This is a genomic window from Marinobacter sp. L-80, assembly GCF_056859395.1.
The window spans coordinates 1-56408 of record NZ_JBSXOI010000043.1; the positions used below are offsets into that span (position 1 = coordinate 1).

Sequence of the window (56408 nt, forward strand, 5' to 3'; positions counted from 1 at the left end):
GCTGATAACCGTCTTGACTGACTGAATAGAGAGAATCGAGACTCTATTCGGCTGGATATTGTGGATACGTTCTCGGGCCGAACTGTGATTCGACGCGGCGGGGTCACTTGCTCAAAACACTTCTGCCGCGCAGACTCCTAGAGGAGTCGGTATGTCCGAACGTCCAGCTATTTATGTCTTAGAACAGGATTTTGATCGTTTATCTGCGATGTTGGAGAAACAGCTACATGGCACTGAAACAGCCGAAGCGCTTGCGCTCGAGCTTGATAGAGCAACTCTGGTTGATGCCGAAAAGCTGCCTTCCGGCACCGTCACCATGAATTCTCTGGTCCATTTTAAAAATGAGAGTAACGACGCTGAGTACACGAAGAGACTCGTGTACTCGACCCCGCGAGACGGAAGCGAGGAGTGTGTATCCGTCCTGGCTCCGGCGGGCACAGCCTTGCTGGGTCTTCGGGTAGGCGATCGTATTGATTGGCCTTTGGCTGGAAAGAACCAGCTGCGTCTGAAAATTATCCATGTGACTCACGCAAACTGAACGAGGAAGATGCATGCACCAGAAAGCCCCCCTTGACCAGCTGTATGAGCAGGTCGTCCTGAGAAATCCCGCGGAACCTGAATTTCATCAGGCCGTTCTGGAAGTTCTCGACTCGCTGGCGCCGGTGATTGCCAAGCATCCCGAGTATAAGGAAGCGAAGCTCCTTGAGCGTATTTGCGAACCAGAGCGGCAAATCATTTTCCGGGTCCCCTGGGTGGATGACTCTGGCACCGTGCAGATCAACCGGGGGTTTCGCGTTGAATTCAACTCGGCCCTTGGACCCTACAAGGGGGGCTTGCGTTTCCATCCTTCCGTCAATCTGGGCGTGGTGAAATTTCTGGGTTTCGAGCAGATCTTCAAGAACTCTCTGAGCGGTATGCCGATCGGCGGAGCCAAGGGTGGTTCCGACTTTGACCCTAAGGGCCGATCTGACAATGAGATCATGCGGTTTTGCCAATCCTTCATGACCGAACTGTACCGGCATATTGGCGAGTACACCGACGTGCCAGCAGGCGACATCGGCGTAGGAGCCAGGGAGATTGGTTTTCTGTTCGGGCAATACAAGCGCCTCACCAACCGTTACGAATCTGGCGTGCTGACCGGTAAAGGCCTCGGATGGGGCGGTGCTCGAGTGCGCAAGGAAGCGACAGGTTACGGAACGGTTTATTTTGTCCGGGAGATGCTGGCAGCTCAAGGTTCCGATCTGGAGGGCAAGGACGTGGTAGTTTCCGGCTCCGGGAACGTCGCAATTTATGCGATGGAGAAGGTTCAGCAGTTTGGGGGCAGGGTGATCGCCTGCTCCGATTCCAGTGGCTACGTTTATGACCCGGCCGGAATCGATGTTGCACTGGTTCGCCAGATCAAGGAGACGGAACGCGGCCGAATCAGCGATTATGCCGCCCGGCGGCAGAATGGAAGCGATTACGTGCGCGGGGCGTCCATTTGGGAATTGCCCTGTCAGGTAGCCCTGCCATGCGCCACCCAGAACGAGGTGACCGGGATCGACGCGAAGGCGTTGATTCGCAATGGCGTCCTGGCGGTTGCTGAAGGTGCCAATATGCCGTGCACTCCAGACGCGGTGAAGTTGTTCCGCGACGCCGGCATTTTATTTGGTCCTGCAAAAGCGGCTAATGCCGGTGGCGTGGCTACCAGCGCGCTGGAAATGCAGCAGAATGCCTCCCGGGACTCCTGGAGTTTCGATTACAGCGAACAGCGCCTTAAGGACATCATGATCGAAATTCACCGCTCCTGTTTTGAAACCGCTGAAGAATACGGCCGGCCGGGAGACTACGTGTTTGGTGCCAATACGACAGGGTTTTGTCGGGTGGCTGATGCGATGTTGGCGTTTGGGGTTATTTAAATAGTCTGGAGGCGCCTTCCGTTCGTGTAGCGCAGGCCTGCCCTTTGCCGCGGCGGGACTAAACGGGGTATTCATTAATTCAGAGGTAGCATGACTTCAGTATCGAGATCCGGAGTCTTTTTACTATCCGCAGCGTTCTCCGCAGTTTTTATGGGAACGATCGGTGCCATTTCGGTCTATGCGGGGGTGGGGGCCGAGACGGTTACCTTCTATAGGCTCTTCATTGGGGCCGTTTTGGTGGCGGTTTATCTGCTGGCAACCAGGCAACACAGCAAGATCTTTATGTGGCCCGGTATGAAGGTGTTGGTAACCGGTGCTTTCCTGGCGGGTTTCGTGATGTTTTACATCCTGGCAATGGATTACACCAGTATGGCGAACGCTGTTATGGTGCTTTATCTGGCACCAGTGACGGCCTCTGTGGCGGCTCATTTCTTTCTCGGAGAGCGCCTCACCTCGGCCAGTGTTGGATTGGTCGGATTCGCGCTGCTGGGCTTCGCCATGATGATGGAATTCAACTTCAACCTGAGTGGACGGGCAGAAGAAGCCATCGGTCTGGCCTATGCTTTCTGCGCCATGCTCTGTTACTCGGCGTTTATGTTAACCAATCGTTCCATGGATGACCGTGTTCATGTGTTCAGCCGCAGTGGTTACCAGATGCTCGCTGGTGCTTTGTGCATGTTGCCGCTGGTGCTGCTGGAGAGCGAAGTCATTTCCGGCGCGCAGTGGGGGTGGTTGATTGCTGCCGGTATTCTGCCGGGTTTCCTGGCCATCCTGTTGGCCGTTATCGCTCTGAGGTCTCTGCCCGCGGCCACGTTCGGCACCCTGGCTTATCTGGAGCCCATTACCGTTGTGGCGCTTGCGTGGATACTGTTTGATCAGGGCCTGAATAGCCTCCAGCTGGCCGGCTGCGCCCTGATCATTCTGGCGGGTATTGCGCAGGCGTTGCTGCTGAACCGACGTTCAGAAGCTGAGGAGATACCGGGAGTGCTTGCGGATCTGGATTCCACGGTGTCGGGAGAGAGTTGAAGTTCCGGGAAATGGCTTGTGGGCCAGAAAATGACGCCTGCCTGCACTAGTGTGGGTTAGGGCTATGATGCATTGATGAACTCAGGAGGACGTGAACGATGAGAACCCTGCTACAGTTGGATTTTCCTTACGACGGCCCGTTTGGCGATGAGATGGCGAGTGCGATGGCCGAGCTTGCCGAGTCTATTGCCAGGGAGCCGGGGTTTCTCTGGAAGATTTGGACAGAAAATCCCGACTCCTGCGAGGCGGGCGGTATCTATCTCTTCGAAGATGAGAGCAGTGCAAGGGCCTATCTGAACAAGCATACGGCCCGGCTGAAAGAATTCGGTGTGCCGAAGGTCAACGGCAAAGTGTTCCAGGTGAACGAGGCCCTTTCCGCCATTGATCACGGTCCGGTCTGAATCATGTTGGCCCCTGCTTCACAAACCTGGCTTTCTGGAATGCGCCTTAAATGCCATGTTCCTGGTTCATTTCAGTTTTGCGAATTCCAGAACCATGGAATGGAACTTGGCTGCCGCCGGTGAAAGCGGCCTCCCGCAACGCTGCAAGACACCATAGCGGGTCCGAAGAGTCTCAATCCCGGATACAGAAACGGTTGTCACCTTTCCGCTATCAAGCAAATCGGCCACTATAGGTCTGGGTGCGATACTGATGGCCTTGCTGCCAGTAACAATGGCCGCAAGCATGGCAATATTGTCGCACTCGATTCTTCGTTTCAGCCCCCCTTGTTGCGCGCTCATGGCCTGAATATTCCGTTCCATATCTTCAGGAACACGTGTCATGGCTATTGGATAATCGAGTAAATCTCCCCATACCACCCCCGTCGCCTGAGCCAACGGGTGATCATGACGACAAAACACAACAACTTCGGGCTGCGGCAAGTGGGTTATTTCCAGATCGGGATCGCCAGACAACTCGCCGGTATCGGCCACAAAGAGCTCTATCTCATGGTCCAACAGCGCAAGGCGTAAATCCTGCCAGTTATCTGTCCGAATGTTGAGGCGGATTCCCGGATACTGATCCACAAACCGGGCACAGACCTTATCCATCAGTGCCAGCGCCGGGTAGGGGCCGGTTCCGATATTCAATTCGCCTGTCTCAAGCTCGTCGATGGCCTCGACTTCCTGTCTTAAAGATTCTGCCGCTGCCAGCAGGCCCCGGACGTGGGGTAGAGCGGCTCGCCCGTGCGCGGTCAAAACCACCCCGAAGCGCCCCCGATCGAACAGTCTGGCCCCGAGTTGGCGCTCCAGTTCCTGGATGCTGCGACTTAAAGCCGGTTGAGACAGGTGCACGACTTCCGAGGCGCGGGCAAAACTGCCGCACTCAACTAACGCCATGAAATGCCGGATGTGTCGTGTGTCCATGGCACTATATCTATGCGTTTTGCGCATATTAAGTCAAGAAACATTGCATTGGATGAACGGAACACCTCGCTTCAAACTGCAGTTACGTGGCGCACGATTCGAAACCAACAAAACCCAGGTGCCGCCAAAAAGAGGAGATTCCGCATGCTACCCCTATTCAAGAAGGCCATGCTGACAGCGTTCGGTGCCGGTTTACTGTTCCCGATGATCGCTCAGGCCGAAACCTCCAAGCCGGCAACGGACGTGACGGCACAGTTAAACCAGGCGGTACTGAATGAGCTGCCGTTTTCCGATACCCGTTCGTTTGAGGACGCTCGCCGTGGCTTCTTGGGTGCGTTGCCTGATGGCAGGGTGCTGGATAATGAAGGTCACGTGGCCTGGGACATGGCGCCCTACGCCTTCCTGCAGGCCGATGCCGCTCCGGATTCAGTCAATCCAAGCCTGTGGCGCATGGCGCAACTGAATGCGATCCATGGGCTGTTCGAAGTGGTCGAAGGCATGTACCAGGTCCGCAACATGGATCTGTCCAATATGACCATCATTGAGGGTGACAGCGGCCTGATCATCATCGACCCCCTTCTGACTCCCGCGACGGCGAGCGCCGGTCTGGAACTCTATTACCAGCATCGAAGCAGAAAGCCCGTGGTGGCAGTGCTTTACACACACAACCATGCGGATCATTTCGGGGGTGTGAAGGGTGTCGTTAATGAGGAGGATGTTCGAGCCGGGAAGGTCCGGATCTATGCTCCAGAGGGGTTTATGGAGCATGCAATTGCAGAGAATGTGATTGCCGGCAACGCCATGACCCGTCGCGCCACCTACCAGTTCGGCGCTGGTTTGACTCCGGGCGTGAGAGGTCATGTCGACACCGGGCTTGGCAAGGCACTGGGTAGCGGTGGGCTCAGCCTTATTGCTCCCACCGATACCGTGCCTGACAACGCCAACCTGACCATCGATGGTATCGAGATTGACTTCCAGATGGCGCACGGCACCGAAGCCGAATCTGAGATGATGATGTATTTCCCTCAGTTCCGTGTGCTCAACACCGCCGAGATCACAAGTCAGCACCTGCATAACATCTACACCATCCGCGGAGCCGCCATTCGCGACGCCAGTTCCTGGTCCAGGTTTATCGACAAGGTACTGGTTCGCTTCGCTGATCGCACGGACATTCTGGTGGCCCAGCATCACTGGCCGATCTGGAACCCGGAAGACATCACGCATTTTCTGGAAGTTCAAAGGGACCTGTACAAGTATATCCATGATCAGACGGTTCGTATGATGAACCGTGGCATGTTGCCAGGCGATATTGCTGAAAACCTGCAGTTACCTGAAAGCCTGAACCAGGAATGGTCAGCGCGCGGTTATTACGGAACCGTCAGCCACAATGCCCGCGGTGTATATCAGCGCTACATGGGTTGGTATGACGCCAATCCCGCCAACCTTAACCCTTTGCCACCTCGTGAAGAATCGAGACGCACCATCGACTACATGGGCGGTGAGGCAGAAGTGCTCCGAAAGGCCCGCGAAGATTTTGCGGACGGCGACTATCGCTGGGTTGCATCAGTGATGCGAGATCTCGTGTATGCCAACCCTGAAAACCGTGAAGCGCGCGAACTGGGCGCGGACGCTCTGGAGCAGCTTGGTTACCAGGCCGAGGCGGGCACCTGGCGTAGCGCCTACCTCGTTGGTGCGCACGAATTGCGCCACGGCCTAATCACGCCGAAACATGTGGGGCTGCAGCCAGACCTGATGCAGGCACTGCAAATCAGTATGTTTTTTGATTCGATGGCAGTAAGGATTGACCCGGAAAAAGCCGCCGGAGAGCATCTGGTGATCAACTGGTCTATTACCGACCAGGGTGAGGATTATCGGCTGAACCTTCAGAACGCCACGCTGACCCATCGGTCGGGGGAGCTGGACGAGCGTGCCCACGCCAGTGTGAGTATGCACCGAGCGGTACTGGATAATATCCTTCTTCAAAAAACCAGCTTCCCGGAGGCGGTGGAGTCTGGCGAGATCCAGGTCGAGGGGGCAGTGGATGCCTTCTTTGGCCTGCTGCAAATGCTGGAAAAACCACCAGCAAACTTCTCCATCATTGAACCGGTGGGGGAAAAACCGTGAACGAGAATTTTGATTACATCGTGGTCGGTGCCGGCTCTGCCGGTAGCGTACTGGCGGATCGGCTTTCAGCCGATGGCAGATACTCGGTCTGCATACTGGAGGCGGGGCCGGGTGGGGATTCGTTCACGATCCGGACGCCGGGCGCCTTTGCCGCCCACATGTTTCTCAAGAAGTACAACTGGGCATTCAACGCCAGGCCCGACCAGAAACTGCGAGATGGTGAGCCCTTGTTTACCCCCAGGGGAAAAGGGCTTGGTGGTAGTTCGTCAATAAACGGCATGCTCTACGTGCGCGGTCAGAAAGAGGACTACGACGAGTGGGAGGCACTCGGTAATGAAGGCTGGGGCTATCGGGAGATGTTGCCTTACTTCATAAAATCGGAACACCACGAGACGCTTTCCGGAACCCCTTATCACGGCAAAGGTGGCAACCTTCACATCAGTGCACCGGAAACAGCGGAGTACCCGATGTCCGAAGCTTTCGTAGATGCGGCACGGCAGGCCGGTTTTCCCTGCAACAGCGATTTTAACGGCGCCAACCAGGAAGGCGTGGGCTATTTCCACCTGAACATCAAGAATGGCCGTCGATTCGGTGCCGCCGACGCCTATTTGAAGCCGGCCATGACTCGCCAGAACCTGACTGTATTCACCGACGCACAGGCGAAAAAAGTGGTGTTCGAGGGCAAACGGTCTGTTGCGGTAGAGCTCCGCCACAAGGGCAGAGATCGGGTGTTGCGGGCAAACCGGGAAATCATTCTAAGCGGTGGAGCGATCAACTCGCCCCAGTTGCTTCAGCTTTCCGGCATCGGAGACCGCGACATCCTGGAAAACCTGGGTATTCGGGGCCTGCACGAATTACCGGGAGTGGGTAAGAATCTTCAGGAGCATGTGGACGCCTGCGTCCTGGCCCCCTCTGTCAGCCTAGTTGTCCAGTAGGCGGTTTCGTCTGAATTTAACCAATCAGGGGCGGCATGGGAGCATTCATGCCACGTTATTCCGAAGAACGAAAAGCCGCAGTGTTGAAGAAACTATTACCTCCGCAGAACCGAAGTGTCGTGTCGGTGGCGGCGGAGGAAGGCATATCGGATGTGACTCTGTATAGTTGGTTAAAACAGTGTCGACAACAAGGAATGCCCGTGCCAGGTAATCGCAATACCGGGGAAGACTGGTCCCCCGAAGCCAAGCTGGCCGTTGTAGTGGAAACGGCCTCGATGTCTGAAGCCGAACTTAGCGCCTATTGCCGCGAGAAAGGCTTGTATCCAGAACAGGTACAGCGCTGGAAAGAAGCCTGCCTCCAGGGTGCTGGCATGCAGGAAGACCGGGATAAAGCGGCTCAGAAGCAGAAACGAGAGTCCCGGAAAACCATCAAAAAACTGAAGGCGGAAGTGCGCCGCAAAGACAAGGCTCTGGCTGAGACCACCTCATTGCTGGTGCTGTCAAAAAAGCTCGAAGCCTTGTACGGCGAAGATCCGGACAGCAGCGAGGACGACTGACGCCGCTGGACGAACGTGCAAGGCTCCTGGAGCTGTTTGATGAAGCCGTTGCCGGTGGTGCAGCCCGATATAAGGTCGCAGAGCTGGTGGATATCAGCGAGCGCACATTGAAGCGCTGGCGCAGTCCCGGCGGTCGGGTGGCTGAAGATCGCCGTCCTGATGCGGAGCGGGTTGAACAGCCCCATAAACTCACCCAGGCCGAGGAGTTGGCCATTCTGAGTGCTTGCAATCAACCTCAGTACCGGAGTTCGCCACCGTCACAGATCGTGCCGTCACTGGCTGACAAAGGGGTCTATCTGGCCTCTGAGTCGTCGTTTTATCGGGTACTGAAAAAGCACCAGCAACAGAATTATAGGGGGCGCATGAAGCCGCCTCGCAAGGTACCGGAGCCAACGAGCTTCACCGCGACAGGCCCGAATCAGGTGTGGAGTTGGGACATCAGTTACTGTGTGCCCGGAGTCCAGGGCGAGCATGGAAGCTCAAATGGACCACGAGTCTATCTGGAATATTGAACCGGTGCTTCATGAGGAAGTAACGAACCAATCCCACCTACTGTGAGGGTGGTGAGCCTGAGCGGCAGTGACCTGTGGTATGCCCACAGGGTGATGTAACCCGCTGACAACGGGGATTGAGGCGAGGTCACTAAGCCAAGATGATCCTCAAGGCTGAGTGTTGAAAGGCTGAAGAACATGAACCCATTCATCCGCCTCTGTGGGTTGAAATGTCACCACGGCTTACGTGACCTGATAAGCCGTACGGGAAGGTTGGGCAGCATGACATATAGGCGCTGCCGAACGAAGAAGCCTGAACTAGTAGCTAGGGCTTTGGCACAGCAGTATCCATCACAGAACGGACTGCTGCTTCCTGTCGACTTGCGGCAAGCAAGGGTAAAGAGTGCGATGGGCAGCCTCCTCAGCATGCTGGAGTCCAGATAGGTAAACCGGGGAAGGTCGATATCGGATGCCAAGGGGGCATGACCCCGAAGCCGAATTGACTGGCGGAGCTCCCGTAGTAGTCCGCGATGGGGAAAGCCCATTACATGGCGAAGGGGAGCAGTTTAGATGTGTTTGCCAAGCAAACTACCTGACCAAACAAGGTGAAGACCTTTGATAATCAGCGAAATGCAACGCAAGCTAGCGACTTGGACAGCATCCGACCCCACCCGCCGGGTGGACAGGTTGCTGCGCCTGATAGCACAGCCTGACTGGCTCGCAGAAGCGGCTCGGATCACTCTGTCTTCCAAAGGTGCAAACACGCCGGGGATAGATGGAGAGATCAAGCTGACTGTGCAGGCCAGACTGCCGGCCATTCTGAAACAAATCAGGCACGATTTACTCTCTGATGCTTATCAGCCGTTACCGGCTCGAAGGGTGTATATCCCGAAGGCCAACGGTAAGCAACGGCCACTGGGTATCCCCACCCTGCGCGACCGCATCGTTCAACGGGCCATGTTAATGGCGATGGAGCCAATGTGGGAGAGCGATTTCCATACGCTTTCCTACGGGTTCCGACCGGAACGGAGCGTCCACCACGCGATCCGTACAGTGAAACTACAACTGACGGATAACACGGAAACGCGCGGACGCTGGGTCATCGAAGGGGATCTGTCCAGCTACTTTGATACCGTGCATCACCGGCTTCTGATGAAAGCTGTACGCCGCAGAATCAAGGACCGAAGGTTCCTGAATCTTCTTTGGCGATTTATCAAAGCCGGCCACATCGATGCAGGTCTTTTCCGGGCAGCAAGTGAAGGCGTACCTCAGGGCGGTGTTATATCACCGCTGCTGTCGAATATCATGCTGCATGAATTCGATCAGTACCTGAACCAGCGCTACCTTGGCAAGAAGGCCCGGAAAGATCGGTGGTACTGGAACTATAGTATCCAGATTGAGCGGAGCACAGCCATCCGAGAAAACTGGCAATGGAAGCCAGCTGTCGCCTACTGCCGCTATGCCGATGACTTCGTCGTTATCGTCAAGGGCACCAAAGCTCAGGCAGAAGCGATCAGAGAAGAATGCCGGGAAATGCTGGAAGGAACTCTCAAGCTGACACTGAACATGGACAAAACCAAGATTACCCATGTGAACGACGGCTTCGTGTTCCTGGGACACCGTATCATCCGCAAGCGGAGCCGCTATGGCGACATGCGGGTGGTGACGACGATCCCCCGGGATAAAGCACGCAACTTTGCAGCATCCTTAACCGCCAAGCTGTCAGGTAATTATAGTGAAAGCAAAATCGACATGGTCGAATCCATCAACCGAAAGCTGAAAGGCTGGGCGGCGTTCTATCAGTTCGTCGATTACAAAGCGAAAGTCTTCAGCTACATCGATGGTGTCGTGTTCTGGAAACTGGCCCATTGGCTGGGCCGCAAATATCGCTCCCGGCTCAAACCGCTGATGCGTCATTGGTTCAAAGCCCCGGCTTCAGGTCAAAGTAAGACTTGGGTGCTGTATGGCAGAACCAATCAGGGACTGTTCAGTGGAGCCATTCTGTACCGACTCGTCGGTCACGGGAAAAAGCGATTCCGTTGGCGTCTTCCGGAGGGTAATCCCTACCTGAGGACAGAACCCAGAAACACTTGGACCTCGCGCTTTCCTGAGGTCGCTATGGCACTGTCCAGCGTTTAAACGGAGAGCCGGATGCGCTGAAAGGTGCACGTCCGGTTCGGAGAGGAGAGGCAGGGAAATAGTCCGACTACGCCCTGCCTCTTACTCTACGTCCGTCCGCGGTGCGTGGCCAACATTGGTATCTGTACCTGATCATGGACATCTACAGCCGCAAGATCGTTGCCTGGGAAGTCCATGAAGCGGAATCCGGTGATCTGGCCCGAAGGCTGGTTGAACGTGCCCTGTTGCGGGAAGGGTGTTGGCTTGACCCACCGGTCCTGCACTCTGATAACGGCGCACCAATGACGTCCTATACACTCAAGGCTCGCCTGGCAGATCTGGGCATGTTGATGTCCCACAGCAGGCCGAGAGTCAGCAACGATAATCCATACTCGGAGTCGTTGTTCCGGACGGTCAAATACTGCCCCGAGTGGCCGTCAAAGGGCTTTCAGTCGCTCACGGCCGTGCGTGACTGGATGCTCGCGTTCGAGGATGCCTATAACGAACAGCACCTGCACAGCGGTATCCGGTTCGTGACACCGGCGGATCGCCACCGTGGCACTGATTACGAACGCCTGGCACACCGGAAAATGGTTTATGAAAGAGCAAAGCGCCGGAATCCACGGCGCTGGTCTGGCCCCACCCGAAACTGGGAAGTGACCGGACCGGTATCGCTTAACCCTGGCAAGTTGCAGGAAATTGAGCGCAATAAACTGGCCGCTTAAACGTGGTCATTTGGACAACTGGGTTGAAAATCGCCGCTGGTCTCAAGCAGGAAGAACAGTGGCTTCACTGCCTCGTTCGGTGGCCTGCTGAAAATGCTCCCGGATACCATCCGATACTTCCTCAGTAAACGGGGCAAGCTCGCTAAATCCATCACCGAGGCTGGCGGTTTTATCAAATCCAGTGACAGCGTTAATCGCCCGGATGTTCAGCTCCACATGCTGCCGCTGCTGTTTGATGATAGCGGTCGGGACCTGAAACTCATGTCCAACCCCGGTTATTCAGTGCATGTCTGTGTGCTGCGGCCGAAGAGCTCAGGCAACGTAACCATAACGTCGGCCGATCCGTTTGCGGCGCCGGAAATCGACTACAACTTCTTTGCCGATCCCGATGACTGCAAAGCCATGGTCGATGGTATCCGCCAGGCCCGCCGGATTCTCGCGGCGAAGGCCTTTGACGATTATCGGGGTGAGGAACTCCACCCGGGTGCAGATCGCCAGTCCGATGAGCAGATCATCGAAAAGGTGAAGGAAAAGGTGGGCCTGGTATACCACCCGGTGGGCACCTGCAAAATGGGAACTGACAGGATGGCGGTCGTGGACCCACAACTCAGGGTGCACGGACTCGAAGGCCTCCGTGTGGTGGACGCGTCCATCATGCCACGGCTGATTAGCGGCAATACCAACGCGCCTACGATTGCCATTGCCGAAAAGGCTGCTGACATGATTCTCGAAAAGGCGGAGGGCTGCGATATCTGATTGTCAGCTTATAAACAAAAGCGAACATTCGAGTCAGAGCTTTCCTCCAGAGCCTCCAGTCATTCAGTAATCCTCTTCAAGCAGGCCAACAAGGTCCTGCCGAATGGATTGAGCGCTTAAATCTTCCGGCCGGATAAGCAGGCGAGGATTACCATCACGATCAAACACATAGACTGCACCGCTGTGAGTAACGGCATAGTCACCTTCTGCGTCCGGTTCTTCATGCCCGAACGTCTACCGGTATCGCTGGGTAAGCGTGCGGAGGTCAGAGGCGTTGCCGGTCAGCCCGATGATTTTGTCACCAAAAAAATTGACGTACTCCGCCAGGCGTTCGGGTGTGTCGCGCTGAGGATCGACACTGACGAACAACGTAAGTACTTCCTCCTGATTTTCCGTGCTCAGCCCGCTGACGGCCTGGCTGAGTTTTTGCAGAGCAGTGGGGCAAACATCAGGGCAAGAGGTAAATCCGAAAAACAGCATTCGTACCTGACCACTGTAATCATCGCCTGAAACCCGTGTTCCCTGACTGTCGATCAAATCGAATTCAAGCTTGGGCATCACGCCGCTGATTTCTGTCCCGTGCCAATCCGGCGGATCATCGCCCATGCAGCCAACAAGGAGGATTGCCAGCATCATCATTGCAATGGATGCAAAGCGCTTTGCGTGGTGTTGGAAGCAGGGTTTGATCATCAAGTGGTGTCCTTCAATTACGTGTTGGAAGGATTCTGGTGTCCCAGAACAATCGCCAAGTCTTCCGGCACCGCCATCGGTTCAAATGCGCTGACGTTGGCAAGTCCCGTATTGCCGACAGGAACCCGGATTCGTGAAACCAGCAACGCAGCGAAGGCCCGAGCCAGCTGACCGAGAACCTCGCGAGCATCGCGCGCGTGCCAGCCAAGCCGGAGCATGCGCAAATGTGTTGTCGTGTGCGCTAACGCGAACTTCTGGCTCAGAATATGAGCCCGTTCAAGATGTCTGAACGCTGTAGCGACATCGCCCTGATTGTCAGCATCAGCGGCTGCTGCCGGTTCTGTCAGATAGAACGTCTTGAGTTCACTGTTCACTGCTCAGTTCTCCTGCCTTATCGGCCAGCTAAGTTGTGGGCAAAGATTTGCCCGGGATCAACCGAGTCTTCCGAGTACCGGAAATGCGGATAACATCCATGATGCAAACCGGGTCATCTGTCCCGTCAGCACCATTACCCCCATAACAACCAGAACCAGCCCTGCCAGGATTCTCAGTGACTGACTCCAGCGGCTCATCCAGCGCACTCGCGCCCGAAAGTGCTTAATAAATAAAGCCGTTGCCAAAAATGGAATTGCCAACCCCAGCGAATAAACGGCCAGGTACAGCATGCCGGTTTCAGCATTCGCATGGGTGGAACTGAGAGCCAGGATAGCGCCCAATATCGGGCCAATACACGGTGTCCACCCGACGGCAAAGGCCAAGCCGAGAAGGAACGCTGCCGTGGGCCGTCCACCCTCAAGGGTTTGCCCAAAGCGCCAGTCGCGCTGTAACGCGGGCATGCTCCACCAGCCCAGCATAAATAGCCCCATCAGCACAATCAGAATGCCCGCCACCAGATTGGCTTCCTGCCGGTAGGCCATCAGCCACTGACCGAGCAGACTAGCGCTGGCACCAAAAGCGATGAACACTACACTGAACCCAAGGACAAAACAGATACTGAGCCACAGAGATTGCAGTCGACTCGAACGGTCTGTGACAGTGCCGCCCGTAACGACCGATAGATACCCCGGAACCAGCGGCAGAGTGCAGGGTGAGAAAAATGACACCAGGCCGCCAAAAAAAGCAGCCAGCATTCCCCATGTCGCAAGATCTGGCATTTCCGTGAGTCCTCAATTTTCTGAGTTCAGTTGACGGTGGAGGGCATCAAGCCCATCCGTGTTTTGTTCGACACCGGTCGACTATTTCTGTGCGTCTGGGAGCGACTCCTGAACAAGACGAAGTAGCGGTTTGGGACCAAACTCCGTGAGTTGGCGGCCATTCACGAAAAAAGTCGGGGTGCCCCGAACACCGATGGTTTTGACGTCCTGCATGTCCTGATCAAGGATGGCGCTTATCCGTTCGGATTGCATATCCTCACGGGCTTGGGACAGGTCCAGACCGGCTGCCTCGGCCGCTCCCCATGCCTTGGCAACCTTCGGGTCGTCGTGCCAGGCCGGCTGCACCTCCAACACAGCTTCCAGCACCGGTTCATAGACATCTTGCAGGCGAGCTGCTTCCAGAATTCTGGAGACTTCCTCGGAACCCTGATGGAACATTGTGTACCGCAAAACAAGCCGCACCTGGCCTGGATACTCAGCAAGTATCTGTTTCACGATCGGGTAGAACGCCCGGCAGGCTTCGCAGGAGGGGTCGAAAAACTCAACGATGATCACCGGTGCGTCGGCAGGCCCGAATGTGGGCGAATGGAAGCGTACCAATGCTTGTTGGTTCGCGATCGGTTCGGCAGCGGCAACAGACTTTTCGCCGGTGGTGGCCGTTTTTTGAGGCTGCTGGGGCTGTGGCTTGAATAGGACGGCGGCTGAAAAGGCTGCGATCAGCACGAGACACACGACAACAAAGATGGCACGACGATTCATGTATGAACTCTCCGACGGATAAGCAAGAGCAGAATGATGATGGCAACAAAAATGGCCAGCGATAGAAACGGAAGCGGCAGCCCACCAAATATCGTCATTCCGTCACCCGAGCAGGACGGGCCAGTGGCCGTGCAGGGCTGAATGGGTTGTGGAATGAGCCCCACATAAAGCAGTGAGTGGGCTAGAGCGAACAGGGAGCCAATGACAGACAGCGGCATAGCGTAGCGCCAAACGTTAAAATCCGAGTAGTAGCAGGCGACTGCGAGAATCACCGCCAACGGAAACATGAAGGCGCGCTGAAACCAGCACAGAACGCACGGAGCCTGCCCGAGAACTTCCCCGATGTAGATGGCTGAAAGCGAGGACCCCGCCGCCAGTAGCCAGGCTGACAGCAGCAGCCCCCATGGAATCACCCGGTTATTGGTGGTCACCGGGATGGCTCTCTGGATTCATTGGCACAAGTGCTTTGCGAAGAAGAGCAGCAGCTGTTTCCAGCGGTATCGCCTTCATCTTTGCTCGATTTATCGGCGGTTTCAGCCCCACCGGCACGCCATTCCTCCATACCCTCACGGATGACCTGCCAAGCGGAGTGCAGGAATAGCGCAGCAATGGCGAGGCCCACAATGATGTCCGGCCAGAGGGTATTGGTGAGGGCGACCAATCCTGCCGCAATGATTACACTGCTATTGGCGAACAGATCGTTCCTGGAACACATCCAGGTGGAACGCATATTGAGATCGTCCGCACGATGACGGTAGAGCAACACAAAACAAACGCCGTTTGCAAACAGGGCAAGAGCGCCGACAGCGCCCATCCACTCGGCGGCGGGCACTTCCTGTATCACCAGCTTGCGGATGGCATCGGCGACAACAACAAGCCCGAACAACAGCATAAAGCCGCCTTTGAACAAAGCCGCTCCGGCACGCGCGCGACGGCTTCGGTCCAGCACGAACAGTGTCAGTGCATAGACAGACGCGTCGCCAAACATATCCAGCGAATCGCCCAGCAACGCGGTAGAGCTTGCAATCCAGCCGGCGCTGAATTCCACCACAAACATCACTGCGTTGATGGCAAGCGCAATGTAAAGCACCCGGCTTTGGCTCGCTCGCAATTGTGCCAGTTCACCGGCCTTGTTTTCACAGCAGCTGTCCACGACGAACCCTCCTAAAACGTGCAATACATCGATACACTGGTGGTTATAGTAACTATAAGGTCAATAGCGATGAGCGAAAAAAGGAACACGGTCGGTCGGCTAGCTGATGATACGGGCGTTAAGCCCGTGACCATCCGTTATTACGAAAAAATTGGACTGTTGCCGAAAGCGACCCGCTCGGAGTCGGGCTATCGTCTCTACTCCGAAGAGGATCATTCGCGGCTGCTGTTTATTCGACGAAGCCGCGGGCTCGGATTTAGCCTTGACGATATTCGTGAACTGCTTTCACTGGCGGATCGTCAGCAGGAGTCCTGTGCGGGTGTGGACGCCAAAGTTGAACAACAACTGGTTCAAGTGCGCTCTCGACTGAAAGATCTACATGCAATGGAACACGAGTTGGAAAGACTGAGTGCGTGTTGTGACGGCGGAGTTATTATGGACTGCCGAATTATCGAGACACTCTCCGGCTCTGCTTAACCACTTTGTATGTGCCCGCCAACCAGGACTGTCTCAATTCGAGTTGGGACAGTCTATTCAGTCAGGCATCCTCCTGAATAAGAGCAACGAGGTCATGCCGAATTTCTTCTCTACTCAGATCGGGCCGCATTAAGAGGCGGGGGTTACCTTCGCGATCAAATACATAAATCGCGCTGCTGTGTGACACCGCATAATTTCCATCAGCGGCAGGTTCGTCATAACCGAAGGTTGTTCTATATCGTTTTGCCAGTTCACGAAGCTGGGGTTCTTTTCCAGTGAGTCCTACAATATTGTCGCCGAAGAAATCCACGTATTTTGCGAGACGCTCAGGCGTGTCACGTTTCGGATCGACACTCACGAACAAAGTGAGTACTTCATCCTGAAGCGCGGGGTCCAGGCCACTGGTTGCCTGATTGAGTTTTTGCAGGGCGGTCGGGCAAACATCGGGGCACGAGGTGAACCCGAAAAACAGCATTCTCACGCGGCCACTGTAATCATCGCCAGATACAGACTTGCCCTGGCTATTGATCAGGTCGAATTCCAGCTCAGGCATCAAGCCACTGATGTTTTTACCGTTCCAGTCTTCCTCGTCATTGCCAAAGCAACCAGTCAGCAATAGGGCTGCTATCAGCGTTAAGGTCGCCGATATGATGTTGGTGCGCTGTCGCCAGAAGCGAGTTCTCATGACGCTGTTTCCTCAAGTTGTTTGGATTGGTTGGTATATTTTCCGTCCTGATGCATGGCTCGCCGGAGCATCAGAAGAATGCCAAGAATGCTCATCATGGCCGGAGGAATATAGGTCAGCATGCCTCCCAGTAGCTGGTCGACTTCCGGGTCCAGCGGCCAGGCCCTGCCACAGACTTCGTAAACGTCATAGACCATGTCACGTGAAAACACGATCCACGCCCCAAGAAACATCTGAAGCACACCTGCGGCGGCCAGAACCAACATGCGTCTGCCATACCCCAGCGATGAGGTGATCGCCGGCGGTCTTGGATCAAAGATCAACCACCAGAACAGCAGGCCATCCAGCAACATGCTCCAGTTCATGACCCAATACAGATCCCGGCTGAGCATGGCGTCAAAATGGATTGATGGCCACAGCCAGAAATAGATAAGCCCGACAAACAGGAAAAGGGCGATAAAAGGCTGTTGCAGAACGTTATAGACCCAGCCCAGAGGCCTCAATGTATGCCTCCAGCCCGGGCTGATTTTTGCGAACCAGAACCGCATGACCGGTAAAGGGTTGGACAGGGCGATCAGGATCGGACCGATATGATGAAGAATCAGGTGCTGACCCCGATGGACGAAGAACATGTATTGTGCGTAGTAATCGAAGCGGGTCTGCATCACCGCATAACAGATCAGTACCCCCAGGGTGAACGCAAAGATCCGCAGTGAGCCTGGCCGGTCCTGTTCCGGCATCCGAATTAGCCCGACGCCATAGAATCCCATCACGAGCATGTAGCTGAGTATGGTCAGCGGCGAGAAATCGTAGGGTAAAAGGTAGTCAAGCAGTGACATAGCGTTGCCGGTTGTTTTGTTGTTATTTCAGTGACCCTACCTTGGATGTCACCAGGTCGTACAGTTCCTGAGGCCCCAGGCGGCTCAAGGTGTCTCCGTTAACGTAGAATGTTGGGGTTCCGGAAATTCCAACCGCCTTAACGTCCGCAGCATCCTGTTGAATAATGCCGTCAATCTCGGGTGAGTTCATACCGGCCCGAGCGGCTTCGACATCAAGTCCGGCTGACTCCGCCGCATCCCATGCTGCGGCGACCTTTGGATCATCGTGCCATTTCGGTTGTGCTTCCATAACAGCGTCCAGTACCGGCTCATAGACCCCCTGTTCACGGGCGGTTTCCAGGATTCTGACGGCCTCTTCCGAGCCTTTGTGAAACAATACGTAGCGCAGTACCAGACGCACGTTGTCCGGGTAGGCAGCCTGAATCTGTTTCACATAGGGATTCATGGCGCGACAACCTTCGCAGGATGGGTCGAAGAACTCGACAATGGTTACCGGCGCGTCCTCAGGGCCAATAACGGGAGAGTAATCCCTCACCAGTGGCGTTTTTTCAACAACGGCGGGTTCATTAGTGCCCTGGGAGCGATCGTAAATAACAAAAGCACCAGCAAAGACAACCAGACAAAAAAGAAGGAGACTGATGACCAGGGTTCGGGTTTGCACGGGAGATTTTCCTATTTTAAATGAGTTTACGGGTTTCAGATTATTCAGGTGTCCGGTAGCAGCCGACTAGGCACCCACCGCAGATAAAGCATCATTCCAAACAGTTCCAACAAAGACTGGACGACAATCACCACGACGGCCACAGCCCAGGCCTCTGGCATTGACAGTGCCAAAGGTAAAACCACGAAGGAGTTGCGTGTTCCTAGGCTGAAGATGACGGTGCGACCGGTTTCTACCGGTAATCGAAAGACCCGGCGCAGAGCCTTTCCAACCAGAGCCGCAGCTAGAAGATAGGCCGGAAACAGAATCATCAAGGGCCAGATAAGTGAGCCGGTACTGTCGATCTGGCTGACCTGTGTCATTGAGATGATGAACAGTACGACTGTCAGCAGAGGGACCGGCATCAGACCCATGAAGCGAATGAACCCGATGGCTTTTCTGGAGTTTTCGGCCCATTTTTCAGTCAGAAATGCCAGGATAAGCGGGACAATAATCAGCCCGCCAAAGGCCGGCAGGAGGTGCCGCCCAAGCTCAAGATTCACGTCGAACTGATTACCCATGAAAAGCCAGAGGTAAAGTGGAAGAAGACCCAGTTGAGCAATCAGCAGAACCGGTGTTGCCGCAATGGCTCGGGTGCTGTCCCCCTTGCCTAGGTGAGTGAAGGTGACAAACCAGTCGGTACAGGGCATCAGCAATACCAGAAGCACTCCCAACTTCAGCGCGTCATTGTCCGGCAGCGCCAATATCAGCAAGGCAGTGATCGCCGGCATGACCAGAAAATTTCCGGTGAGCAAGGCACCCATGAACCGACGGTCCCGGAACATATCAGACAGGTGGGTCAACGGTGTTTGAGTAAATGTGGCGTAGAGCAGAACTCCGAGCAACCCCCAGATTAAGTAATCCGGCACACTGTCACCGAGGGACGATGTCCAATCCACAGACAGTCCGAAAACAACAGCGATGAGGTAGGCCCAGACCTGGTGGCGTTCAATTACGTCTCGCATGGCGTGCTCGTAACCGAGTGGAATGTCGGCCATTCGCAGCATATCTGCCACACGGTACCCTTTTCAGCAGCCCTGCTAGCCATGGCCATAAGTATGGGCATCTTTGTGACTGTGATCAGGATGTTCAAACTCCAATGTTGAATGAGTGATGCCGAACTCGTTTTCCAAAGTTCGTTTTATCCCACCCTTGACTTTTTCAAGTTCATTCCAGGCACTTATTTCGACCACCACATGGGCGTCGAGGGAGGCATCATGCTCACCCATCTGCCAGAAATGTACGTGGTGAAGGTCTAAAACGCCTTCTACGTTTGATAAAGCCTCGATGACAGAATCTGTGTCGATATCCAATGGACTACCCAGCATGAGTGTCCGGATGGTTCCGCCGATTTCCGTTAGACCCAGGTAGAGAATATAGCTTGCGATACCAATTGTGATCGCGGGATCAACCCAACGCATGTCGTACAGGAGAATCAGGGCGCCGCCTACAACGACTGCAATTGACGCAAACGCATCAGACAAGTTGTGTAGAAACAGCGCACGGATGTTGACGCTGTCCTTTTGCATGGAGTAAGTAAGCAGCGCGGTCAAACCATCCACTACCAATGCGATAATGCCAAGCCAAACTACCCACCACCCCTTGATTTCCGGGGGATCTATGAATCGCATGCCACCTTCGTAGATCAAATATGCCCCGATCATTATCAAAGTGGTGTAATTTATGAGTGCCGCAACAACCTCAATTCTCCCGTAGCCAAAGGTCATCTTCGAGTCGGCCGGGCGGCGTGCAATCTTCCGCGCCGCAAATGCGATAAATAGTGACGCCATATCCGAAAAGTTGTGTATAGCGTCGGCTATCAGCGCCAAGCTGCCAGCGAAGATCCCTCCAGCGATCTGAGCCAAGGTTAGGATACCGTTCGCCCAGATAGCTACTGCAACTCTCTTATCCTTAGTATCCGGTGACATGTGAGCATGCTCGTGGCCCATTGTTTTCTCCTTGGTCGTTGCTGTTCAATTAAACGTAGTCGCAACACTCGCTAAGCCTGGCTCAGAGGGCTTAGCGAGTGTTGCGACCGCGCGAAAACTAGCCATTCTGGCGATTTTCCATGTTATTCCCGGCACCTTTCTCGGCTGTGAAGCTCGTGACCAAAATCATGGCCACGCCCAGGACGATGAACACGTCGGCAAGGTTGAACGCCGGCCAGTGCCGGGATTGCCAATGAAAATCCAGGTAATCGACAACATAGCCTCGAAAAACTCGGTCGATGACATTTCCAAATGCACCGCCAAGTACCATCGAATAGGCTAGTGCTTCGGTTCGCTTATGGCTGTCCCGAATCAATTTGACCAGAACAGCCGAGACGACAATGGCTATCGCAATAAAAAAATATCGCTGCCAGCCACCGCCATCGGCAAAGAGACTGAAGGCAGCGCCTTTATTCCATACGTGCACCCAATTAAAGAAAGGGGTGATCTCAACCGATTGTCCGTAAGCCATGGATTGCTGGACGAGCCATTTAATAAGTTGGTCGGCCAGAGCTATAAGTGCCGAAAAGCCGAGAAAAGTGAGCGTAAAAAAGCGAGAACGGTCTTCAGACATCGAATTATCCTTTTAGCGCAAGGATGCGCTTGGCACCAATGAGTACAATGCCTCCCACAATACCGCCAATAACCAGATCCGGGTAGTTGGAGCCGGTCCAGGCAACAAGAAGGGCTGCAAGGATAACTCCCAGATTGATAACCACATCATTGGCCGAAAATATCCAGCTGGCTTTCATGTGAGCACCGCCGTCACGGTGTTTGGCGATCAGGAGCAGGCAACTGATGTTGGCAATAAGGGCCACAGATGCGACGGCCATCATCATTGACGACTGGGGATCACTGCCAAACAGAAAGCGCCTGCCAACTTCAACCAGTACCCCAGCGGCAAGGATAAGCTGGAGTATGCCAGCCACATGCGCCGCTCTGACCTGCATTTTGATGCCGTGCCCAACGGCGTAAAGCGCGAGACCGTAGACGGCGGCATCGGCAAGCATGTCTAGCGAGTCTGCAATCAGGCCAGCGGACTGGGCGATCAGGCCCATCGTCATCTCGACCAGAAACATCAGTGCGTTGATTGCCAGCAGTATCCATAAAGTGCCGGACTCTTCGCTTTCGTTGGCCTTAGAAGATTCAGCCGCTCTGACGGATTCAGCGCTGGCGTCTTCTGTCCTCTGCAAGGAAGCGCCCAGGCCCAGGTTTTCCAGTTTGCTGGTAATAGGACCGGTTTCTCCATGGTGGATAATTTCCAACGTACGACCCGATAAATCGAATGACAGCGACTGAATGTTTTCAACGCCAGTCAGTGCCATTCGAATCATTCGCTCTTCCGAGGGACAATCCATTTTTGGTATTCTGTAGGTGCTTAGCTGGCTACCTGTTTCGGCGGTGGCGCGTCCCTGAAACTTGTCATCTACGACAGAGTCTTCACTGCCACACTGCCCATTGCAGGGTTTGCTCATTTTCTCGGCTCCGGTTCTCGTGCAAATGATGTCATTTAAAACCCTGTAGCTACTACAGGGTCAATGACTAATCTACTCTAGTAGTCGTCAAAATCGGCGTTTGTCTGGATAAAGATCTACAATGATAAGTGCGATGGTGTGGGCATCTAATTTTTTTCGGGGGTAAACTTTATGATTTCATTTAAAAGACTTACAGCAACCGCTGCGTTGTTGGTTTTTCCTGCATTCGTGCTAGCGCATGGTGATCAAGGCTCATGGCAAGGGCATGGTCCTGGCATGATGATGGATCAGGAGCAAATGCAGCAGATGCACCAGAACTGGTCCCACATGAACCAGCTGATGCAACGCATTCCTGATGAAGCTTCACCGCAAGAACGGCAACAATTGATGCGAGAACACAGAGAGGCGATGCAAGAGCAAATGGGTTTTATGCATCACGGTATGATGGGCCCCGGCATGATGCGGGGCCAACGGGGCATGATGGGGGGCCAGCATATGATGAATGGCAGCCAACCAAAAAATGGTGATGGTCCGACTACCGAACAACAAATTCAGATGATGCAGGAGCGCATGGATCAAATGCAGCTGATGATGGAGCAAATGCTGCAATACCAGCAAAATCTGAAGGTAGAGTGATCGAGAAGCCTTCAAATACTTCTGTTTAACAGACGCTTAGTGTCTGGCGAGTTTGATAGGCTGACGTTTGTGAAAACGGCCCAGTAGCTGGCTTTTAGTCTCTACGATCCGTGACCTTTTACGGCTGAAAGTTGGTGCTCTGGGCGCTACTTCGAATGTTCGCTTTGCGACCACAGGATAATTTGTTGTGTCAATTTCCGACCACGCTATAGCGGCATGACCAGTTGGCTGATTCATTGTTTAAACTTGTTTCTGAGTCTTTCTCAATTAACGACTTCAGGCATATGTCGGTAGATTAGACTCGATATGCAAAGAAGGTCGGTAGAGCCTACCTTGCGAAACAGGTTGATTGTTAATCCTCCTCATCCCTGGTCGGACAGTCGCCGCCACGCCCAATTCAGGATCCTACGCAGCTTTAAGATATATCTCACACGAATCCTGCATTGACAATGATAGGGTTGGGGCCGAGTCAGCTGGTCAGGACGACCGGGACTCAACGCCGGCACGGATGCTAGGCAAACGCGACACCTGCCCAGTGGTGTGACGCGCCAAGGAGAGACTTGGCACCACCCCCGCTTGTGACAATTCGCACCCTTTGATCGACCCAATCTTGACCTAGTCAATCAGGATTATCAGAATAATGTTCGAATATTCAGTTTTGGGTCAGAGGTGTTCCATCACTCTCAATGAGCATCGGTTACTGTCCGCATTGCCTTTGGAAAGGTTACGGTATTTGCCTTCTGACATTACTAGTTGGAAATCCACGTGAACGGGATTAGCGAGCTGAGGACGGAGTTTCGTCGCCGACACAATATGACTACGCCACCCTTCAAGCGTTTGCGTCAATGGAAACCGTCGGCATCGTTACAGAAGATAATATTGAGCTTTCTCATTGGCTCGGCGTGGCGGACCGCAGGATTCTACGATTAGTTCTAGAGTTAAAGTCGGTTCTATTGGATATCGAAGCTTGGCGAACGATGATTCTTGAGCCCTACAAACGGCTTGGCCCCGGTGTCTACATGGTAGGGGCTTTCATCGGACATGACAGAATTGTTGGCGTCGTGGAAGGACGACAGCCAATGGTCAGGGTTTTTTCGTCTAAACCGGACGCGCTGGGCCGGTCCTTCGGCCAAGACACTGAATAGATCTAATTCCGAAACTCTGACACCTGGCGCTCTAGGTTCGCGTACATTGCCAGAAGATCATCCTCGTTGAGCGTTCCTCTGGTGGTTGCCTTAGCCTTATGTTTTTCCAGCTGGCTACGTTGTTCGGCGTAAACATGATGGAGGACGCTGGCTTGATAGTCGCAGCCCTCGTGATTGTTCAGTTGTTTTCGAAGCGATTTGAACTGATCAGGACTGGGAACCTGTTCGAGCTTTTTAGCTATGTCTTTGGGTCGGATATTGAACACTTCTCCCCAATGTTTTACGGCATGCTCCCAGGCCTGAGATAGAGATGCCCGCTCATCTATGTAGAATTTGTTAGCAGTTCCTCGTTTGTTTACGGAGAAATAGCAGGTTTCCTGTGCAGCACTTTTCCCGCTTCCGATGCCAAGCGTGATGCCCTGGAAGCCAACACCGCGACAGGGGAGGGTTGAGGGATGGTCTTTTCCAATGAAATCCAGATATTGAAGTGCTGCGGAGCGGGCCATGTAACGGGCCTCATAGTACTTGGCCCTGGTCTCTTGATACTGGTACCAGAGTTCTTGAGTAATTCTGTTGTTCGGCCTCTTAAGAGAGAAATACTTCTGATAGCGTTTGCCTCGGATGGTGGCAACAACTCGCCAACCGTGGAAGCCAGAGGTCAGCTCCCCTTTTTCATAAAAGCTAATAGCCATGGATAGTCGATCTTTCCCGTCCAAATCACGTTAAAGATAGTACGCAGCCAAGCAGGCGTCGCCTGCTCTACTCTGAGGCCTACGTCAGCTTGCTGCAATCGAAAATGGTCAATAAACTTCTCAGTCTCTTTGGGCTGCAAACTGGAAACACCGACCTTCGGTCAATCGTTGTCGCTTCCTAGGAGTGAAGCATCGTCCAGCTGAATGGTTGCCACCGTCAGGTCAGTGCGGTTATGTGGCAAATCGTACTTGTTTGACTGCGTTGGTTCTTGCTAAGGGTAGAGTTATCAGAGTTTTCAGACGCGACAACCCGCTCTTTAACTTCCGTGAATTCAAAATTCAATCGTGACCTTTAATCCACCTCGTGGGCGATTGGAAAAGACAATCTTTGCGCCATACCGGCTAACAATGTCTTGAACGATTGCAAGGCCGAGCCCGTGGCCCGGAGTCTGTTCGTCCAGCCTTAATCCTCGTTGACCAAGCTTGCTCAATTCAGCTTCCTCAACGCCGGGACCATCGTCTGTCACGACAATTCGTTTTGAGGGGCCGCATTGTTCCAATATTAGCTCCACCTCTCTATGTGACCACTTCCCCGCATTGTCCAGCACGATCCCCAGTATTTCAGATAGGTCGTATTCTACAATTGGCCAACGGCTATTCTCTGGGAGAGAACTTGATAACTCAAATGATTTTGCCGGGTATAGTCTTCCCATCATCCACAGAAGGTCCCGTGCTTTTTCTACTGGATAGCAGCTTTTTCCTACCTGCGGCCCAGCAAACCGGCTGCGGCGCATTTCAGCTTCAAGTTGTTTGTCAATATCCCCGAGACGCGCAGCTATTTGCTGCCTTAACTCGCTATCTAGCGGCGTAGAAGTGTCGCTGAGAATTTGTTGGACAGACGCAATCGGAGTTTTAACGCTGTGGGATAGGTTTGCCAGCGCATTCCTCGAGCGCTCCAATCGTTGATCAAGTGAGTCAAGCAGCTGGTTCAACTGTTCGACGAGAGGGTGGAACTCCTCGGGGACAGTCATATCTATACGCGAGACGCTCCCATCCTGGAGTCTTTTCAGTGACGCCTTGAGTCGTGTGACAGAATGCATGGACAAATTGACGCCGAGCCAGATTGCACAAACCATTAGCGAGATAAGTAAAAGAGATGCGATTGCCGTCCATGCATGTAGCTCTGCCTGGCTATTCTTCAATGCGCCGAGGTCTTCTGCAACGATAACAACAAACGGTTTTTCGTTTGCGATGAAGGAACTCCGATATGCCAATATGTCCGTTGGGGCCCCTGCTATTTCAGAATTTTCGACCCGAATCGTGCCCTCTTTTTCCGATTTGATGAGCGGCGATAGTAGCGGTTTCCATGATTCTGGCGAAATGATGGTCCTGGAATCGGAGTGTTGAACAAAAGCATGGTGGAATACGCGCTGAAAGTAATCGCCCGTCTTGAGTCCGTCGAAGGCTCCGTCACTGTCCCGAATCTGATGCTCTAAAAACGAAACCTCCTCTTTCAGCCTGTCCGTGACAAATTCACGGGACATTCTTTCGAGCAGAGCACCATGTGCAAACCAGGCTATTGCCATCAAGGCAACACCTGCGGGCAGCAGTATTACAAGCAGGGTGCCTTTTACAGAGGAAGGTTTCTTAAACGTTGTCATTGAACATATAGCCTTGGCCACGTCGGGTTGAGATTGTGGAATTTCCCACCAGTCTTCGCAGCCTCCGAATATATGCCTCGATAACGTTCGCGCTTGGGCTATCTTCGAGACTGTAAAGCTGCTCTAGCAGTTGGTCTTTTGAAAAGACATGGCCCGGCTTACTCATCAGGCAGCGCAGAAGACGAAACTCTGTGCCGGTAAGTGGATGTTCAGTTCCATCGTCCACCGACAAGCATTGACGATTTTCATCCAGCACAAAGCGGCCTGCCTTAACCAATGAATGTGTTCTCCCTTCGCTCCTGCGAACAATAGCATTCAGCCGTGCAATTAACTCTTCGGTCTGGAAAGGTTTTGCGAGGTAGTCGTCTGCCCCTGCCTTTAGTCCAGCCACTTTATCATGCCAGTCATCTCGCGCTGTCAGGATTAGTACGGGAAAGGCAATGTTCTTTGCGCGCCACTTTTTTAAAACATCTAAACCGTTGCCGTCGGGCAGCCCCAGATCCAAGATGCTGACCCGATAATCTTCCTGTTCACCCAGAGTTATTGCTTCTTTTGCCGTATACGCAGGGTCCACGCTGAACCCCGATTTTTCAAGTTGATGCAAAAGGCTGTTTGAGAGCATCTGATCGTCTTCAACCAGTAGTAAACGCATTTTTTTTCCTTTTTGCTGAGCGGCGACTGTGAATTCAACGTAATGTCTTTAGTAGTCCTGAATTCAGCCTAAATAAATTTTTTTGAATTTTCAGTAAGAATTCAGGTTGGTAAGCGATCTTATGTAACGATTCTGGACATTGATCAAGTGTCCTGAAAATACAATTAATTGTTGCTGAACGATTTCACAGGAGAAGATGGTATGAATGTATCAAAGTTGTTGGTAGCGGGTGTGGCCTTTTCAATGTCAGCGGGTGCTTTTGCCGCAGGAGTCCACGGTGGCGGGCACGGGGCTAGCAGCGGAGAGCCCGGAAAGGCTTCCGAGGTCGCTCGCACCATCACCGTGGAAATGTACGACAACTATTACGAGCCCGAAGAAATCAGTGTAAAGCCGGGTGAAACCGTTCGCTTCGTGGTGGAGAACAAGGGAAACCTCGTCCATGAATTCAACATCGGCACCCCGGATATGCACGAAGCCCATCAGAAGGAAATGATGACGATGGTGGAGCATGGCGTGATCCAGGGCGGCAAGCTGAATCACGACATGATGAACATGGATATGGGCAATGGCCATTCCATGAAACACGACGATCCCAACAGCGTCTTACTGGAACCCGGGCAGAGCAAGGAAGTTGTCTGGAAGTTCTCTGATAAAGGCAATATCGAATTTGCCTGTAACGTGCCGGGCCATTACCAGTCAGGAATGTACGGTGACGTAAATTTCGAATAATACAGTGTGCTGAGCGCCGCACGATTGCAAGGGCTGGTGAAGGCTTTCCAGCCTAGCTCCAATGAAGTGCAGTTGGGAATAAAACAGATGAAGATACGCCTTTTGACAGGGCTTTTGACCCTGCTGATGCCGGCCATGGTCATGGCCGGTGAATACGGCCTGACGGTTGACCGGGTTAAAATTGATACCGGCGATTTCGTGAAAGAAGGTATCGGCTACAATGGTGCATCTCCGGGACCGGTGATGCGCTTCAAGGAAGGTGAAAATGTCAGGATCAACGTAACCAACAACCTGGACGAGATGACCTCGATCCACTGGCACGGACTGATCCTTCCCTTCGACCAGGATGGTGTGCCAGGTATCAGTTTTCCAGGTATCAAGCCGGGTGAAACATTCACCTATGAATTTCCTATCCAGCAAGCAGGCACCTATTGGTTCCACAGCCACTCTGGTTTTCAGGAGCCAGACGGAGCCTATGGCGCCATTGTCATTGAGCCCGAGGGCCGTGAACCGTTCCGCTACGATCGTGAATACGTGGTGCAGCTGACCGATAAACACCCCCATTCCGGTGACCGCATCATGCGCAACCTGAAAATGATGTCGGATTATTACAACCGTGAGCAGCAAACTGTGGGCGAGTTTTTCTCGGACGTGTCAAAAAATGGCCTGATGAACACCGTCAGTGACCGTATGGCCTGGGGTGGCATGCGGATGATGAAAGCGGACGTTGAGGATATCCATGGCTTTACGGGCTTGATCAACGGCAAAGGACCAAGCCAAAACTGGACAGGGATCTTCGAGCCGGGCGAACGCATTCGGCTGCGTTTTATCAACTCTTCGGCGATGACTTACTTTGATATCCGGATCCCCGGTCTGGACATGACGGTTGTGCAGGCAGATGGCAACAACGTTCAGCCGGTTAGTGTGGACGAGTTCCGGATCGGTGTGGCGGAAACCTACGATGTGATCGTCCGTCCGAAAGATGAGCAGGCCTACACCATTTTTGCTGAATCCATGGGGCGTTCCGGTTATGCGAGGGCAACACTGGCCCCCGAAGAGGGTATGGAAGCGGCCGTGCCGCAACTGCGTGAAGCTGCCCGACTGACCATGGCGGATATGGGCGGTATGCCCGGTATGGACCATGGCAGCATGGCAGGCATGGATCATGGAAACATGGATATGGGCAGCTCAGAAGGTGTGTCCGGAATGGACCACTCAAACATGGGCAGCATGGACCATTCGAATATGAAAGGAATGGATCACTCCAACATGAAAGGAATGGATCACTCTGACATGTCCGGCATGGACCATGGTTCCATGGCGATGGGAAAAGGCGGTCCCAGCGATCCCTTCTATGCCAAGGGCAGTGGCGTTGTGCCGACGGCGGCCAATGGTGGCAAGTTCCTGTCCTATGCTGATCTGAAGGCTCAGGACCCGTTGTACGAAGACCGCGAACCGACTCGGGAGATCGAGCTTCGTTTGACCGGCAATATGGAGCGCTACACGTGGAGTATCAACGGTGTTAAATACGAAGACGCGGATCCCATTCGTCTCAAATATGGTGAACGGGTCCGTTTCAAGTTTGTGAACGAAACCATGATGACTCATCCCATGCACCTGCACGGTATGTGGTCCATCCTTGATGTTGGCGCAGGTCAGTGGAACCCGATCAAACACACCGTTAGCGTGAACCCGGGCACTACGGTGTACATGGAAACCGAGGTTGACGAGCCAGGCCAATGGGCGTTCCATTGCCATCTTTCTTACCATGCGGCTGCCGGGATGTTCCGCAAGGTGATTGTTGAGGGTGGCCCTGAGTCCACGCAGGCCAAGACAGGCGTCGTTGCTGAAGATGGAGGTGAGGCATGAGCTGTATTCGATCACTTGCCGCAGTCAGTTTCCTTGCCTCTATTGGTTTCTCAACGACGGTGATAGCTCAGGAAATGATTTCCGATACCACCGCTCGTAAACAACCGCTCACAGCCTGGGGTGTTCAATTTGAGGAGTTTGAGTACCGATACAGCGATGATGATGAGGAACTGGGCGTCTGGGATGCGGATGCCTTCTATGGCACCGACGAGTTCAAAGTCCGGCTGCTCACAACCGGGGAATACGAGATAGAGGAACAGGCCTACGAAACACTGGAAAACCAGTTGGTCGGCCAGATCCCCATCTCCAAGTTCTTCGACGCCAAAGCGGGTGTTCGCTTCGACACCCCTGAAGGGCCGGATCGCACTTATGCCGTGCTGGGTGTCGCTGGGCTTGCCCCACAATGGTTTGAAGTCGATGCCAACCTGTATGCCAGCAAGGATGGTGATACGTCTGCCGAAATCGACGCGGAATACGAGCTGCTTTTCACCAATTACTGGATCCTGTCTGCAACCCTGGATGCGACGGTAGCATTCAGCGAGGATGAGGAAATTGGCGTGGGCAAAGGCTTGGTTTCCACCGAAACTGGGCTCCGGTTACGCTATGACCTGATCGATCGCGCATTCTCGCCTTACGTGGGCGTGGTGCATGAGCGCAAGTACGGTGATACCGCAGATCTCGCTAAAGCCGAAGGCGGTGGCACAGAAGACTGGTTCGCAGTCGTCGGTGCCCGCATCTCGTTCTGATCGGAATGAATAAGGAGCCAGGGGTTGCCCTGGCTCTATTTTATGATGTACGTCAATTTCATCGAAAACCTTCACTGATTTTCAGTCGCAGTTCAGGTCCGCATGTTGTCATTGAGGGGAAATGATAAGGCGAAGAGGGGCCCGCCATGACTAAAGCACATAAAACATCGAACCAGGAACAGTTCCTGCTGCGACGGAAACTTGTCGTGGAAGGTTTTGAAGAGAGTGAATGGTCTGACTTTATTCACGAACTCAATCATCACCCCTGTGTTGATTTTGCCGAACGCAAGCCAAATAATCTGTTAGACGTTACCTTCGATGGGACTCATTGGTCTACCGACGAGTTATTGGAGGTGATTGGAGCACATGGTGGCCGGTTGAAGGCGGGGTGGTGGGCTCAAAGGAAGCTGGCGTGGTATCGATTTACAGATGACAACGTTCGTGCCAATGCCAAGCATGATCCGTTTTGCTGTTCAAAGATCCCGCCCATGAAACGAAAATAACCGGAGGTTAAATGAGCAGGGAGCAAGATAGAACCACTCGTTATAAGGAAGGCAGTCTCACACTCGCGGGAACCGTTATGCTCGGTACCGGCGTCATGATCGGCGCCGGTATCTTTGCACTTACCGGGCAGATGGCGCAGATGACCGGTGTTCTTTTCCCATTGGCGTTTCTGGCGGCTGCGGTGATCGTCAGCTTCAGCTCTTATTCCTATATCAAGATTTCTGATGCCTACCCCTCAGCCGGGGGCATTGGCATGTACCTTTACAAAGCCTATGGCAATCGGCTGCCGACCGCGTTCAACGCCTTGCTGATGTATTTCTCGATGGTGATCGCCCAGAGCTTCCTCGCGCGTACTTTCGGTTCCTACACCATGCAACTGTTCGGTGGTGATGAAAGTGGTCGCATGGTGTCCATTCTGGGTGTGTCGCTGATCCTGGCGGCGTTTCTGATCAATCTGCTCGGTAACCGAATGATTCAGGGCGTGGCTTCCTTTATCGGGTTTCTGAAAATCGGCGGTATACTGGTTTTCGGGCTGGTGGGTGTCTGGATTGCCGACAGCCTGGCGGTGGATTTCTCAAGCCCGGGCGAGGCCGGAACCGCAGGCAATTTCCTGGGTGCGACGGCGCTCGGAATACTGGCCTTCAAGGGCTTCACCACCATCACCAACAGCGGCTCCGAGGTGCAAAACCCTAACCGGAACGTGAGTCGCGCCATCATTATTTCCATTGCCGCCTGCGTGGTGATCTACACCCTGGTCGGTTTTGCCGTGGCCAGCAACCTGTCCCTGGCGGAAATCATCAAGACCCAGGATTACTCCCTTGCGGCTGCCGCGCGTCCGGCGCTGGGGGATTATGGCCTCTGGTTCACGGTCGCCATTGCCATGACGGCCACCTCCGGTGGCATTCTGGCCAGCATTTTTGCTGTCTCGCGCATGCTTGCCATGCTGACTGAAATGAAACTGGTCCCTCACCGTCATTTTGGTATGCCGGGCAGCATCCAGAAGCACACGCTGGTCTACACTGTGGTCCTGGGGCTGGCTCTGACAGCCTTCTTTGACCTCTCCCGGATTGCCGCCCTGGGTATCGTGTTCTACCTGGTTATGGACATTGCCATCCATTGGGGCGTGCTTCGCTACCTGCGCGACGATGTGAAGGCCAGGGCGTGGGTGCCGGCAACGGCCATCGGTCTGGATTTGCTCGTGCTGGGCGGCTTTGTCTGGGTCAAACTGAATACCGACCCGTTTGTCATTGGCGTGGCGGTTGTCACGATGATCGTGATCGCGGTATCCGGGCAGCTTTTCCTGAAAAGGGCTGCAGCAGCCGAAAAAAACGGCCACGAGGAATCCCATGCTCACGGTCACCAGTAATCGGAATTCAACATGGAGGGCAGTATCACGATGGGGGAAAACATGTTTGGCAACACCATGTGGGCCGGGCACTGGCTGTGGATGCTGGTGATTGCCATCGTAGTCGTCATCCCGGCCTGGCGTATTTGCCAGCGCACGGGCTATCCGGGTTGGATGGGGGTCTTGATACTTATCCCCATCGTCAATCTGGTTTTGCTCTACTTCATCGCTTTTAGTGACTGGCCAGTTGAGCGGAGTGGAAAATAAGTGGACTGTTGTAATGCAATTGATACATTGAGCTTTCTTCACAATCCTACGATACGACTTAAGGCTGTTGTTCGTGTGATCACAATAATTGAAAGAAACTGGGAGATAACCAGATGAAAGCAATAAATTTTAAACTGTTCGTATTTTTGACTTTTTTGCAAGCGCCATTTTTGCACGCTGAAGAAGTTCTTTCTGGCGAAGATGTCGCAGATGTTGTCGTCGGAAACACGGTGCAAATGGAATTCCGAGATGCTCAGGACAATTTTCGCACTCGAACTTTTCATGAGTACTATGATCCTGATGGTTCGATCTATGGAATGACCAAATATCGCGAACAGCAGGGAAACCTTACCCACTATATCGGAAGATGGGAGGTCAAAGACGGTAAATTTTGCACATCTGTCTATGGTCGCGACTATTCTTGTAACAAGATAAAGCCTTTGTCTGGAAATGATTTCGAATTGCTCAATGAGGGAGGCAAGATAAGGAACGTCAAGGTATATGAAGGGAAGCATCATGGACTGGAGTAAGGATATCTGAGGGTGAGTTTTTAGCCTCTGTTTGCTCGGGAAGTACGGTTCGCCCATGCGGAACCAAGAAGCGAGTTAAGGGCATATTGATCTTGTCTCTGGAGAACGCTATCGGAGTGCAGACTCCGTTGCGCGACTTGAGGATTGGATGATGAGTATTTTGGAGCAGTACGGTCTGCTGCTTGCCTTGGTGCTTGGCATCGCAGCTACGGTTTTGGCCCTGTTTGGGATTGCCCGTGCCATGGGCCCGACGCGTCGGGAGCCGGGCAAGGACGTGCCAGCGAGTTCCGGAGTGTTGTCACGGGACCCGGTCTGGGGCCGCTATCACGCACGGTACTACGGCTACGCGCTGCTCTTTCTGGCCTTCGACATGGAAATGGCATTTATGTACCCCTGGGCAGTTGTATACAGGGAAGTAGGGCTGGTTGCTTTGTATGACATGGGGGTGTTCCTTGCCATTCTCTTTCTTGGTTTGCTCTACGGCTGGAGTCAGGGGGCATTGAGGCGGCAATGACTTCTGACCCGACAATGAGCATTACGGGCGCGCGCCAGCGGCAGGAGCGGTTCACGGTACTTCAGAAGTGGGTTTCCCGGGCCCTCGCGGGCAACCTGAGCTGCCTGATCGTCCCGGGGCCTGAAGTGGCACTGTCCCATGGCCTGGATGTGACAGCGGCAGGTATGCGCATCACCGCGACACCTCGCGATGCGAGCATGCTCCTGATTATCGGCGAGCTTTCAGAGAAAATGAACGAGGCCGTGGCGGTGCTCTATGCGCAGATGCCGAGGCCGCGAGCCATTGTCAATTTGGGCGGACAGACGCCGTCAACGCTACCGGACCCTGATTTTTCCGCGGGTGTTTCGCAAGCCGGCCTGATCGACGCGGTTGACTGGTTGAAGCGCGCGCTGGCCAAGGGCGCATTCTCAGACTCCCCCGAGGATTTCGACGCCCCTGTTCTGCACGCCAGGATAGAGTATGTCTGCCCCATGCACCCGGAAGTTGTCCAGAACGAGCCGGGTAGTTGCCCCAAGTGTGGCATGGACCTGGTCGCCCGGGAGGCAGGGGAGCCGGCCCCCGAGCATGACCATGGGCACGATCATCGCGAGCACCGGCACCATGAGCACGAACACCAGCATCATGATCATGCGCAGCAGCACGAACACCATGAACACGAACACCATCATGGTCACTGCCATGACCATCATGATTCGCATGAGCACGATCATGAGCAGCACGAGGGTCATCAGCACTCGCACGAAAACCATCATGATCACGGACACAAGCACCAGCACGGTGAGTCCGACGGCGACGCGGAGGAGAAAGGTTCTGGGCATGATCACAGTGGCCACCATCACAGTGGGCACGGTCATGATAGCCACGAACATGGCGGCCATGATCATGGTGGTCACGGTCATAGTGGTCATGATCATAGTGGTCATGACCACGGCGCCTCGGGATTCATGTCCATGATTGAAGTGACCAAGGACCTGCCTCGTAGCGCCGACGGGTTGGCGATGGACTGGATGGAGGTGCCGTTCGGTCCGGTTTTCCCCGGTCTGCCTGGTGGGCTCAAGTTGACGCTGACTCTTGACGGTGACGGCGTAACAGAAGGACAGGCCACATCCTTGGTGGGCATGATCAATGAGAGTGAAGAAGGCAAGGAGATCGGCGCCGAGACCTTTATCGAGCGCCTGGCGTCGGCCATGCCACTGGCCAGCGTGAGCTACCGACTGCTGGCCTGCCTGGCAATCGAGCGGGCGGCTGGTCTGGAGAACGATTCGGCAACCGATCAGGCCCGGGCTGTGGCGCTTGAATGTGAGCGCATCGCCAGTCACCTGGGTTGGCTGGCGCAAACGGGGCGCCAGCTCGGCTTCGCCTGGTTGACGGATCGTGCCGCAACCCTGCAACTGGAGATCCGCCGCGCCAGTGGAAAACGGCTTGTGGAACTGACGCCCGCTCTGCAGGCATTGGCGGCTCGTCTTGGGCGAACGCCTTTGCTCAAATCGCGATTGAAGGGGATCGGCGTACTGCCATCGGGCACTGCGGGCCTGAGTGGCCCCGTGGCGCGCGCTGCTGACGACGCCGGAGATGCCTGGGCGCGCCTGTGGCAGCGCCTGGACGAAATCATCACGAGCCTCGACTACATCAAGGCAACCGGGGAGCCGGGGCTACCTGTTTTGCGAAACATCGGGCGTGGATCAGGCACCGGTGAGGCCACCGTGGAAACCCCGCGCGGCGAGGCTCAACTGAGCCTGATTCTGGAACACGGCCAGGTGAAATCCTACAGGTTGGACACCGCCTGCAGTCACCATATCGGCCTGGTCGCAAAGCTTGTCGAGGGCCGGGAACTGGGCGACGCACTGGTGGCGGTCGGATCACTTGACCTTTCGCCCTGGGAGGTGATCTCGTGAACTTCGTCATCGTGTTGCTTGCGTTGCTTGGTAGCGTCTGGCTGCTCGCCGTGGTCGAGGGCTGGACGACAACGGGCCGCCTGCGTCCGGCCGCGCCCCTACTCAGCGGCCTGGCGCACCTCGGTCGTGAATCCATTGTACCGCGCACGCCGGACCGGGTCTTTTTCGAGACGGCGCCGGTGCTACTGCTGATCGTCGCGGTGCTTGGCGCGGCGGTTCTGCCGCTGGCGCCGACCCTGGTGATCGCGGATCTGGCTACCGGTGCGCTGTTCATCAACGCGGCGCTTGCCTATGTGCTGGTGGCGCTGATCATGGCCGGCTGGGGCCCGAATGGCGCCTACGCCATGATCGGCGGCTGGCGATTCCTTGGCCAGCTCATCGCCTACGCCATGCTTATTGTCATGCCCATCACTGCGGTGGCGATGCGCGCCGAATCCCTGGTGACCACGGTGATCGTTGGCTCCCAAGACGGCTTGTGGAACATTGTCTATCAGCCGCTTGGTTTCGTGCTGTTTTTCATTGCCGCCATGGCGCTGGCGTTTCGTGCGCCTTTTGATCTGCCAACCGCACCCGGGGAACTGGGCGGGGGTGTGGACGCGGAATACACCGGCGTGCGCCTGGGGGTGTTGCGCCTGGCCAGGCTGACGCTGGTGATCACGCTGGCTTCCGCGACCACGGTGTTCTACCTCGGCGGTTGGCACGGGCCGCTGCTGCCGCCCTGGGCCTGGAGCCTGATCAAGACCCTGGCCGTGGCCGTGTCGATGCTCCTGGCCGGTCGCTATCTGCCGCGCATTCGCGAGGCGGATCTGATGCGGTGGTGCTGGACCCTGGGGATTCCCCTGGCACTGCTCAATATCATTGTTGTCGGTTTACTGGTTCTGGTGGTTCCATAATGTACGCTCAGGCTTTTTTTGTTGCCGTTTTCGGGCTGGCCGCCATCGGCTTCGGCGTGGTGGTGTTTCGCACATCGTCCATGGTGCGTTCCGCGCTGGCGCTGTTGTTTTCTCAGACTGCCGTCGGCTGCATGTTCCTGGCGATGCAGACCGAATTCCTGGGCGTGCTGCAGATCATGATGATGGCCACGGAGATGAGCATCATGGCGATTTTCATGGTGATGTTCATGATGGACCCAGGCGGGCTCGGCGGCATGGAGATGACTCACCAGAAGCGCTTTTCAATAAGCGCCGGGGTGGTTGCTGGCGGCGCAGCGATTGCGGTCGCGCTTCTGGCCGACTGGGGGCCGGTGACTGTCGAGGCGCCGGATGCCGAGATGCAGACACGGGCGCTGGGCATTGAGTTGCTGGGACGTTCTATGCTGATCTTCGAAACCGCCGGTATCACTATCCTGACCGCGATGATCGCGGCCACGGCGGTGGCGATACCGGTGTATACCTTGTCCGGTAACGGCGGCACGGAAACCAAGGAGACCTCGGAATGACGTTGATCCTGATCCTGGCGCTTGTGACCGGCGCGATCCTGTTCGGCGTCGGCGTCTATGGTGCGCTGTCCCAGACCAATCTGGTCATGATCATGATGGGAGTGGAACTGATTCTCGCGGGCGCGCTGGTGAACCTGGTTGCCTTCTGGCGTTTTCTGCATCCCGAGAGCTACTCCGGCCAGATGTTCGCGCTGGTGGTAATGACGGTCATGGCGGTTGAAATGGCGGTCGGCTTCGGCGTCGCGATCGCACGCTTCCGGGCCAGGGGCTCGGTAGAGATGGAAGAAGCGGGGGACCTTAAAGGATGAGTACCGTAGTGCTGCCGGTACTGCCACCCCTGCTCGCCGCCTTGGCCGTGCTGATACTGCGTCGGGGCGGACCTGCGCTGGCCCTGGCCGGCGCAACGCTCAGCCTGGCAGGAAGTCTCTGGCTCCTGGCCCGGGTCGCCGGCGGTCAGGCCGAAACCCTGCTTCTGCCCGGTCTGCCGGAAATGCCACTTCGACTGGTCGCCGGACCGCTGACGGCGCTGCTGGCGGTGGCGGTGGCCACCGTGGGCACGTTCGTGCTGATTCATGCAGTCGGTTATATGAAGCGGGAGTCCGGCCTGTGCCGCTTCTACGCCTTGATGTCCCTGTTCCTGGCCGCCATGCAGGCGCTGGTGCTGTCCGGCGACTGGGTTCTGTTGCTGGCGGCCTGGGAATTGATCGGTTTGTGCAGTTACCTGCTGATTGGCTTCTGGTTCCAGCGACCCGAGGCCGCGGATGCCGCCGGTCGCGCTTTCCTCTACACTCGTAGCGCCGATCTGGGTTTGTACGTGGCGGTATTTATGCTGATTGGGTCGGCCGGTACCGGCGAGATTGCCGCCTCCCTGGAGACCGGCGGCAGTGCATCGACCGCCGCCGGGCTTTTGTTGCTGCTGGCCGCCATGGGCAAGTCTGCCCAGGTCCCCTTGCAGGACTGGCTCATGCGTGCCATGGCGGGGCCGACACCGGTCTCGGCGCTGCTGCACTCGGCCACGCTGGTGGCGGCGGGCGCCATCCTGCTGATCCGTTCGGCCCCGCTGCTGAGCCCCGAGGTCCTGCTCGCCGTTGGACTTGTCGGTGGCGTTACCACGGTGGCAGCCGGGGTCATTGCACTTGCCGAACGTGATCTCAAACGCCTGCTCGCGGCTTCCACTGCCAGTCAATATGGCCTGATGCTGGTCGCGGTCGGCGCCGGGGTTCCGCTGGCTGCCCTGTTGCATTTGCTCGCCCATGCCGCCATCAAGAGCACCCTGTTTCTTGCCGCCGGCGACTTCCAGCATGCCCGCGGGGGTACCAGTTTCGATCAGTTGGAGGGCGTTGGCCGCGCCAGACCCTGGGCTTTTGCCGGCTTTGCGTTGGCGGCGCTGGCACTGGCCGGTATTCCGCCACTGAGCGGGTTCTTCTCCAAGGACGCGGTAATCGCCGCCGCCCTGTCTGCGCAGGGCGCCGCCTGGCTCGGCCCCCTGGCGCTGGCCGGTACCCTGCTGACCGGCGGCTATATGGCCCGGGCCTTGCGCCTGCTGTGGCGAGGCTCCGGCGAAACCCGACCGGTTGCTGGTAGTGCCTGGATGCGCGTGGGCATTTGGGGTTTGGTGGTCCCTGCCACTACCCTCGGCCTGGCCTTCGGCCCCATCGAGGCAGTTCTTGATCTGCCCGCCGTCACCGCAGGCACAGTGGCCGTGCTGCTTGGGCTCCTTGCTGCCGCGAGTGGGCTGGGCCTGGGCTGGCTCGTGCCGGCTCCCCGCCTGCTAGGGCCGGTCTACCCGTGGGCACGACGCGGACTTGCCGTTGGCGGCGGGCTTACGGTCTGGGTCGGGAGGCCAGCAATGGCCGTTGCCCGGGGGTGTGAGTGGCTGGAAGGTCGCCTGTATGCAGCCGTCCTCAATGTCGGCCAGGCCGGGCTCGCGGTGGCGCGGCTGGCGCGCGCCAGCGACGAGCGCCGCATCGATGGCCTGATCTTCGCCCTGGTGGCAGGTGTGCGGGCTTTGGGGGATCGCGCCCGCGCGCTGCAAAGTGGTCTGATCCATCGTGAGCTGGCCGTCAGTGTCTCGGTTACGGCCGTGGGACTGGTCGTGCTGCTTGTGACGTTGCTGCGTTTCTAGCTGCGTTTCTAGTTTCTAAAGGGAATCCGATATTCATGTTACCACTCGTTTCCATCACCTTGTTCCTGCCCCTGGCGGGCGCCGTCCTGATCCTGGCCCTGCCACGACCGACGGCACAGACCGTGCACGGCATCGGCATCGCCACCGCCTCCCTGACACTGGCCTTTGCCGTTGCCATGTGGCTGCGGGGTGTCAGCGGCGTAGGCTTTTCCCAGGTCGAGGAGCTGGAATGGATCCCGGCCATTGGCGCCGCCTACCGGGTGGGGGTCGACGGCATCAGCCTGCCGTTGGTGCTACTGAGTGCCGTGCTTTTCCTGGTTGCGTTCATCTACGCTTCGTCGCTTCGTGAACGTCCGCGCGCCTACGTGGCCCTGGCCCTGCTTCTGGAGACTGCGGCAGTCGGTACCTTCACCGCTCTCGATGGGATTTTGTTCTACGTCTTCTTCGAAGTTTCCCTGGTGTCGATGTACTTCATGATCGCCGGGTGGGGACACGAGGAGCGGCAGCGTGCAGCCCTAATGTTCTTTATTTACACGCTGCTGGGCAGCCTGCCGCTGTTGCTCGCCATCCTGGGGCTTTACCTCGGCAGCTCTGAACCGACCTTCGACATGCGAGCCTGGATCGAGAATCCGCCACTGGAAGGGGCGGCGGCTATGTGGGCATTGGTCGCTATGCTGATCACCTTTGCGGTAAAGATCCCCGCGGTGCCGCTGCATACCTGGTTGCCTGCCGCTCATGTTCAGGCGCCGACCGTCGGCAGTGTCATCCTGGCCGGCATCATGCTGAAGTTCGGCACTTACGGATTGGTCCGCTTTGCCCTGCAAATGACCCCCGATGCTTTCCGTGAAGCGGGGGTCGTTGTTCTGATCTTTGGTGTCGTCAGCGCGCTCTACGGGGCTTTTGCCGCCCTGGCTCAGAGCGACCTCAAGCGCCTGGTTGCCTACACCTCAGTTAATCACATGGGCTATGTGATCGTCGGCGTCGCCGTGGCCGCACTGACTCTGGACTCCTCGGTGCGTGCCGTCGCGCTGGATGGTGCCGTGTTGCAGATGTTCAGTCACGGTCTGGTTACCGGCGCCCTGTTCTTGCTGGTGGGCATGATTCAGGACCGCGCCCATACCCGTGAAATGGGTGAGTTCGGCGGTCTGCTCAAGACGGTCCCGATGCTTGGCTGGTCATTTATATTGGCGGCCTTTGCGTCCCTGGGCCTGCCGGGGCTGGCGCACTTTCCGGCTGAGTTCCAGATATTTCTCGCCACCTTGGGTAGCGCGCCCGTAGCGGTTGTTGTGATTCTGGGCATTGCCATCATCGCTGGCACCTTTCTCAAGGCGTTGCGCGAAACCTTTCTGGGCGAGCCCAGACAGCGCTGGCAGGCCATGCCCGATCTCAGTGTACGGGAATGGCTTGCCGTGGCGCCACTGCTGGTACTCACGGTTGCCACCGGCGTGGCACCGTCCTGGGTGCTGGACATCATTCACCGGACCACATCGGCGCTGGTGCTGTAATGGCCCGTGATCTTGCATTATTGATTCCGGAAATTGCCGTACTGTTAACGGCTGTCGGCGCGCTGATTGCGGAAATGCTGCGCCGGCCGCGAATAGCGCTGGTGGTCTCGGTCATCGGGCTGCTCGCTGCCACGGGGCTGACGTTGCGTCTGATTGGCGCGGACACAACGGTGTTCGGCGGCAGCTTCCGGATTGACGAACTCAGTGTCTGGGCCAAGCTTATTCTGTTGCCGGCCACCGTGCTCTCCATGCTACTAGCGCGAGTGGATGTGCGAGGCACCGCGCGTGAGGGTACGGTCTACAGCCTGCTGTGCTTTGCCACCCTCGGCGCCCTGGTTCTGGCCGGCGCGGGCGATACGATGTTCCTGGTGTTGGGCACACTGTTGACCGGCCTGGCCACCTTCGCCTTGGTTGCCTACCCGGATACCGACCCGGCCACCGAAGCCGCCATGAAATTCTTCGTGTTTGCCTCGGTCACCGGTGCAATCATGATTTTCGGTCTGAGTTACTGGTTCGGTGCCGCCGGCTCCACCTTGCTTGCTGATCTGCCGGGCATGGATACCATGCCTATGGCCGTCATCATCGGCTTTGTGGCTGTCGTTATCGGCCTTGGCTACAAGGCATCGCTGGTTCCGTTTCATTTCTGGGCGCCAGATGCCTACGAGGGCGGGCCGCTGTCGATAGCGGCTTACCTGTCCGTGGTGCCCAAGATCGGGGCTCTGTTCGCACTTGCTCAGGTGGTTCGCGGTCTGCCCCCGGAAAGTGGTTGGACTGCCGTCATCGCGGGTCTGGCCGTTCTGACCATGACCTACGGCTATCTCGCCGCGCTGGTGCAGGATAACGTCATCCGGCTGTTGGCGTATTCTTCGATTGCCCAGTCCGGCTACTTTCTGCTGGGCATCGTCGCGGTGGGTTCAAGCAAACTCGCGCTGACATCGGTTATCCTGTTTGCTGCCGCCTACGCGGCCATGAACCTGGGCGCTTTTGCCGTTACCGCGGCAACTGGCCGTGTGCTGGATGCGTTCCGTGGGCTGGGCCGTGCAAAGCCCGTGACCGCAATCGCAATGGTGGTTTTCCTGCTGTCGCTGGTCGGTATTCCGCCTCTCGCCGGCTTCGTTGGCAAGTTCCTGCTATTTGCCGCCGGCATCGATGCCCAGTTCACCTGGCTGGCGGTGGTGGCGATTGCCAACAGTGTGCTTTCACTAGCGGTATACCTGCGCATCGTCGTACCCATGTACCAGCAGGCGGCGACGGAATTCGCGCCATTGGGCAGAAGTCTTGGCACGGTGGTAGTGACCACCTTTGCCGCCACACTGATCATCGGCCTGGCGGCCCAGTTCTTTCTTGCGGGACTGGTGGAGTGGCCGGCCTAGTGCCCCGCCCGGCGACGCTGGCCATCGTGCCGGCCATGAGCACACCGCTGGCGTCCATTTTCGGCAGTGGCTTCCTGGTCATCGTACCGGTACTGGCCAGTAGTGTGGGGCCGTATTCGTTATGGGCGATGCTGGCGGTGGCTTTTGTCGCTTTTCACACCGGTGCCGTCGTGCGCCATAACATTCTGTGTGCTGAACCGGTGCTGGCAGCGGGCAGTCAACGTCTGACGCTCACGCTCGAACGACTGTCGGATGGGGCGCTGGTCCTGGCTTATATTGTGTCCGTGTGCCTCTACATTCATATCCTGAGCGCCTTCGTGCTCGGGGCTTTCGGACTGGATTCGGGCTTCAACAAGAGCCTGTTTACCACGCTGGTGATCGGCGTGATTACTGCAATTGGCATCATGGGTGGCTTGAGACCGTTGGAGCGGATGGAGCGGTGGGCTCTGTATGTGACCATCCTGGTGCTCGCTGTGCTGTTGGCCGCCTTCGCCCTGCGTGACATCAGCGACTTTCTGGACACCGGACGCTTTGTGCTGCCATCCATGCCGCAACGTTCCGGCTGGGAAATGGTGACCATGGTGGCCGGTACCCTGATCGTGGTGCAGGGCTTCGAAACGCCGCGCTATCTCGGCCAGAGTTTTGATACCTGGACGCGGATCCACGCCTCGCGCTGGTCGCAATATGTATCTCTCACGGTCTACGTGGCATTCGTCGCCGTGGTCTTGCCCCTGGTGCCAATTCTGGACGGGCAATACGCAGATAACAGCCTGATCCAGGTGGTTGCCTCGGTCTCGGTACTTCTTTCGGCGCCGCTTATCCTCGCCGCCGGCCTGTCGCAGTTCTCCGCTGCCGTTGCGGACACCCTGGCGGCTGCGGCGAACCTGGAGGAAGTGACGCGGCGGCGCCTCACCCAGCGTTGGGGTTACCTGCTGGTAGGCGGTGCGGCTATGGCGCTGGCCTGGTCCGGTTCCACCTTTACGGTGATCGCGCTGGCGTCACGCGCCTTCGCCCTATACTACCTGTTGCAATGTCTGGTGGCCCTGACGGTGTGCCGCAACCGGCGTGAGCGGGTACGTTTCTTCCTGGTTGCGCTGGCACTCATTTTTGTCCTCCTTTTTGCGGTGCCGGCCGGCTGACCGGGCGGTTTCCGGCGAAAGCCTGAATGTCTGATCTGCACCAAGAATTCATAATGAACTCCGTGACCTACTCGTCGATTGCCCAATCCGGCTATTTCCTTCTGGGTATCCTGGCAGTCGGCGCCAGTGAACTTGCTCTGCCATCCATTATACTGTTTGCTGCCGCCTATGCGGCCATGAATCTGGGCGCTTTCGCCGTTGCCGCCAATATCGGACGGACTCTGAACGATTTTGACGGATTGGGGCGCGCCCAACCGCTTATTGGCATCGCAATGGTGGTCTTTCTGCTATCGCTGGTCGGGATTCCGCCACTTGCCGGCTTCGTTGGGAAGTTCCTGCTGTTCGCCGCCGCCATTGATGTCCAATTCACCTGGCTGGCGGTGGTTGCAATTGCCAACAGTGTACTTTCACTGGCGGTATATCTGCGCATTGTCGTGCCCATGTACCAGCAGGCGGCGACGGAATTCGCGCCGGTGGGCAAAGCTCTTGGCACGGTGGTAGTGACAACCTTTGCTGCCACGCTGATCCTCGGTCTGGCGGCCCAGTTCTTTCTCTTGGGACTGGTAGCGTGGTCGTCGTCCTAATTCCTCCCCTGGCGATGTTGGCAATCGTGCTGGCAATGGTTACTGCACGAAGGCCTCAATCGGTGCGATGAAGCCATATTAGTAGACAACACAGTCTGTGCGGTACCTGCTTTCAAAGCAGCGCCAGTATGAAGCCTTCAGATACCTTGCTCTACTCGATTATGCCCGCGGAGTTGCTGTTTCCTGCAGGTCTTGATTTATGGCAGTGAGTAGTGCGCTCTGCTGACTGAGGCCGGCTGGAAACAGTCTTGTGAATTTGATCGGGATCAAAAATTGAGAACGATTGCTCTGCTGATTCAGTTCCGTTTCAGGCTGGGCGGATAGGATGATGATTCAGAACAGGAGGGGGTATGTCGGACACGGTCAATGAGTTGCTGGTCAACTACTGGGCAACCGGTTTTTTTGTGATCGCTGCCCTCGGCTTATGTGCCTTCATGGCAGGCGTTTCCAGCCTGCTTGGCGGGCGCAGCCATGGCGTCAGCAAAACCATCCCGTTTGAGTCCGGTATTGTCGGTGTCGGTGACGCCCGCCAGCGGTTTTCCGTCAAGTTTTATCTGGTCGCGATGCTCTTTGTGATCTTCGATATTGAGGCGGTGTTTCTGTTTGCCTGGGCGGTTGTGATTCCGGAAACGGGCTGGAGCGGGTTCTGGGGCGCGGCGGTTTTTATCCTGATACTGCTTGCCGGCCTGCTCTACGACAGTCGCTCCGGGGCGTTGGAGTGGGCCCCCGAGGGTTCTCAGGGACACGGGGAGGGCTAATCGTTCGGTTCCAGGGTGTATTCAGTTCCCGATGATTGTCGTCCGGACCTTGATCACTGTCAGCAAACCTTTATATGGAGACCAGCCATGCCTTACAGACTGACACGGGCCGAGGAAGAGCAGGAATCCAGTGACCGTTACCCGATGGGGCGCCGGCAGTCATCGGAGGAATACGTCAAAAGCCAGCTTGAACGCAACGTATTCACCGGCAAGCTGAGTGACGTCCTCAACTCGGCGGTGAACTGGGGGCGCAAGAACTCCTTGTGGCCCTATAACTTCGGTCTGTCCTGCTGCTACGTGGAAATGACTACCGCATTTACCTCGCCCCATGACATTGCGCGCTTCGGGTCGGAGGTGATCCGCGCCTCGCCGAGGCAGGCCGACTTTATGGTGATAGCGGGTACCTGTTTCATCAAAATGGCTCCGGTTATTCAGCAGCTCTACGATCAGATGCTGGAACCCAAGTGGGTCATTTCCATGGGCTCCTGCGCCAACTCTGGCGGTATGTACGACATCTATTCGGTGGTTCAGGGGGTTGACAAGTTCTTGCCCGTGGATGTCTATGTAGCGGGCTGTCCGCCGCGGCCCGAGGCCTTCCTGCAGGCACTTCAGTTGTTGCAGGACTCGATTCAGGAGGAGCGCCGGCCGCTGTCCTGGGTCGTGGGGGATCAAGGGGTTTACAAGGCCGAGATGGGGTCCCAGCGGGAGCAGAAACGGAGCCAGCGAATCGAGGCCACCGAACTGAGGACTCCGGACAAACTCTGAGCGCCGCCTCCCGATTTGCCCAACCTTGACAGGAGATGAGTCAGCATCATGAGCACAGACGCTCTCGACAGGCATGCACCGGCCCAGTCCGGCATTGACCGGGCCCTCGGGCTTCTGGACGGATTCCGGGAACACATCGAGCACGTTCAGCCTACCCTGACCGGGCTTCCGGTGCTGTGGGTGCGACGTGAGCGGATAGTGGAGATACTGCGCCACCTGAAGGCGCCGCCGGCGTCTTTTTCCATGCTTTACGATCTCTCTGCCGTGGACGAGCGGCTCCGTGCCCACCGTGACGGGCTACCAGCCGCGGATTTCACGGTCTTCTATCATCTGCTGTCGGTGGATCGTAATGAAGACCTGATCATCAAGGTGGCGCTGACCGGTGGCGACCCGAACCTGCCAAGCGTGACCCGGGTGTTTGCCAATGCCAACTGGTATGAGCGGGAAATCTGGGATCTGTTCGGCATTACCGCAACCGGCCATCCCCATCTGCAACGGCTGCTTATGCCGCCCACCTGGCATGGCCACCCATTACGCAAGGACTATCCCGCGCGGGCCACGGAATTCGACCCCTACACCCTGACAGTGGAGGGGCAGCAGACGGAGCAGGAGGCGCTGAAATTCGAACCGGAAGCCTGGGGCATGCAGCGTGAGCGGGATGGCAGCGAGTTCATGTTCCTCAATCTGGGCCCCAATCATCCCTCTGCCCACGGTGCCTTCCGGATCGTGCTTCAACTGGACGGCGAGGAGATCATCGACTGCGTGCCGGATATTGGCTATCACCACCGGGGCGCGGAAAAAATGGCCGAGCGCCAGACCTGGCACAGCTTCATTCCCTATACCGACCGCATCGACTACACCGGCGGCGTAATGAACAACCTTCCCTATGTCCTTGCGGTTGAGAAACTGGCGGGTATCGAGGTGCCCGACCGGGTCAAGACGGTCCGGGTGATGATGGCGGAGATGTTCCGTATTAGCAGCCATTTGCTGTTCCTGGGGACCTACCTGCAGGATCTGGGCGCCATGTCGCCGGTGTTCTACAGCTTCACTGACCGCCAGCGGGCCTACAAGGTGATTGAGGGCATCACCGGTTTTCGCATGCATCCGGCCTGGTACCGGATCGGCGGCCTTGCCCAGGACCTGCCCGTGGGCTGGCAGCAACTGGTGCAGGAGTTCCTTGACTGGATGCCGCCGCGGCTGCGGGAATACGAGCTGGCCATGATGAAAAACGCCCTGGTGCGGGAGCGGACCCGGCATGTGGCTGCCTTCACCACCACCGAGGCCCTGGAATGGGGCGTGACCGGTCCCAACCTGCGGGCCACTGGCTGCAACTTCGATCTGCGCAAACAGCGGCCCTATTCCGGCTATGAGAACTTCGACTTCGAGGTGCCTCTGGGGCAGCACGGAGACGTTTTTGACCGGGGTCAGCTGCGTATTGAGGAAATGCGGCAGAGCCTGCGCATTATCCAGCAATGCGTCGATCACATGCCCGCGGGCGACTACAAGGCGGACCACCCGTTGACCACCCCGCCACCCAGGGAGCGGATGTTGCAGCACATCGAAACGCTGATCACGCACTTTCTGCAGGTGTCCTGGGGTCCGGTTCTGAAACCCGGCGAATCCCTGCAAATGGTGGAGGCCACCAAAGGCATAAACAGTTATTACCTGACCAGCGACGGCAATAACATGAGCTACCGAACCCGCATCCGGACTCCGAGCTTTCCGCACCTGCAGCAGATACCGTCCTTGATGCGCGGAGGCTTCGTGCCGGACATGATCGCCCACCTGGGCAGTATCGATTTCGTAATGGCAGACGTGGATCGCTGATGATGGCAACAACCCCGCACACAACCGAACTGATCGGCAGTGACCGTTTTGAACTGCACCCGGACGACGAAGCCGCGATTCTCCGGGAAAAGGAACACTACGAGCAGCCCCAGGCCGCTTGTATCGAGGCGTTGAAAATCGTCCAGCGCCGCCATGGCTGGGTTCCCGACGGTGCCATCATGGCCGTTGGGCGGTTGCTGGGCCTGGGATTCGCCGCGGTGGACGGCGTGGCTACCTTTTACAGCCTGATTTTCCGTCAGCCGGTAGGGCGCCATGTGATCCTGGTCTGCGACAGCAGCTCCTGCTTCCTGACCGGGTATGAAACGCTGAAACAGGCCCTGGTGGAGAAGCTGGGAGTGGACTACGGCGCCACCACCGCCGATGGCCGCTTCACCCTGTTACCCGTGTGTTGTCTCGGCGCCTGTGACGGTGCCCCGGCGCTGATGATTGACGGCGAAACCTTCGGGCCGGTCACACCGGAGGATCTGTCCGACCTGCTGGAGGGCTACGAATGAGCGGATCCACCTCAGGTCAAGGCAACCCGCTGCGTTATCACAGCCGGATACGGCAATCCGGTACCGAGCGTCAACCCGAAACCCATCCGCTGACCTGGAGGCTGAGGGACGACGGCGAGGTGGTCTGGCTCGGCGAATATCTGGATAAGGATGGTTATCAGTCGGTCCGCCGGGCATTGGCCGAGAGCGACCCCCAGGGCATCATCACCGTGGTGAAAGACGCCAATGTGCGTGGCCGGGGCGGCGCCGGTTTTTCCGCTGGCGTCAAGTGGAGCCTGACGCTGCAGGGGGGTGACATGCCCCGGGGCTACCTGATCTGCAACGCGGATGAAATGGAACCGGGCACCTTCAAGGACCGGTTGCTGATGGAGCAGCAACCCCACCTGCTGATTGAGGGGATGATCCTCGGAGCCCGGGCCAACAACGCCCGGCAAGGCTACATTTTTCTGCGGGGTGAATACGTGGAGGCGGCCCGGGTGCTGAACCGGGCCATTGATGAGGCCCGCGAAGCCGGCTGGCTGGGGCCGGATATTGATGGCAGCGGGTTCGATTTCGACATCGCGGTGCATACCGGGGCGGGGCGCTACATCTGCGGCGAGGAAACGGCTCTGATCAATGCACTGGAGGGGAAGCGCGCCAATCCCCGGGCCAAGCCGCCGTTCCCCGGCCAGTCCGGAGCCTGGGGCAGGCCCACGGTGGTTAACAACGTCGAGACCCTGTGCAACATACCCGCCGTGATTCTCCATGGCGCTGACTGGTATCAGAACCTGTCCGGCAACCGTACCGGTGACGGCGGCACCAAGCTTTATGGCGTGTCGGGGCCGGTTGCGGAGCCGGGCCTCTGGGAGCTGCCCATGGGCGTCACCGGGGCCGAGCTGCTCGACCGGGCCGGGGGGCTGCAGCAAGGCCGTCGGCTCAAGACGTGGTTGCCCGGCGGCACCAGTACCGGCTTCCTGTTGCCGGAGCATCTGGAGCTGCCCCTGGACTTTGACTCTATCGCCAATGTCGGCAGCCGGCTGGGCACCGGCCTGATGATGGCGGTCCCCGAGGACCGGGGCATGGTATCGCTGATGCGCAACCTGGAGGAGTTCTTCGCCCGGGAATCCTGCGGCTGGTGCACTCCGTGCCGTGATGGTCTGCCCTGGGTGGTAAAACTGCTCCGGGACCTGGAAAAGGGACAGGGGCAGGCCGGCGACATCGAATTGCTCGACAAGCTGGCGGCGGACTGTGGCCCGGGGCTGACCTTCTGCGCCCTTGCCCCTGGTGCCGCCATGCCGCTGGAAACAGCGCTGCGGCACTTCCGGCAGGAGTTTGAGCAGGGCATTGGCAAGGTAAGCGGCGACACCCGGGGCGTTCCGGACCGGGTCGCAGCGGACGCGCCGGCAAACAACCGTTAGTTTCAACAGTCACTTTCAACAAACAGTGATCGTACTTTCTAGGTGAAGGCAGAAGCAAGCATGGCGACGATTCACGTGGACGGAAAAACCTACGAGGTCAACGGGGCGCACAACCTGCTCCAGGCCTGTCTGTCACTGGGCCTGGATATTCCCTATTTCTGCTGGCATCCGGCCATGGGAAGTGTCGGCGCCTGTCGCCAGTGCGCGGTGCGCCAGTACAAGGACAAGGACGACAACAAGGGCGTTCTGGTCATGTCCTGTATGACCCCGGCGGCGGACCAGACCCGAATCGATATCGATGACGAGGAAGCCCGGGCTTTCCGGGCTAGTGTGGTGGAGTGGCTGATGATCAATCACCCCCACGACTGCCCGGTGTGCGAGGAGGGCGGCCATTGCCACCTGCAGGACATGACGGTAATGACCGGCCATGACCGCCGCCGCTACCGGTTCAACAAGCGCACTCGCCGCAACCAGTACCTGGGGCCGTTCATCGCCCACGAAATGAACCGCTGCATTACCTGCTACCGGTGCGTGCGCTTTTACAATGACTACGCCGGTGGCACCGATCTGGGCGCCTTTGGTGCCCGGGACAACATCTACTTCGGGCGATACGCCGAAGGCACACTGGAAAGCCCGTTCTCCGGCAACCTCACCGAAGTCTGCCCCACTGGGGTGTTCACCGACCAGAGTCATTCCGATCACTACACCCGAAAGTGGGACCTGCAGTATGCCCCCGGCATCTGCCACCAGTGCGCGGTCGGTTGCAACATCAGCCCCGGGGAACGCTACGGCGAGATTCGCCGCATCGAAAACCGCTACCACGGTGAGGTTAACAGCCACTTCCTCTGTGACCGCGGCCGGTTTGGTTACGGATACGTCAACCGCGCCGACCGGCCGCGGGTTCCGGAATGGACCGAACGGCCGGGGCAGGAGGCCGTGACGCTGGGGGTGGATCCGGCCCTGGAGCGTATCACCGGCGCCCTGCGTCAGGCCCGGCGCATCATCGGCATCGGATCGCCCCGGGCCAGTCTGGAAAGCAATCACCAGCTATTGGCCATGGTGGGGCCGGAAAACTTTTCCACCGGGATAGAGTCCCGGGAGCAGGCGTGCCTGGCCATGATGAACCGGCTGCAGGAAACGTCGGGACTGCCCACCCCGACACCCCGGGAAATAGAACGCCACGATGCCATTCTGGTGCTGGGCGAGGACCCGGTCCAGAGCGCCGCGCGCCTGGGGCTGAATCTGCGTCAGGCTGTGCTGTCACGGCGGGAAGAACTGGCTGAACAGATCGGCGTGCCGGCCTGGAATGCCGAGGCCGTCAAGACCCTGGGGCAGGACCGGTACCACCCGCTGCACATTGTCTGGCCAGCGCCCACCGAGCTGGACAGTGTCGCTGTCGCCCGCCATGCCCTGGCGCCGGATGATATCGCCCGGCTCGGTTTCGCGGTGGCTCATGCCATCGACCCGGCGGCGCCCCCGGTGGACGGCCTCGACCCGGCCAGCCAGGAGCGGGCCGGAGAAATCGCCGTCAGCCTGTTAAAAGCGGCGCGGCCGCTGGTTGTCAGCGGCGGCTCCCTCGCCAGCGAGGCCATCCTGGAAGCCGCCGGTGCGGTTGCCCGGGCCCTGTCCAGGCGGGCAGCGCAGGGTGGGCTGGTGTTGATCCGGCGGGAGGCCAACAGCACCGGGCTGTCGCTCATGGGGGGGCAGACACTGGACTGGGCGCTGGATGAGTTGAGTGAGGGCCGGGCCGATGCGGTGGTGGTGCTGGAGAACGACCTGTATCAACGCCTGCCCGCCGACCGGGTGGAGCAGGCCCTGGCCCGTGCCAACACCCGCGTGGTGCTGGACCACCAGCGGACGAGAACCGCCGAGGGGGCGGACTTCATCCTGCCTGCTGCCAGTTTCGCGGAAGGGAGCGGAACCCTGGTAAATCTGGAAGGGCGGGCCCAGCGCTTCTTCCGGGTGTTCGAACCGGCCTACCTGCGCCCCGAGACCCGAATTCACGAGAGCTGGCGCTGGTTACACACCCTGGCCGCCGGGCTGCGGGGCGAAGCCCCCGGGGATATCAGCCTGGATCTGGCCACCCGGGCCTGCGCCGGGGCCCATCCAGGCCTGGCCGGGATTGTGGATGCCGCGCCCGGGCCCGATTATCGCATAGAGGGCCTGCGGCTGGCCCGTGAGCCCCAGCGTTACAGCGGCCGCACCGCCATGCGCGCCAACCTCGATGTAAATGAACCCCGCCCGCCACAGGATACCGATACACCCTTCGCTTACTCCATGGAAGGCTACAGCGGATTTGACCGGCCCCGGCAGCAGATACCTTTCGCCTGGGCGCCGGGCTGGAATTCCCCGCAGGCGTGGAACAAGTTCACCGATGAAGTGGGCGGTCACCTGCGCGGAGGGGACCCGGGCATAAGATTGATTCGGCCTCAGCCCGGCCATCGCGAATACCCCGACCCGGTCTTTGATGACGGCGCCACTGACAGCAGCGGGCTGCGGGCGCTGGTGTTGCCACGGGTGTTCGGGGGCGAGGAAACGTCTGCCCGGGCTGAACCTGTCCGGCAGCGGATGACCGCGCCGGTGGTCATCCTGGCCCGCCCGGATGCCGAGGCGCTGGGCGTGCGCGACGGCGACAGTCTGACGCTGCTTGGTGTGCGTGAGGGCGACAGCCTGATGCTGTTTGGCGGTCCGGACATTACGGTATCGGAGCAGGAAGACTGGCCCCCCGGCTGGGCTGGCCTGCCCGCGGGATTGTTGCCCGGCCTGGGGCAGGGCGCGATACTCACTTTAGGAAAACCCACGGGAGGTGAGTCATGAGCTGGTGGACTCCACAACTGGCAGCCACTCTCTGGGCCATGTTCCAGGCGCTGGTGATCCTGCTTGCCGTGGTCGTGGTGGGAGCGGCACTGACCGTGGTCGAACGTCGGCTGCTGGGCCTCTGGCAGGATCGTTATGGTCCCAACCGGGTAGGGCCATTCGGCACTCTTCAACTGATTGCCGATATGCTGAAGATCTTTTTCAAGGAAGACTGGACTCCGCCCTTTGCCAGCCGCGCCCTGTTTATGCTGGCACCCAACCTTGCCTTCGCTTCCCTGCTGCTGTCTTTCGTTATTATCCCCATAACACCGGGGTGGGGGGTGGCGGACATGCACATCGGGCTGCTGTTCTTCCTCGCGCTGGCCGGCATCAACGTCTACGCGGTGTTAATCGGTGGCTGGGCCAGTGGCAATAAGTATGCCTTGCTCGGCGCGTTGCGAGCCTCGGCCCAGACCCTGTCCTACGAAGTGTTCATGGGGCTGTCGCTCATGGGTGTGGTGGCCATGGCCGGCTCCTTCAACCTGCGCGACATCGTCGCGGCCCAGGAAGGCCTGTGGTTCGTGATTCCCCAGTTCCTGGGTTTCGTCACATTTCTGATCGCCGGCATCGCGGTGACACACCGCCACCCTTTCGACCAGCCGGAGGCGGAACAGGAACTGGCGGATGGTTACCATGTCGAGTACTCCGGTATGAAGTTCGGCATGTTTTTCATTGGCGAATACGTGGGCATGGTGCTGGTTTCCGCGCTGATCGTGACATTGTTTTTCGGCGGCTGGCAGGGCCCCTGGCTGCCACCCATTGTGTGGTTTGCCCTCAAGACCAGCTTCTTCCTGATGCTGTTTATCCTGCTCCGGGCATCGCTGCCACGGCCCAGGTATGACCGGGTGATGAGCTTTGGCTGGCGGGTGTGTCTGCCGCTGACCCTGGTCAATCTGCTGGCTACCGGGGCGGTGCTGCTACTGACCGGTTCATAGGGAGGAAAGATGCGAAAAAACAAGGTGTTGTCGGTGTTATGGCTGATACCGGCCAGTTGGTCGCTGTTGCGTACCATGTGGATGGTATTCATGCACGGCTTCCGCAAGCGGGAAACCGTGAACTATCCGGAAGAGGAGGTTTATCTGCCTCCCCGGTACCGGGGCCGCATCATACTCACCCGGGATCCGGACGGCGAAGAACGATGCGTGGCGTGCAACCTTTGCGCGGTGGCCTGCCCGGTGGATTGTATTTCCCTGCAGAAAGGTGAAAAAGACGACGGCCGCTGGTATCCGGAGTTCTTCCGCATCAACTTTTCCCGTTGCATTTTCTGCGGCATGTGTGAAGAGGCCTGCCCCACCTCCGCCATCCAGTTGACACCGGATTTCGAGATGGGCGAGTACCAGCGTCAGCAGTTGGTGTACGAGAAGGAAGATCTGCTGATCAACGGCCCCGGCAAGGACCACGACTACCACTTTTACAAGGTTGCCGGCATGGCTATCGCCGGCAAGGATAAAGGTGAGGCACAGAACGAGGAGGTCCCGGAGGATGTCCGTACGCTTTTACCCTGACCAAAAAAGGAACTACTGATGGAGCTGGGATTCTACCTTAGCGGCCTGGTGGCGGTGCTGGCCACGGTCGGTCTTATCAGCGGCTCCAGTCCGGTGCATGCGGTGGTGTACCTGATTGTTTCGCTGATTGCCGTCGCCCTGGTGTTCTTCGCCCTGGGTGCGCCCTTTGCCGGTGCTCTCGAGATTATCGTCTATGCCGGCGCCATAATGGTGCTGTTCGTGTTCGTGGTGATGATGCTCAACCTGCGTCCGGAGGCCAAGCGGGATCCCCTGTGGCTACGTCCGGGCTACTGGCTCGGGCCGTCGCTGCTGGCTCTGGTGTTGCTGGTGGCGCTGGTGGCGCTGATCAGCGACGGGCAGGCAGGCATGACCATTGACGGTGAGCTGATAACCGCCCGGGACATCGGCCTCACCCTGTTCGGCCCATGGCTGATAGTGGTGGAGCTGGCCGCCATTCTGCTGCTGGCGGCGCTGGTGACGGCGTCCCACGTGGGCCGGCGCAACAAACCCCGGGGCAATCGCAACCGTGGAGGCACCCGATGACTGGTATCCCGATGGAGCATGGCCTGATCCTGGCCGTTATTCTGTTCAGCCTGGGGTTGGCCGGGTTGATGCTGAGGCGCAGTATGCTGTTCGTTCTCATGAGCCTGGAAGTCATGCTCAATGCCGCCGCGCTGGCCTTTGTGGTGGGCAGCACCGCCTGGAACCAGCCGGACGGGCAGGCCATGTTCCTGCTGGTCATCACCCTGGCGGCAGCCGAGGCCAGCGTCGGCCTGGCGCTGATGATACAGCTTTACCAGCGTTTCCGTTCACTTGAGCTGCACGAAGTCAGCAGGATGCGTGGATGATGATGGCTGCGACTTTACTGTCATTTCTGTTACCTCTGGCCGGTGCCATTGTTCTCGGCTTTTCCGGCGGGCGGCTGGGACCGCGGGCCAGCGCGGCCATTGGCGTGGGCAGCGTGGGGCTGGCCGCGCTGGCCACCGCCTGGGCGCTGCTGACCTTCTCCGGCGACAGCCAGGGGTTCACGCTCTGGACCTGGGTTTCCGTGGGCGAGTTCCAGCCGACCATGGGCGTGGTGGTTGATCGTCTCTCGCTGGTCATGATGTCGATCATCACCGGCGTGGGTTTCCTGATTCACCTGTTCGCTGTCTGGTACATGGTGGGCGAGGCCGGTATAACCCGCTTCTATGCCTGGATGAACCTGTTTGTGTTCAGCATGCTGGTGCTGGTGCTGGCCGATAACCTGCTGTTGCTGTTTCTCGGTTGGGAAGGCGTTGGCCTTTGCAGCTACGGCCTTATCGGCTACTACTATCAGAACGAAGCTAATGGGCGGGCGGCGTTCAAGGCGTTTATCGTGACCCGCACAGGTGACGTATTCCTTGCCCTGGGGCTGTTCCTGATCTTCGTGGAACTCGGCACCCTCGATATCGGATTGGTGCTGGAGCAGGCACCACGGGTCTGGGCCGAGGGGAGTGTCACTGCCAATCTTGCGGCCTTGCTGGTCCTTGGCGGTGCCCTGGGCAAGTCTGCACAGGTGCCGCTGCACACCTGGCTGCCGGATGCCATGGCAGGCCCCACTCCGGTGTCGGCCCTGATCCACGCGGCCACCATGGTGACCGCCGGCGTTTATCTGATTGCACGCCTGAACGGGCTGTTCCTGCTGGCACCGGATGTGATGTGGCTGGTGGGCATCATCGGAGCCCTGTCGCTGTTGCTGGCGGCCTTCGCGGCCCTGGCCCAGACCGACATCAAGCGGGTGCTGGCCTATTCCACCATGAGCCAGATCGGCTACATGTTCCTGGCGCTGGGGGTCGGGGCGTTTGACGCGGCCATTTTTCACCTGATGACCCACGCCTTCTTCAAGGCATTGCTGTTCCTTTCAGCCGGGGCCGTTATCATCAGTTGCCACCATGAACAGGATCTGAGCCGGCTGGGTGGGCTCTGGCGCAAACTGCCGGTCGCCTATGCCGGTTTCCTGGCGGGGGGCGCGTCGCTGGTGGCATTGCCGCTGGTAACCGCGGGCTTCTTCAGCAAGGACGAGATTCTCTGGCAGGCCATGGCCTCGGGCCACTACGGACTGTTCGCGGCGGGTCTGACCGGAGCCGTGCTAACCGGCCTGTACACGGTGCGGCTGATCCTGGGCATTTTTCATGGCCAGCCCCGCAGTGATCATGCACGCCATCCCCGGCCGGGCACCAGTCCCCTCAGGCATCACCTGCCTTTGGCAATCCTGGCCGTGCTTTCCACCTTCGTTGGTGCCTGGCTGTACCCGGGGCTTGAGGTGGTGTTCCCGCCGCCCCCCGATGATGCCACGAACGCCGGCCACACCCTGTTTCAGTTCCTGGCGACCGGAGCGGTGCTTGCTGGCCTGGCTCTGGCTGGCTGGCTGTTCCTGGCGCGGCGCCGGTGGCTTGACGCAAAGGTCGGTCGGGGTCTGGGGGCGCGGCTCTGGATCCTGTTCAACCGGGCCTGGGGCTTCGATGCCCTGTTCGACCGGACACTGGTCCGGCCCTGGCAGGCCCTGGTACGCGTGCTGCGTTTCGACTTTATTAACCTGGGGATGAACCTGCCGGCCGTGATTGCCCGCCTGTGCAATGCGGGCCTGGTGCGGTCCCAGGACGGCCAGCTGCGGACTTACGCCAAAGTGATGGTATTCGGTGCCACGGTGATACTGGTTGGCCTGGTAATGACTCAGGGAGGTGGCGCATGATTCTGTTCTGGCTGATTCTGATTCCCTTCCTCGGTGGCATGCTGTGCTGGCACTCGGAGCGTTGGGGCGAACAGGCGCCGCGCTGGATTGCCCTGGCCACCATGCTGTTCGTGCTGGCGGTCAGCGTCGTGCTTTGGGCAGGCGGTGATTTCAGCGCCTATGGCGCCGGCGAGAGACCGTGGCTGCTGGAGTGGCGAGTCCCCTGGATTCCTCGTTTTGGCATCGAGATTCATCTGGCTCTGGACGGCTTGTCGCTGATCCTGATTGCGCTGACCGGCTTTCTGGGTGCCTTGGCGGTACTTTGCTCATGGAAAGAGATTGTCGAGCGGGTGGGCTTTTTTCATCTGAATCTGCTGTTTGTTCTGGGCGGCGTGGTGGGTGTGTTTCTGGCGCTGGACCTGCTCCTGTTCTTCCTGTTCTGGGAAGTGATGCTGGTACCCATGTATTTTCTGATTGCCCTCTGGGGGCACAGCGGCTCCCCGGGGCAAACCCGGATTCGTGCCGCCACCCGCTTCTTCATCTACACCCAGGCCAGCGGCCTGCTGATGCTGGTGGCGATCCTTGCGCTGGTGTTCGTGCATTACACCAGCTCCGGCGAGATAACCTTCAGCTATGACGCACTGTTGAACGCCGACGTGCCCGACAATCTGTCCTTCTGGATTATGCTCGGGTTTTTTATTGCCTTTGCGGTGAAGCTGCCTGTCGTGCCTTTTCATGGCTGGCTGCCGGATGCGCACGCCCAGGCGCCCACTGCCGGCAGCGTGGACCTTGCGGGCATTCTGCTGAAAACCGCCGCCTACGGCATGCTG

At 57.3% G+C, this 56408-nt stretch carries 59 protein-coding genes and 2 pseudogenes (1 of these 61 running past the window's edge); 44 read left to right on the forward strand and 17 right to left on the reverse strand.

All coding sequences use genetic code 11. The annotated features are described in order from the left end of the window. Positions 1-151: 151 nt before the first annotated feature. From rnk to AC13E3_RS03200, 4 genes are all read left to right on the forward strand, one after another. Positions 152-538 (forward strand): nucleoside diphosphate kinase regulator, encoded by a 387-nt coding sequence (gene rnk / locus AC13E3_RS03185; protein ID WP_405418111.1) that lies wholly within the window; start codon positions 152-154, stop codon positions 536-538. Between the two features lie 13 nt (positions 539-551). Then, complete coding sequence (gdhA, locus tag AC13E3_RS03190; protein ID WP_405418113.1) at positions 552-1898, forward strand: NADP-specific glutamate dehydrogenase; 1347 nt, start codon at positions 552-554, stop codon at positions 1896-1898. Between the two features lie 90 nt (positions 1899-1988). Continuing rightward, the gene (locus AC13E3_RS03195) at positions 1989-2924 is read left to right on the forward strand and encodes a DMT family transporter (protein WP_053113909.1); all 936 of its coding nucleotides are present in this window, start codon (positions 1989-1991) and stop codon (positions 2922-2924) included. 98 nt (positions 2925-3022) lie between these two features. Next, positions 3023-3325: a monooxygenase gene (locus AC13E3_RS03200; RefSeq protein ID WP_008177357.1), complete on the forward strand. Its 303-nt coding sequence runs from the start codon at positions 3023-3025 to the stop codon at positions 3323-3325. Positions 3326-3391: 66 nt separating this feature from the next. Here AC13E3_RS03200 and AC13E3_RS03205 read toward each other — a convergent pair whose 3' ends face one another. Continuing rightward, on the reverse strand, positions 3392-4288 hold the full coding sequence (locus AC13E3_RS03205) for a LysR family transcriptional regulator (RefSeq protein WP_008177359.1): 897 nt from the start codon (positions 4286-4288) through the stop codon (positions 3392-3394). Between the two features lie 144 nt (positions 4289-4432). Here AC13E3_RS03205 and AC13E3_RS03210 point away from each other — a divergent pair, with 144 nt between their 5' ends. From AC13E3_RS03210 to AC13E3_RS03245, 8 genes and pseudogenes are all read left to right on the forward strand, one after another. Next, positions 4433-6412, forward strand: a complete 1980-nt coding sequence (locus tag AC13E3_RS03210; RefSeq protein ID WP_008177360.1) for an alkyl/aryl-sulfatase — start codon at positions 4433-4435, stop codon at positions 6410-6412. After that, entirely contained in the window at positions 6409-7347 is a 939-nt protein-coding gene (locus AC13E3_RS03215) for a GMC family oxidoreductase (protein ID WP_008177363.1), read from the forward strand. The genes AC13E3_RS03210 and AC13E3_RS03215 overlap by 4 nt, the downstream gene beginning before the upstream one ends. Positions 7348-7394: 47 nt before the next feature. Then, a pseudogene (locus tag AC13E3_RS03220) lies at positions 7395-7541 on the forward strand (transposase); the annotation flags it as partial. Between the two features lie 6 nt (positions 7542-7547). Beyond that, on the forward strand, positions 7548-7904 hold the full coding sequence (locus tag AC13E3_RS03225) for a transposase (protein ID WP_008177365.1): 357 nt from the start codon (positions 7548-7550) through the stop codon (positions 7902-7904). 86 nt (positions 7905-7990) lie between these two features. Next, positions 7991-8416 (forward strand): hypothetical protein, encoded by a 426-nt coding sequence (locus tag AC13E3_RS03230; protein WP_482901701.1) that lies wholly within the window; start codon positions 7991-7993, stop codon positions 8414-8416. Positions 8417-9010: 594 nt separating this feature from the next. Beyond that, positions 9011-10534 (forward strand): group II intron reverse transcriptase/maturase, encoded by a 1524-nt coding sequence (gene ltrA / locus AC13E3_RS03235; protein ID WP_482901702.1) that lies wholly within the window; start codon positions 9011-9013, stop codon positions 10532-10534. Positions 10535-10614: 80 nt separating this feature from the next. Further along, positions 10615-11238 (forward strand): annotated as a pseudogene (locus AC13E3_RS03240) (transposase); the annotation flags it as partial. 93 nt (positions 11239-11331) lie between these two features. Beyond that, entirely contained in the window at positions 11332-11994 is a 663-nt protein-coding gene (locus AC13E3_RS03245) for a GMC family oxidoreductase (protein WP_008177369.1), read from the forward strand. Positions 11995-12228: 234 nt separating this feature from the next. On the opposite strand, the gene AC13E3_RS03250 is transcribed toward AC13E3_RS03245, so the two are convergent. From AC13E3_RS03250 to AC13E3_RS03275, 6 genes are all read right to left on the reverse strand, one after another. Continuing rightward, positions 12229-12684: an SCO family protein gene (locus AC13E3_RS03250; protein ID WP_227507855.1), complete on the reverse strand. Its 456-nt coding sequence runs from the start codon at positions 12682-12684 to the stop codon at positions 12229-12231. Positions 12685-12701: 17 nt separating this feature from the next. After that, positions 12702-13058 (reverse strand): DUF3703 domain-containing protein, encoded by a 357-nt coding sequence (locus AC13E3_RS03255; RefSeq protein WP_053113384.1) that lies wholly within the window; start codon positions 13056-13058, stop codon positions 12702-12704. Positions 13059-13115: 57 nt separating this feature from the next. Continuing rightward, positions 13116-13838, reverse strand: coding sequence for a cytochrome c biogenesis CcdA family protein (locus tag AC13E3_RS03260; protein ID WP_008173647.1), 723 nt, complete (start codon positions 13836-13838; stop codon positions 13116-13118). Between the two features lie 81 nt (positions 13839-13919). Next, complete coding sequence (locus AC13E3_RS03265; protein ID WP_008173644.1) at positions 13920-14597, reverse strand: DsbA family protein; 678 nt, start codon at positions 14595-14597, stop codon at positions 13920-13922. Beyond that, complete coding sequence (locus tag AC13E3_RS03270) at positions 14594-15028, reverse strand: disulfide bond formation protein B (RefSeq protein ID WP_008173641.1); 435 nt, start codon at positions 15026-15028, stop codon at positions 14594-14596. The genes AC13E3_RS03265 and AC13E3_RS03270 overlap by 4 nt, the downstream gene beginning before the upstream one ends. Next, complete coding sequence (locus AC13E3_RS03275; protein WP_008173639.1) at positions 15025-15750, reverse strand: cation diffusion facilitator family transporter; 726 nt, start codon at positions 15748-15750, stop codon at positions 15025-15027. Before AC13E3_RS03275 ends, AC13E3_RS03270 begins: the two co-directional genes overlap by 4 nt. Before the next feature lie 69 nt (positions 15751-15819). Here AC13E3_RS03275 and AC13E3_RS03280 point away from each other — a divergent pair, with 69 nt between their 5' ends. Further along, positions 15820-16227, forward strand: a complete 408-nt coding sequence (locus tag AC13E3_RS03280) for a MerR family transcriptional regulator (protein WP_008173636.1) — start codon at positions 15820-15822, stop codon at positions 16225-16227. A 61-nt stretch (positions 16228-16288) separates the two neighbouring features. Here the strand turns inward: AC13E3_RS03280 and AC13E3_RS03285 are convergent, their stop codons facing one another. From AC13E3_RS03285 to AC13E3_RS03315, 7 genes are all read right to left on the reverse strand, one after another. After that, positions 16289-16912 carry an SCO family protein gene (locus AC13E3_RS03285; protein ID WP_058341922.1) on the reverse strand — a complete coding sequence of 208 codons (624 nt, stop codon included), beginning with the start codon at positions 16910-16912 and terminating at the stop codon, positions 16289-16291. Further along, positions 16909-17751, reverse strand: a complete 843-nt coding sequence (locus tag AC13E3_RS03290) for a cytochrome c oxidase assembly protein (protein WP_023010648.1) — start codon at positions 17749-17751, stop codon at positions 16909-16911. Before AC13E3_RS03290 ends, AC13E3_RS03285 begins: the two co-directional genes overlap by 4 nt. 22 nt (positions 17752-17773) lie before the next feature. After that, positions 17774-18412: a DsbA family protein gene (locus AC13E3_RS03295; RefSeq protein ID WP_053113381.1), complete on the reverse strand. Its 639-nt coding sequence runs from the start codon at positions 18410-18412 to the stop codon at positions 17774-17776. Positions 18413-18456: 44 nt separating this feature from the next. Continuing rightward, positions 18457-19458: an arsenic resistance protein gene (locus AC13E3_RS03300; RefSeq protein ID WP_206769037.1), complete on the reverse strand. Its 1002-nt coding sequence runs from the start codon at positions 19456-19458 to the stop codon at positions 18457-18459. Between the two features lie 33 nt (positions 19459-19491). Further along, on the reverse strand, positions 19492-20400 hold the full coding sequence (locus AC13E3_RS03305) for a cation diffusion facilitator family transporter (protein ID WP_008169406.1): 909 nt from the start codon (positions 20398-20400) through the stop codon (positions 19492-19494). A gap of 97 nt (positions 20401-20497) precedes the next feature. Beyond that, complete coding sequence (gene lspA / locus AC13E3_RS03310; RefSeq protein ID WP_023011862.1) at positions 20498-21013, reverse strand: signal peptidase II; 516 nt, start codon at positions 21011-21013, stop codon at positions 20498-20500. 4 nt (positions 21014-21017) lie between these two features. Next, a complete protein-coding gene (locus AC13E3_RS03315; RefSeq protein WP_039881754.1) occupies positions 21018-21914 on the reverse strand; it encodes a cation efflux transmembrane domain-containing protein in 897 nt (298 codons plus the stop codon). Positions 21915-22085: 171 nt separating this feature from the next. On the opposite strand from AC13E3_RS03315, the gene AC13E3_RS03320 reads away from it, so the two are divergent. After that, positions 22086-22550 (forward strand): hypothetical protein, encoded by a 465-nt coding sequence (locus tag AC13E3_RS03320; protein WP_008169412.1) that lies wholly within the window; start codon positions 22086-22088, stop codon positions 22548-22550. Positions 22551-23395: 845 nt separating this feature from the next. Then, positions 23396-23695 (forward strand): hypothetical protein, encoded by a 300-nt coding sequence (locus tag AC13E3_RS03325; protein WP_008169415.1) that lies wholly within the window; start codon positions 23396-23398, stop codon positions 23693-23695. A gap of 2 nt (positions 23696-23697) precedes the next feature. Here the strand turns inward: AC13E3_RS03325 and AC13E3_RS03330 are convergent, their stop codons facing one another. The 3 genes from AC13E3_RS03330 to AC13E3_RS03340 form a co-directional block, all read right to left on the reverse strand. Further along, complete coding sequence (locus AC13E3_RS03330) at positions 23698-24387, reverse strand: hypothetical protein (protein ID WP_008169416.1); 690 nt, start codon at positions 24385-24387, stop codon at positions 23698-23700. A 332-nt stretch (positions 24388-24719) separates the two neighbouring features. Further along, positions 24720-26048, reverse strand: a complete 1329-nt coding sequence (locus AC13E3_RS03335; protein WP_405418130.1) for an ATP-binding protein — start codon at positions 26046-26048, stop codon at positions 24720-24722. Further along, positions 26035-26700, reverse strand: a complete 666-nt coding sequence (locus tag AC13E3_RS03340; RefSeq protein WP_053113967.1) for a response regulator transcription factor — start codon at positions 26698-26700, stop codon at positions 26035-26037. Before AC13E3_RS03340 ends, AC13E3_RS03335 begins: the two co-directional genes overlap by 14 nt. Positions 26701-26901: 201 nt before the next feature. Between AC13E3_RS03340 and AC13E3_RS03345 the strand changes: the two genes are divergently transcribed. From AC13E3_RS03345 to nuoM, 29 genes are all read left to right on the forward strand, one after another. After that, positions 26902-27429, forward strand: a complete 528-nt coding sequence (locus tag AC13E3_RS03345) for a cupredoxin domain-containing protein (RefSeq protein WP_405418133.1) — start codon at positions 26902-26904, stop codon at positions 27427-27429. Positions 27430-27516: 87 nt separating this feature from the next. Beyond that, positions 27517-29298, forward strand: coding sequence for a copper resistance system multicopper oxidase (locus AC13E3_RS03350; protein ID WP_008169424.1), 1782 nt, complete (start codon positions 27517-27519; stop codon positions 29296-29298). Then, entirely contained in the window at positions 29295-30044 is a 750-nt protein-coding gene (locus AC13E3_RS03355; protein WP_008169426.1) for a copper resistance protein B, read from the forward strand. Before AC13E3_RS03350 ends, AC13E3_RS03355 begins: the two co-directional genes overlap by 4 nt. A gap of 146 nt (positions 30045-30190) precedes the next feature. Beyond that, complete coding sequence (locus AC13E3_RS03360) at positions 30191-30547, forward strand: hypothetical protein (protein WP_008169428.1); 357 nt, start codon at positions 30191-30193, stop codon at positions 30545-30547. A gap of 11 nt (positions 30548-30558) precedes the next feature. After that, positions 30559-31914 carry an APC family permease gene (locus AC13E3_RS03365; RefSeq protein WP_081467483.1) on the forward strand — a complete coding sequence of 452 codons (1356 nt, stop codon included), beginning with the start codon at positions 30559-30561 and terminating at the stop codon, positions 31912-31914. A gap of 12 nt (positions 31915-31926) precedes the next feature. After that, entirely contained in the window at positions 31927-32160 is a 234-nt protein-coding gene (locus tag AC13E3_RS03370) for a hypothetical protein (protein WP_008169431.1), read from the forward strand. 113 nt (positions 32161-32273) lie between these two features. Next, positions 32274-32690, forward strand: a complete 417-nt coding sequence (locus tag AC13E3_RS03375) for a hypothetical protein (RefSeq protein ID WP_139043634.1) — start codon at positions 32274-32276, stop codon at positions 32688-32690. Positions 32691-32838: 148 nt separating this feature from the next. Continuing rightward, complete coding sequence (locus tag AC13E3_RS03380) at positions 32839-33204, forward strand: NADH-quinone oxidoreductase subunit A (RefSeq protein WP_199452674.1); 366 nt, start codon at positions 32839-32841, stop codon at positions 33202-33204. A 950-nt stretch (positions 33205-34154) separates the two neighbouring features. Beyond that, the gene (locus AC13E3_RS03385) at positions 34155-35099 is read left to right on the forward strand and encodes a Ni Fe-hydrogenase III large subunit (protein ID WP_482901703.1); all 945 of its coding nucleotides are present in this window, start codon (positions 34155-34157) and stop codon (positions 35097-35099) included. Between the two features lie 23 nt (positions 35100-35122). Then, positions 35123-35992 (forward strand): complex I subunit 1/NuoH family protein, encoded by an 870-nt coding sequence (locus AC13E3_RS03390; RefSeq protein WP_227548929.1) that lies wholly within the window; start codon positions 35123-35125, stop codon positions 35990-35992. After that, positions 35992-36537, forward strand: coding sequence for an NADH-quinone oxidoreductase subunit J family protein (locus AC13E3_RS03395; protein WP_008169445.1), 546 nt, complete (start codon positions 35992-35994; stop codon positions 36535-36537). The genes AC13E3_RS03390 and AC13E3_RS03395 overlap by 1 nt, the downstream gene beginning before the upstream one ends. After that, positions 36534-36845 (forward strand): NADH-quinone oxidoreductase subunit NuoK, encoded by a 312-nt coding sequence (gene nuoK, locus AC13E3_RS03400; protein WP_008169448.1) that lies wholly within the window; start codon positions 36534-36536, stop codon positions 36843-36845. Before AC13E3_RS03395 ends, nuoK (AC13E3_RS03400) begins: the two co-directional genes overlap by 4 nt. Then, entirely contained in the window at positions 36842-38662 is a 1821-nt protein-coding gene (locus AC13E3_RS03405; protein WP_008169449.1) for an NADH-quinone oxidoreductase subunit 5 family protein, read from the forward strand. Before nuoK (AC13E3_RS03400) ends, AC13E3_RS03405 begins: the two co-directional genes overlap by 4 nt. 35 nt (positions 38663-38697) lie before the next feature. Continuing rightward, entirely contained in the window at positions 38698-40167 is a 1470-nt protein-coding gene (locus AC13E3_RS03410; RefSeq protein ID WP_008169450.1) for a complex I subunit 4 family protein, read from the forward strand. Beyond that, positions 40167-41540, forward strand: a complete 1374-nt coding sequence (locus AC13E3_RS03415; RefSeq protein WP_008169451.1) for an NADH-quinone oxidoreductase subunit N — start codon at positions 40167-40169, stop codon at positions 41538-41540. Before AC13E3_RS03410 ends, AC13E3_RS03415 begins: the two co-directional genes overlap by 1 nt. After that, positions 41528-42679, forward strand: a complete 1152-nt coding sequence (locus AC13E3_RS03420) for a hypothetical protein (RefSeq protein WP_039881755.1) — start codon at positions 41528-41530, stop codon at positions 42677-42679. The genes AC13E3_RS03415 and AC13E3_RS03420 overlap by 13 nt, the downstream gene beginning before the upstream one ends. Before the next feature lie 53 nt (positions 42680-42732). Next, on the forward strand, positions 42733-43263 hold the full coding sequence (locus AC13E3_RS03425; RefSeq protein ID WP_227497710.1) for a proton-conducting transporter transmembrane domain-containing protein: 531 nt from the start codon (positions 42733-42735) through the stop codon (positions 43261-43263). Positions 43264-43613: 350 nt separating this feature from the next. Continuing rightward, a complete protein-coding gene (gene ndhC / locus AC13E3_RS03430) occupies positions 43614-44021 on the forward strand; it encodes an NADH-quinone oxidoreductase subunit A (protein WP_008169454.1) in 408 nt (135 codons plus the stop codon). Between the two features lie 87 nt (positions 44022-44108). After that, positions 44109-44786, forward strand: coding sequence for a NuoB/complex I 20 kDa subunit family protein (locus AC13E3_RS03435; RefSeq protein WP_008169455.1), 678 nt, complete (start codon positions 44109-44111; stop codon positions 44784-44786). A gap of 48 nt (positions 44787-44834) precedes the next feature. Next, positions 44835-46613 (forward strand): NADH-quinone oxidoreductase subunit C/D, encoded by a 1779-nt coding sequence (gene nuoC / locus AC13E3_RS03440; protein ID WP_008169457.1) that lies wholly within the window; start codon positions 44835-44837, stop codon positions 46611-46613. Further along, a complete protein-coding gene (gene nuoE, locus AC13E3_RS03445; protein WP_008169459.1) occupies positions 46613-47128 on the forward strand; it encodes an NADH-quinone oxidoreductase subunit NuoE in 516 nt (171 codons plus the stop codon). Before nuoC ends, nuoE begins: the two co-directional genes overlap by 1 nt. After that, on the forward strand, positions 47125-48525 hold the full coding sequence (gene nuoF, locus AC13E3_RS03450) for an NADH-quinone oxidoreductase subunit NuoF (RefSeq protein ID WP_008169462.1): 1401 nt from the start codon (positions 47125-47127) through the stop codon (positions 48523-48525). Before nuoE ends, nuoF begins: the two co-directional genes overlap by 4 nt. Before the next feature lie 60 nt (positions 48526-48585). Next, entirely contained in the window at positions 48586-51342 is a 2757-nt protein-coding gene (nuoG, locus tag AC13E3_RS03455) for an NADH-quinone oxidoreductase subunit NuoG (RefSeq protein WP_008169463.1), read from the forward strand. Then, positions 51339-52316 (forward strand): NADH-quinone oxidoreductase subunit NuoH, encoded by a 978-nt coding sequence (nuoH, locus tag AC13E3_RS03460; RefSeq protein WP_008169464.1) that lies wholly within the window; start codon positions 51339-51341, stop codon positions 52314-52316. Before nuoG ends, nuoH begins: the two co-directional genes overlap by 4 nt. 9 nt (positions 52317-52325) lie before the next feature. Continuing rightward, positions 52326-52886, forward strand: a complete 561-nt coding sequence (gene nuoI, locus AC13E3_RS03465) for an NADH-quinone oxidoreductase subunit NuoI (RefSeq protein ID WP_039881756.1) — start codon at positions 52326-52328, stop codon at positions 52884-52886. Positions 52887-52904: 18 nt separating this feature from the next. Continuing rightward, on the forward strand, positions 52905-53429 hold the full coding sequence (nuoJ, locus tag AC13E3_RS03470) for an NADH-quinone oxidoreductase subunit J (RefSeq protein ID WP_008169466.1): 525 nt from the start codon (positions 52905-52907) through the stop codon (positions 53427-53429). Next, positions 53426-53734, forward strand: a complete 309-nt coding sequence (gene nuoK, locus AC13E3_RS03475) for an NADH-quinone oxidoreductase subunit NuoK (protein ID WP_008169467.1) — start codon at positions 53426-53428, stop codon at positions 53732-53734. The genes nuoJ and nuoK (AC13E3_RS03475) overlap by 4 nt, the downstream gene beginning before the upstream one ends. Continuing rightward, on the forward strand, positions 53731-55599 hold the full coding sequence (gene nuoL, locus AC13E3_RS03480; RefSeq protein ID WP_008169468.1) for an NADH-quinone oxidoreductase subunit L: 1869 nt from the start codon (positions 53731-53733) through the stop codon (positions 55597-55599). The genes nuoK (AC13E3_RS03475) and nuoL overlap by 4 nt, the downstream gene beginning before the upstream one ends. Next, positions 55596-56408 carry the 5' portion of an NADH-quinone oxidoreductase subunit M gene (nuoM, locus tag AC13E3_RS03485; RefSeq protein WP_008169470.1) on the forward strand. 711 nt of this gene lie beyond the right edge of the window, so only the first 813 of its 1524 coding nucleotides appear in the window; it begins with the start codon at positions 55596-55598; its stop codon lies beyond the right edge, outside the window. Before nuoL ends, nuoM begins: the two co-directional genes overlap by 4 nt.

Bases quoted from the DNA above. Each gene is read 5' to 3' on its own strand.
- rnk (WP_405418111.1), top strand. From the start codon at position 152: ATGTCCGAACGTCCAGCTATTTATGTCTTAGAACAGGATTTTGATCGT.
- gdhA (WP_405418113.1), top strand. From the start codon at position 552: ATGCACCAGAAAGCCCCCCTTGACCAGCTGTATGAGCAGGTCGTCCTG.
- AC13E3_RS03195 (WP_053113909.1), top strand. From the start codon at position 1,989: ATGACTTCAGTATCGAGATCCGGAGTCTTTTTACTATCCGCAGCGTTC.
- AC13E3_RS03200 (WP_008177357.1), top strand. From the start codon at position 3,023: ATGAGAACCCTGCTACAGTTGGATTTTCCTTACGACGGCCCGTTTGGC.
- AC13E3_RS03205 (WP_008177359.1), bottom strand. From the start codon at position 4,288: ATGGACACACGACACATCCGGCATTTCATGGCGTTAGTTGAGTGCGGC.
- AC13E3_RS03210 (WP_008177360.1), top strand. From the start codon at position 4,433: ATGCTACCCCTATTCAAGAAGGCCATGCTGACAGCGTTCGGTGCCGGT.
- AC13E3_RS03245 (WP_008177369.1), top strand. From the start codon at position 11,332: ATGCTCCCGGATACCATCCGATACTTCCTCAGTAAACGGGGCAAGCTC.
- AC13E3_RS03250 (WP_227507855.1), bottom strand. From the start codon at position 12,684: ATGATCAAACCCTGCTTCCAACACCACGCAAAGCGCTTTGCATCCATT.
- AC13E3_RS03260 (WP_008173647.1), bottom strand. From the start codon at position 13,838: ATGCCAGATCTTGCGACATGGGGAATGCTGGCTGCTTTTTTTGGCGGC.
- AC13E3_RS03265 (WP_008173644.1), bottom strand. From the start codon at position 14,597: ATGAATCGTCGTGCCATCTTTGTTGTCGTGTGTCTCGTGCTGATCGCA.
- AC13E3_RS03280 (WP_008173636.1), top strand. From the start codon at position 15,820: ATGAGCGAAAAAAGGAACACGGTCGGTCGGCTAGCTGATGATACGGGC.
- AC13E3_RS03285 (WP_058341922.1), bottom strand. From the start codon at position 16,912: ATGAGAACTCGCTTCTGGCGACAGCGCACCAACATCATATCGGCGACC.
- AC13E3_RS03290 (WP_023010648.1), bottom strand. From the start codon at position 17,751: ATGTCACTGCTTGACTACCTTTTACCCTACGATTTCTCGCCGCTGACC.
- AC13E3_RS03300 (WP_206769037.1), bottom strand. From the start codon at position 19,458: ATGCTGCGAATGGCCGACATTCCACTCGGTTACGAGCACGCCATGCGA.
- AC13E3_RS03305 (WP_008169406.1), bottom strand. From the start codon at position 20,400: ATGGGCCACGAGCATGCTCACATGTCACCGGATACTAAGGATAAGAGA.
- lspA (WP_023011862.1), bottom strand. From the start codon at position 21,013: ATGTCTGAAGACCGTTCTCGCTTTTTTACGCTCACTTTTCTCGGCTTT.
- AC13E3_RS03315 (WP_039881754.1), bottom strand. From the start codon at position 21,914: ATGAGCAAACCCTGCAATGGGCAGTGTGGCAGTGAAGACTCTGTCGTA.
- AC13E3_RS03320 (WP_008169412.1), top strand. From the start codon at position 22,086: ATGATTTCATTTAAAAGACTTACAGCAACCGCTGCGTTGTTGGTTTTT.
- AC13E3_RS03325 (WP_008169415.1), top strand. From the start codon at position 23,396: ATGGAAACCGTCGGCATCGTTACAGAAGATAATATTGAGCTTTCTCAT.
- AC13E3_RS03330 (WP_008169416.1), bottom strand. From the start codon at position 24,387: ATGGCTATTAGCTTTTATGAAAAAGGGGAGCTGACCTCTGGCTTCCAC.
- AC13E3_RS03335 (WP_405418130.1), bottom strand. From the start codon at position 26,048: ATGACAACGTTTAAGAAACCTTCCTCTGTAAAAGGCACCCTGCTTGTA.
- AC13E3_RS03340 (WP_053113967.1), bottom strand. From the start codon at position 26,700: ATGCGTTTACTACTGGTTGAAGACGATCAGATGCTCTCAAACAGCCTT.
- AC13E3_RS03345 (WP_405418133.1), top strand. From the start codon at position 26,902: ATGAATGTATCAAAGTTGTTGGTAGCGGGTGTGGCCTTTTCAATGTCA.
- AC13E3_RS03350 (WP_008169424.1), top strand. From the start codon at position 27,517: ATGAAGATACGCCTTTTGACAGGGCTTTTGACCCTGCTGATGCCGGCC.
- AC13E3_RS03355 (WP_008169426.1), top strand. From the start codon at position 29,295: ATGAGCTGTATTCGATCACTTGCCGCAGTCAGTTTCCTTGCCTCTATT.
- AC13E3_RS03360 (WP_008169428.1), top strand. From the start codon at position 30,191: ATGACTAAAGCACATAAAACATCGAACCAGGAACAGTTCCTGCTGCGA.
- AC13E3_RS03365 (WP_081467483.1), top strand. From the start codon at position 30,559: ATGAGCAGGGAGCAAGATAGAACCACTCGTTATAAGGAAGGCAGTCTC.
- AC13E3_RS03370 (WP_008169431.1), top strand. From the start codon at position 31,927: ATGGAGGGCAGTATCACGATGGGGGAAAACATGTTTGGCAACACCATG.
- AC13E3_RS03375 (WP_139043634.1), top strand. From the start codon at position 32,274: ATGAAAGCAATAAATTTTAAACTGTTCGTATTTTTGACTTTTTTGCAA.
- AC13E3_RS03380 (WP_199452674.1), top strand. From the start codon at position 32,839: ATGATGAGTATTTTGGAGCAGTACGGTCTGCTGCTTGCCTTGGTGCTT.
- AC13E3_RS03385 (WP_482901703.1), top strand. From the start codon at position 34,155: ATGATTGAAGTGACCAAGGACCTGCCTCGTAGCGCCGACGGGTTGGCG.
- AC13E3_RS03395 (WP_008169445.1), top strand. From the start codon at position 35,992: ATGTACGCTCAGGCTTTTTTTGTTGCCGTTTTCGGGCTGGCCGCCATC.
- nuoK (WP_008169448.1), top strand. From the start codon at position 36,534: ATGACGTTGATCCTGATCCTGGCGCTTGTGACCGGCGCGATCCTGTTC.
- AC13E3_RS03405 (WP_008169449.1), top strand. From the start codon at position 36,842: ATGAGTACCGTAGTGCTGCCGGTACTGCCACCCCTGCTCGCCGCCTTG.
- AC13E3_RS03410 (WP_008169450.1), top strand. From the start codon at position 38,698: ATGTTACCACTCGTTTCCATCACCTTGTTCCTGCCCCTGGCGGGCGCC.
- AC13E3_RS03415 (WP_008169451.1), top strand. From the start codon at position 40,167: ATGGCCCGTGATCTTGCATTATTGATTCCGGAAATTGCCGTACTGTTA.
- AC13E3_RS03425 (WP_227497710.1), top strand. From the start codon at position 42,733: ATGAACTCCGTGACCTACTCGTCGATTGCCCAATCCGGCTATTTCCTT.
- ndhC (WP_008169454.1), top strand. From the start codon at position 43,614: ATGTCGGACACGGTCAATGAGTTGCTGGTCAACTACTGGGCAACCGGT.
- AC13E3_RS03435 (WP_008169455.1), top strand. From the start codon at position 44,109: ATGCCTTACAGACTGACACGGGCCGAGGAAGAGCAGGAATCCAGTGAC.
- nuoC (WP_008169457.1), top strand. From the start codon at position 44,835: ATGAGCACAGACGCTCTCGACAGGCATGCACCGGCCCAGTCCGGCATT.
- nuoE (WP_008169459.1), top strand. From the start codon at position 46,613: ATGATGGCAACAACCCCGCACACAACCGAACTGATCGGCAGTGACCGT.
- nuoF (WP_008169462.1), top strand. From the start codon at position 47,125: ATGAGCGGATCCACCTCAGGTCAAGGCAACCCGCTGCGTTATCACAGC.
- nuoG (WP_008169463.1), top strand. From the start codon at position 48,586: ATGGCGACGATTCACGTGGACGGAAAAACCTACGAGGTCAACGGGGCG.
- nuoH (WP_008169464.1), top strand. From the start codon at position 51,339: ATGAGCTGGTGGACTCCACAACTGGCAGCCACTCTCTGGGCCATGTTC.
- nuoI (WP_039881756.1), top strand. From the start codon at position 52,326: ATGCGAAAAAACAAGGTGTTGTCGGTGTTATGGCTGATACCGGCCAGT.
- nuoJ (WP_008169466.1), top strand. From the start codon at position 52,905: ATGGAGCTGGGATTCTACCTTAGCGGCCTGGTGGCGGTGCTGGCCACG.
- nuoK (WP_008169467.1), top strand. From the start codon at position 53,426: ATGACTGGTATCCCGATGGAGCATGGCCTGATCCTGGCCGTTATTCTG.
- nuoL (WP_008169468.1), top strand. From the start codon at position 53,731: ATGATGATGGCTGCGACTTTACTGTCATTTCTGTTACCTCTGGCCGGT.